The organism is Anaerotardibacter muris, from assembly GCF_943192915.1.
In the GTDB taxonomy this organism is placed as follows: domain Bacteria; phylum Actinomycetota; class Coriobacteriia; order Coriobacteriales; family Eggerthellaceae; genus Anaerotardibacter; species Anaerotardibacter muris.
On sequence record NZ_CALPCD010000002.1, the window covers coordinates 230,687 to 288,357 of the forward strand.

46 protein-coding genes and 1 tRNA gene (1 of these 47 cut by a window edge) are annotated in these 57,671 nt (G+C 54.6%); 19 read left to right on the forward strand and 28 right to left on the reverse strand.

Annotated elements, in window-relative coordinates:
* Positions 1-3: the beginning of a S8 family serine peptidase gene (locus tag NFR25_RS02880; protein WP_251197747.1), read on the reverse strand. 4,119 nt of this gene lie to the left of the window's left edge; only the first 3 of its 4,122 coding nucleotides appear in the window; its start codon is at positions 1-3; its stop codon lies off the left edge, out of view.
* Positions 4-221: 218 nt separating this feature from the next.
* Between NFR25_RS02880 and NFR25_RS02885 the strand changes: the two genes are divergently transcribed.
* On the forward strand, positions 222-1,175 hold the full coding sequence (locus NFR25_RS02885) for a glycosyltransferase family 2 protein (protein ID WP_251197748.1): 954 nt from the start codon (positions 222-224) through the stop codon (positions 1,173-1,175).
* A 240-nt stretch (positions 1,176-1,415) separates the two neighbouring features.
* Here the strand turns inward: NFR25_RS02885 and NFR25_RS02890 are convergent, their stop codons facing one another.
* From NFR25_RS02890 to NFR25_RS02900, 3 genes are all read right to left on the reverse strand, one after another.
* Positions 1,416-1,673 (reverse strand): glutaredoxin family protein, encoded by a 258-nt coding sequence (locus NFR25_RS02890; protein ID WP_251197749.1) that lies wholly within the window; start codon positions 1,671-1,673, stop codon positions 1,416-1,418.
* A 301-nt stretch (positions 1,674-1,974) separates the two neighbouring features.
* Positions 1,975-5,688 (reverse strand): efflux RND transporter permease subunit, encoded by a 3,714-nt coding sequence (locus tag NFR25_RS02895; protein ID WP_251197750.1) that lies wholly within the window; start codon positions 5,686-5,688, stop codon positions 1,975-1,977.
* A 281-nt stretch (positions 5,689-5,969) separates the two neighbouring features.
* Positions 5,970-6,500, reverse strand: a complete 531-nt coding sequence (locus tag NFR25_RS02900; protein ID WP_251197751.1) for an HdeD family acid-resistance protein — start codon at positions 6,498-6,500, stop codon at positions 5,970-5,972.
* Between the two features lie 253 nt (positions 6,501-6,753).
* Here NFR25_RS02900 and proC point away from each other — a divergent pair, with 253 nt between their 5' ends.
* The 6 genes from proC to NFR25_RS02930 all read left to right on the forward strand — a co-directional run bounded on the left by proC (position 6,754) and on the right by NFR25_RS02930 (position 15,256).
* Positions 6,754-7,548: a pyrroline-5-carboxylate reductase gene (gene proC / locus NFR25_RS02905; RefSeq protein WP_251197752.1), complete on the forward strand. Its 795-nt coding sequence runs from the start codon at positions 6,754-6,756 to the stop codon at positions 7,546-7,548.
* A 247-nt stretch (positions 7,549-7,795) separates the two neighbouring features.
* The gene (htpG, locus tag NFR25_RS02910) at positions 7,796-9,700 is read left to right on the forward strand and encodes a molecular chaperone HtpG (RefSeq protein WP_251197753.1); all 1,905 of its coding nucleotides are present in this window, start codon (positions 7,796-7,798) and stop codon (positions 9,698-9,700) included.
* A 238-nt stretch (positions 9,701-9,938) separates the two neighbouring features.
* Positions 9,939-12,020 (forward strand): polysaccharide deacetylase family protein, encoded by a 2,082-nt coding sequence (locus NFR25_RS02915; RefSeq protein WP_251197754.1) that lies wholly within the window; start codon positions 9,939-9,941, stop codon positions 12,018-12,020.
* A gap of 92 nt (positions 12,021-12,112) precedes the next feature.
* A complete protein-coding gene (locus NFR25_RS02920) occupies positions 12,113-12,910 on the forward strand; it encodes an ABC transporter substrate-binding protein (protein ID WP_251197755.1) in 798 nt (265 codons plus the stop codon).
* Positions 12,911-12,971: 61 nt separating this feature from the next.
* Complete coding sequence (locus NFR25_RS02925) at positions 12,972-14,483, forward strand: amino acid ABC transporter permease (protein WP_251197756.1); 1,512 nt, start codon at positions 12,972-12,974, stop codon at positions 14,481-14,483.
* Between the two features lie 2 nt (positions 14,484-14,485).
* The gene (locus NFR25_RS02930; protein WP_275556931.1) at positions 14,486-15,256 is read left to right on the forward strand and encodes an amino acid ABC transporter ATP-binding protein; all 771 of its coding nucleotides are present in this window, start codon (positions 14,486-14,488) and stop codon (positions 15,254-15,256) included.
* 98 nt (positions 15,257-15,354) lie between these two features.
* Here the strand turns inward: NFR25_RS02930 and frc (NFR25_RS02935) are convergent, their stop codons facing one another.
* The 4 genes from frc (NFR25_RS02935) to oxc form a co-directional block, all read right to left on the reverse strand.
* Positions 15,355-16,680: a formyl-CoA transferase gene (frc, locus tag NFR25_RS02935; RefSeq protein ID WP_251197757.1), complete on the reverse strand. Its 1,326-nt coding sequence runs from the start codon at positions 16,678-16,680 to the stop codon at positions 15,355-15,357.
* Positions 16,681-16,885: 205 nt separating this feature from the next.
* The gene (nifJ, locus tag NFR25_RS02940; protein ID WP_251197758.1) at positions 16,886-20,503 is read right to left on the reverse strand and encodes a pyruvate:ferredoxin (flavodoxin) oxidoreductase; all 3,618 of its coding nucleotides are present in this window, start codon (positions 20,501-20,503) and stop codon (positions 16,886-16,888) included.
* A 191-nt stretch (positions 20,504-20,694) separates the two neighbouring features.
* A complete protein-coding gene (locus tag NFR25_RS02945; protein ID WP_251197759.1) occupies positions 20,695-21,804 on the reverse strand; it encodes an AEC family transporter in 1,110 nt (369 codons plus the stop codon).
* A gap of 98 nt (positions 21,805-21,902) precedes the next feature.
* Positions 21,903-23,675, reverse strand: coding sequence for an oxalyl-CoA decarboxylase (oxc, locus tag NFR25_RS02950; RefSeq protein WP_251197760.1), 1,773 nt, complete (start codon positions 23,673-23,675; stop codon positions 21,903-21,905).
* 376 nt (positions 23,676-24,051) lie between these two features.
* On the opposite strand from oxc, the gene frc (NFR25_RS02955) reads away from it, so the two are divergent.
* The 4 genes from frc (NFR25_RS02955) (at position 24,052) to NFR25_RS02970 (ending at position 27,058) form a co-directional block, all read left to right on the forward strand.
* Positions 24,052-25,413, forward strand: coding sequence for a formyl-CoA transferase (frc, locus tag NFR25_RS02955; RefSeq protein ID WP_251197761.1), 1,362 nt, complete (start codon positions 24,052-24,054; stop codon positions 25,411-25,413).
* Positions 25,414-25,674: 261 nt separating this feature from the next.
* Positions 25,675-25,751: transfer RNA gene (locus NFR25_RS02960), tRNA-Met, on the forward strand.
* 532 nt (positions 25,752-26,283) lie between these two features.
* Complete coding sequence (locus NFR25_RS02965) at positions 26,284-26,484, forward strand: helix-turn-helix transcriptional regulator (protein ID WP_251197762.1); 201 nt, start codon at positions 26,284-26,286, stop codon at positions 26,482-26,484.
* 10 nt (positions 26,485-26,494) lie between these two features.
* Positions 26,495-27,058 carry a hypothetical protein gene (locus tag NFR25_RS02970; protein ID WP_251197763.1) on the forward strand — a complete coding sequence of 188 codons (564 nt, stop codon included), beginning with the start codon at positions 26,495-26,497 and terminating at the stop codon, positions 27,056-27,058.
* Between the two features lie 63 nt (positions 27,059-27,121).
* On the opposite strand, the gene NFR25_RS02975 is transcribed toward NFR25_RS02970, so the two are convergent.
* Both NFR25_RS02975 and NFR25_RS07470 read right to left on the reverse strand, forming a co-directional pair.
* A complete protein-coding gene (locus tag NFR25_RS02975; RefSeq protein WP_251197764.1) occupies positions 27,122-27,367 on the reverse strand; it encodes a hypothetical protein in 246 nt (81 codons plus the stop codon).
* Positions 27,364-27,555, reverse strand: a complete 192-nt coding sequence (locus tag NFR25_RS07470; RefSeq protein ID WP_420840601.1) for a phage integrase SAM-like domain-containing protein — start codon at positions 27,553-27,555, stop codon at positions 27,364-27,366. Before NFR25_RS07470 ends, NFR25_RS02975 begins: the two co-directional genes overlap by 4 nt.
* A gap of 180 nt (positions 27,556-27,735) precedes the next feature.
* Between NFR25_RS07470 and NFR25_RS02980 the strand changes: the two genes are divergently transcribed.
* Positions 27,736-28,413, forward strand: a complete 678-nt coding sequence (locus NFR25_RS02980) for a DUF3800 domain-containing protein (protein ID WP_251197765.1) — start codon at positions 27,736-27,738, stop codon at positions 28,411-28,413.
* Between the two features lie 274 nt (positions 28,414-28,687).
* Here the strand turns inward: NFR25_RS02980 and NFR25_RS02985 are convergent, their stop codons facing one another.
* Positions 28,688-28,996, reverse strand: coding sequence for a thioredoxin family protein (locus NFR25_RS02985; protein ID WP_251197766.1), 309 nt, complete (start codon positions 28,994-28,996; stop codon positions 28,688-28,690).
* 293 nt (positions 28,997-29,289) lie between these two features.
* Here NFR25_RS02985 and NFR25_RS02990 point away from each other — a divergent pair, with 293 nt between their 5' ends.
* On the forward strand, positions 29,290-30,192 hold the full coding sequence (locus tag NFR25_RS02990) for a DMT family transporter (RefSeq protein WP_251197767.1): 903 nt from the start codon (positions 29,290-29,292) through the stop codon (positions 30,190-30,192).
* 1 nt (position 30,193) lies between these two features.
* Here the strand turns inward: NFR25_RS02990 and NFR25_RS02995 are convergent, their stop codons facing one another.
* From NFR25_RS02995 to NFR25_RS03020, 6 genes are all read right to left on the reverse strand, one after another.
* Complete coding sequence (locus tag NFR25_RS02995) at positions 30,194-30,970, reverse strand: trimeric intracellular cation channel family protein (RefSeq protein WP_251197768.1); 777 nt, start codon at positions 30,968-30,970, stop codon at positions 30,194-30,196.
* A 4-nt stretch (positions 30,971-30,974) separates the two neighbouring features.
* On the reverse strand, positions 30,975-32,687 hold the full coding sequence (ptsP, locus tag NFR25_RS03000) for a phosphoenolpyruvate--protein phosphotransferase (RefSeq protein WP_251197769.1): 1,713 nt from the start codon (positions 32,685-32,687) through the stop codon (positions 30,975-30,977).
* Between the two features lie 4 nt (positions 32,688-32,691).
* Entirely contained in the window at positions 32,692-32,955 is a 264-nt protein-coding gene (locus tag NFR25_RS03005; RefSeq protein ID WP_251197770.1) for an HPr family phosphocarrier protein, read from the reverse strand.
* A 116-nt stretch (positions 32,956-33,071) separates the two neighbouring features.
* On the reverse strand, positions 33,072-35,090 hold the full coding sequence (locus NFR25_RS03010; RefSeq protein ID WP_251197771.1) for a PTS fructose transporter subunit IIABC: 2,019 nt from the start codon (positions 35,088-35,090) through the stop codon (positions 33,072-33,074).
* Positions 35,091-35,113: 23 nt separating this feature from the next.
* A complete protein-coding gene (locus NFR25_RS03015; protein WP_251197772.1) occupies positions 35,114-35,269 on the reverse strand; it encodes a hypothetical protein in 156 nt (51 codons plus the stop codon).
* 38 nt (positions 35,270-35,307) lie between these two features.
* Positions 35,308-36,300, reverse strand: a complete 993-nt coding sequence (locus tag NFR25_RS03020) for a 1-phosphofructokinase family hexose kinase (RefSeq protein ID WP_251197773.1) — start codon at positions 36,298-36,300, stop codon at positions 35,308-35,310.
* Positions 36,301-36,520: 220 nt separating this feature from the next.
* Here NFR25_RS03020 and NFR25_RS03025 point away from each other — a divergent pair, with 220 nt between their 5' ends.
* Entirely contained in the window at positions 36,521-40,384 is a 3,864-nt protein-coding gene (locus tag NFR25_RS03025) for a response regulator (RefSeq protein WP_251197774.1), read from the forward strand.
* Positions 40,385-40,558: 174 nt separating this feature from the next.
* Here the strand turns inward: NFR25_RS03025 and NFR25_RS03030 are convergent, their stop codons facing one another.
* Together NFR25_RS03030 and NFR25_RS03035 are read right to left on the reverse strand one after the other, a co-directional pair.
* A complete protein-coding gene (locus NFR25_RS03030) occupies positions 40,559-41,197 on the reverse strand; it encodes an NAD(P)H-binding protein (RefSeq protein ID WP_251197775.1) in 639 nt (212 codons plus the stop codon).
* A gap of 78 nt (positions 41,198-41,275) precedes the next feature.
* On the reverse strand, positions 41,276-41,821 hold the full coding sequence (locus NFR25_RS03035) for a flavodoxin family protein (RefSeq protein WP_251197776.1): 546 nt from the start codon (positions 41,819-41,821) through the stop codon (positions 41,276-41,278).
* A 121-nt stretch (positions 41,822-41,942) separates the two neighbouring features.
* Here NFR25_RS03035 and NFR25_RS03040 point away from each other — a divergent pair, with 121 nt between their 5' ends.
* Positions 41,943-42,284, forward strand: a complete 342-nt coding sequence (locus NFR25_RS03040; protein ID WP_251197777.1) for a winged helix-turn-helix transcriptional regulator — start codon at positions 41,943-41,945, stop codon at positions 42,282-42,284.
* A gap of 122 nt (positions 42,285-42,406) precedes the next feature.
* Here NFR25_RS03040 and NFR25_RS03045 read toward each other — a convergent pair whose 3' ends face one another.
* From NFR25_RS03045 to NFR25_RS03065, 5 genes are all read right to left on the reverse strand, one after another.
* Complete coding sequence (locus NFR25_RS03045; RefSeq protein ID WP_251197778.1) at positions 42,407-43,318, reverse strand: radical SAM protein; 912 nt, start codon at positions 43,316-43,318, stop codon at positions 42,407-42,409.
* Positions 43,319-43,551: 233 nt separating this feature from the next.
* Positions 43,552-44,220 (reverse strand): MBL fold metallo-hydrolase, encoded by a 669-nt coding sequence (locus NFR25_RS03050; protein ID WP_251197779.1) that lies wholly within the window; start codon positions 44,218-44,220, stop codon positions 43,552-43,554.
* Positions 44,190-44,876 carry a DsbA family oxidoreductase gene (locus tag NFR25_RS03055; RefSeq protein WP_251197780.1) on the reverse strand — a complete coding sequence of 229 codons (687 nt, stop codon included), beginning with the start codon at positions 44,874-44,876 and terminating at the stop codon, positions 44,190-44,192. The genes NFR25_RS03050 and NFR25_RS03055 overlap by 31 nt, the downstream gene beginning before the upstream one ends.
* A gap of 210 nt (positions 44,877-45,086) precedes the next feature.
* Positions 45,087-46,334, reverse strand: coding sequence for an MFS transporter (locus NFR25_RS03060; RefSeq protein WP_251197781.1), 1,248 nt, complete (start codon positions 46,332-46,334; stop codon positions 45,087-45,089).
* 30 nt (positions 46,335-46,364) lie between these two features.
* Positions 46,365-47,168, reverse strand: coding sequence for a PhzF family phenazine biosynthesis protein (locus NFR25_RS03065; RefSeq protein ID WP_251197782.1), 804 nt, complete (start codon positions 47,166-47,168; stop codon positions 46,365-46,367).
* 107 nt (positions 47,169-47,275) lie between these two features.
* On the opposite strand from NFR25_RS03065, the gene NFR25_RS03070 reads away from it, so the two are divergent.
* Positions 47,276-48,151, forward strand: a complete 876-nt coding sequence (locus tag NFR25_RS03070) for a LysR family transcriptional regulator (protein WP_251197783.1) — start codon at positions 47,276-47,278, stop codon at positions 48,149-48,151.
* Positions 48,152-48,249: 98 nt separating this feature from the next.
* Here the strand turns inward: NFR25_RS03070 and NFR25_RS03075 are convergent, their stop codons facing one another.
* Positions 48,250-48,576, reverse strand: coding sequence for a nucleotidyltransferase family protein (locus NFR25_RS03075; RefSeq protein ID WP_251197784.1), 327 nt, complete (start codon positions 48,574-48,576; stop codon positions 48,250-48,252).
* Positions 48,577-48,645: 69 nt separating this feature from the next.
* Between NFR25_RS03075 and NFR25_RS03080 the strand changes: the two genes are divergently transcribed.
* Together NFR25_RS03080 and NFR25_RS03085 are read left to right on the forward strand one after the other, a co-directional pair.
* The gene (locus NFR25_RS03080; protein WP_251197785.1) at positions 48,646-49,374 is read left to right on the forward strand and encodes an ion transporter; all 729 of its coding nucleotides are present in this window, start codon (positions 48,646-48,648) and stop codon (positions 49,372-49,374) included.
* Between the two features lie 213 nt (positions 49,375-49,587).
* The gene (locus tag NFR25_RS03085) at positions 49,588-50,475 is read left to right on the forward strand and encodes a DUF362 domain-containing protein (protein ID WP_251197786.1); all 888 of its coding nucleotides are present in this window, start codon (positions 49,588-49,590) and stop codon (positions 50,473-50,475) included.
* 138 nt (positions 50,476-50,613) lie between these two features.
* Here NFR25_RS03085 and NFR25_RS03090 read toward each other — a convergent pair whose 3' ends face one another.
* Genes NFR25_RS03090 through NFR25_RS03100 form a run of 3 tightly spaced genes read right to left on the reverse strand, consistent with a single transcriptional unit; the run spans position 50,614 to position 56,301 of the window.
* Positions 50,614-52,770, reverse strand: a complete 2,157-nt coding sequence (locus tag NFR25_RS03090) for a YhgE/Pip domain-containing protein (RefSeq protein ID WP_251197787.1) — start codon at positions 52,768-52,770, stop codon at positions 50,614-50,616.
* A complete protein-coding gene (locus tag NFR25_RS03095) occupies positions 52,767-55,385 on the reverse strand; it encodes a YhgE/Pip domain-containing protein (protein WP_251197788.1) in 2,619 nt (872 codons plus the stop codon). Before NFR25_RS03095 ends, NFR25_RS03090 begins: the two co-directional genes overlap by 4 nt.
* A 40-nt stretch (positions 55,386-55,425) precedes the next feature.
* Positions 55,426-56,301, reverse strand: a complete 876-nt coding sequence (locus NFR25_RS03100; protein ID WP_275556932.1) for a LysR family transcriptional regulator — start codon at positions 56,299-56,301, stop codon at positions 55,426-55,428.
* Positions 56,302-56,451: 150 nt separating this feature from the next.
* Here NFR25_RS03100 and NFR25_RS03110 point away from each other — a divergent pair, with 150 nt between their 5' ends.
* Positions 56,452-57,615 (forward strand): MFS transporter, encoded by a 1,164-nt coding sequence (locus NFR25_RS03110; protein WP_251197789.1) that lies wholly within the window; start codon positions 56,452-56,454, stop codon positions 57,613-57,615.
* Positions 57,616-57,671: the final 56 nt, after the last annotated feature.

The window sequence follows — 57,671 nt, forward strand, 5'->3', positions numbered from 1 at the left end:
CATTTCGTATCCATACTGCCAATCCGGCCTCGACAATAAAGATGGGTAGAATTCTATCGCGCGCGCGTAAGAACTGTCATCAAGTTGCAACTTTTCTATACAGGAAATACACGCTTGAGCGAAAGTAGGTGCCACTGGAGCGCGGAGGCCCCCGTCTGCGGTCAGTGACATTTTGTATAATGAGGGTTCACAGCAGGTTCGATCGGGCGAAAAGAGGCTCAATGGCTGACAAAGTTGCAGTGCTTATTCCCTGCTACAACGAAGCGGTAACCATCGGCAAGGTGATCGACGACTTCAAGCGTGTTCTACCTGATGCCGATATCTATGTTTATGACAATAATTCCAAAGACGATACGTCCGCGATCGCCAAGGAACATGGCGCTATCGTGCGCATGGAGCCACGCCAAGGCAAAGGTAATGTGGTTCGCCAGATGTTCCGCGAGATCGATGCCGATTATTACATCATGGTCGACGGCGACGACACCTACCCCGCTGAAGCTGCTCCTGCGCTGCTCGAGCCGCTGATGAACGACACCGCCGATATGACGGTGGGCGACCGCCTCTCGAACGGCACCTACGGCGAAGAGAACGACCGTGCATTCCACGGATTCGGTAATGACCTGGTGCGTTGGCTCATCAAAGTGATCTATGGCTATGCCTTCGACGACGTGATGACCGGCTATCGTGCCTTCAACCGCATCTTCGTGAAGACCATGCCCGTGCTCTCTGAAGGATTCCAGATCGAAACTGAGATATCCATCCACGCGGTGGACAAGCGCTTCCGCATCAAAGACGTGCCCATCGACTACCGCGACCGACCTGAAGGCAGCTATTCCAAGCTCTCCACCTTTGGTGACGGTGCAAAGGTGCTGCGCGCCATCGCGTCGCTGTTCAAGGATCACAAGCCCATGGCGTTCTTCGGCTGGCTGGCGCTGATCTTGGTGGTGCTCGGCCTGATCGCGGGCATTCCTGTTATCGCCGAGTTCTTCCAGACGGGCTTGGTGCCACGCTTCCCCACTGCTATCCTTGCGATTGCGCTGGTCATTTGCGGTGCGCTCTCCTTCACAGCTGGCATCATCTTGGACACGGTGGCGAAGTCAACGCGCAAACAATGGGAGCTGTTCACCTACCAGGCCTACGAAGAGGCGCAGCAGCATCAGAAAGAAGAGGGCTAGAGCGCCAAGGCTTACCTTGGGCTAGGAATTTACGCCCCAGCGCTGCGTCATAGCGCTCTACACGCTCAGATGACCGCAAAGTACGAACCTGCACGATGCGATACGGTTCGCCGCCACAGATCGACTCCAAATATGAACGAGGCACCTGCATGACTAGGTGCCTCGTTCTTCATAGGATACGTTTTAGAGGGTGACGCGTTTGCGGAAATTACCCGAGCCCGTAGGCGCGCCGCCACAAAGCTATTTGTTTTCAACGAAAGTCTTATTCAGATAAGCGATGATGTCGTCAGATTCGTACATCGCAGTGCCATCGATGTCCAGGCAGGGAACCTGGAACTTACCGCCCAGATTGATGAGCTGGTCATAGATGACATCGTGCTCCATCAGATTGATCCTTACGATCGGCAGGACGATGTGATGTTCGTCCATGAAGTTGAGCACCTTCTCGCAGAACGGACAACCGTCTTTCACAAACAGCGTGTACTTTTCGTTTTCCATCAGGATCACCTTCCCAAAATTGGACTTCCAAGGGGCAGAGCCCTAACCGTCCAACGAACATTTTCTAGCGTCGGAAGGAGCCGAGATCTTCCGACGCCCTTCATATTAGAGTGCCTGATGGCGGGTGCGAGCTGAAAGCGGGGTTTGTTACGTTCCCGAAAGTTTTAGTTCACCGTTCTGTCGATTACGCAGCAAGGATCCCAGGCGGGAGCAAGAAAAGGCCTCACGGTCCACCCGCAAGGCCTTCGGTCGATCTTCATCTCAGCTCGGCCGAGCCACCAAGCTGCACGGTCCGCTCAAGCTAGCGCTGACCACCATGGTCGAGTGCTTGAGCCGCATGCTTTGCCTGTAGCGTTTCAAGGAACGCTTGCGCATCGCCTGGGTCGTCGTCGAGGGTCTCATCGCCCAAGTCAACTTCAGTAGGTACACGACGGTAGAGCAAGTCATACATGATCGGCACCACATAGAGCGTCATGAATGTAGCGTAGAGCAAGCCGCCTACTACGACCAGCGCCATACCGCGCTCCATGCTCGCGCCGATAGCCACGCTGAACACCATGGGCAACATGGCCAAGATGGTAGTGAGCGCCGTCATCATGATCGGGCGCATACGAGTCTTACCAGCAGCAACCAGCGCATGGTGCTTCTCCAGCCCGCCACGGCGCAACTGGTTCACGTAGTCTACGAACACGATACCGTTGTTCACGACCGTGCCCATCAACACCGCGAAGCCCATCATGGAGAGCATGGTAAGACCTTCGCCGCTGAACCACAGCGCGAAGAAGCCGCCTGTGAACGCTAACGGCACGGTGAGGATGATGATGAACGGCGAGAGCAAGCTCTGGAATTGAGCCACCATGATCAAGTAGATCAGCACGAAGCCCAGAATGAGCAAGAGCATCATCTGTTCGAGCATGGTATTGATGTTCTCGAGTTCGCCGCCGTAATAGATCTGGTAGTCGTCGGGCACATCGTAGGCATCGAGCTTCTGAGTCAGCTCGCGCGAGAGCAGTGCATTGTTGAAGCTGTCTTCCACTTCAGCGGTGACCGTCATGGTCTTGTTCGAATTCAGGTGAACGATGGAATCCGAGGCCAAGCCCTCTTCTACCGTGGCAACATCGCCCAGCTTCACGTCGACCGATTCACCCTGCTGGCTGGTCATGGTGATGACCGTGTCCAGGATGTCTTCGCGGGTAGGTACGTTGGTCTCGTCGATGATCTCGACCTGAACCTGAGTGCCGTCGATGGCCAGCTTGCTGGAAGTTGTCGAGGTGTTCAGCATCCCCGCAAGCTGCTGATAGAGCTGTGCAACGGTGAAGCCTTCACGCGTAAGCTTGTCTTCGTCCACGATCAGGTGCAATTCGTGATCGGCTTCTTCCATGCCGTTCTCGATCTCGGTATAGCCTTCGACCTCATCGATGATGCCCATCACGTCTTCACTGATGCGCAGCAGTTCGTCCTGGTCGGGACCCGTGATGGTCACGGAAAGGCCGCTGCCCATCATCGAACTCATAGCCTCCGAAGAAGAAGCGTCCGTGATGACTTCGCAATCAAGGCCCGCGGTCTTATCTGCCAGCTCCTGGCCGATGTCGAGCACCTGTTGTTCAGTGGTGACCGAATCGTCCATCTGCAAATAGAACATGAACATATCGTAGACTTGATTGTCGCTCGAAGAGGAAGTGCTCGACACCATAGAGATGGTGGAGGTGCCATCGATCGCCGCCACATTGCCCACGCCTTCGATGCTCACTGCTGCATCCATGATGTCGTCAGCCATGGCAAACGCATCTTCTTTTTCCACATCTTCAGGCATGATCACCGTGACTGACATGTTCTTACCCGTCATAGTGGGAATCATGGTGATACCCATGTTCACCACACCGCCGATAGCCACTACCAAAAGCACCACCGAAACCGCCAACGGAATGACCTTATGCTTCAGGAAGAAGTTGAGCGAACGGCCATAGGATTCTTGGAGCTTCTCGAACCACTTGTTCTGGCGCGGTACATAATTGCGGAACACGAAACGCGAAAGGCTGGGCACCAACGTGAGCGCCACCACGAGCGATGCGCACAACACGTAAGCGATGGTAAGCGCGAAGGGCAGCATCAGCTGATTCACGATGCCCGTAGTGAACACGATGGGCAAGAATACGCAGATGGTGGTCAACGTTGAAGCGATGACCGCGCCAGTGATCTGCTTAGCGCCCTGGACCGCCGCGCGCTGCGCTGGGATGCCGCGACCGCGTAGACGATAGATGTTCTCCAACACGATGATGGAATTGTCCACCAGCATACCAATGGCCAGTGCGATACCGCCCAAGGACATGATGTTGAGCGAGATGCCCGAGAAATACATGAGCAGCAGTGCCACCAGCACCGAGAACGGGATGGAGAACGCAACGATAAGGGTGGGCTTCCAACTGCGCAGGAAGATAGCCAAAACGATGATGGCCAGGAATGCGCCGAGCAAGAGCGACTGCAAGATGGAATTGATGTAGAGCGAGATGTACGATCCTTGGTCGCTGACGATATCGAGCGTAAGGCCAGGATAAGACTCGCGCAGCTTTTCGGCCTCTTCACGGCACGCATTGGAGATATCGCTCGTAGATGCGGTCGAACTCTTGAATACGGTCAGACAGGTACCTTCGGCGCCATTCAAGCGCATGTAGGCATCGCCCACATTGTCCACCAGCGTGATATCAGCCACGTCTTCAAGGCGGATCTCACCCACATTATCAAGATCGACCAGCATGAGGTTGCGCAGCTCATCAAGGCTGGCGATGTTCGTGCCCACCTGCAAGAGCCACTGTTCGTCGTCGGTGGAGTTGCCCAGATAGCCCGCAGGCATCGAGAAGTCTTGAGCCTTGATCAGACTGGCGAGCGTGTTCTTGTCCACCAGAGCATCGATGTTCGCCGAACTGATGGCCTTATCACGCGCATCTTCATACTGCGCCTGAGCTTCATCGAGCTGCGTCTTGCTCTGCTCGAGCGTGCTGAGCGCCGCAGCAAGCTGCGCCGATCCGCTGCCGAATTGGCTCGCTGCGCTCAAACCGCCCGCTTCTGCTGCAGCCAATTGATTCTGATAGGTAGAAAGCTCTCCCGTTGCCTTGGTGAGCTGCTCTTGAAGAGCTGCGATCTGCTGATTCAGCGCAGGCTTCATAGCTTCGGGGGCCGCCGCAAGCTGAGCCTGCAGCGATTGGATCTGCGCATTCAATGCCGCGACCTGCGCGGTACCCGAAGAGACTGCCAAGGTAAGGCCCGAGATGGTCTGACCCAGCTGATCAGTGGTAGTTTTCTCGGTAGAGGCAAGATCTTCCTGCTGCTTCTTCAATGCAGATTCTGCGCTGGTCAGTTGAGACTTGCCTTCATCGATGGACTTCTTCGCATCGGAAAGTTCCGAGTTCACGCTCGAGAGCAAACGGTTATTGATGTCTTCGATCTTGGATTCGTTCAGGCGCACTTCGACCGACTGATTCACCGCGCCCACCACAGAAACATCCGCCACGCCATTGATGCGCTCGAAAGCAGGTGCCAGCGTACTCTCAGAGAAATCAGAAAGTTCGTAGATGTCCTTGCCGTCATACGAACAGGCGATATAGAGCGTGGCCATCATGTCCATGCTCATCTCCATGTAATTAGGTGAACCCGCCGTTTCGGGCAGCAGGGACTGAACCTCGTTCACCGCTGACGACACCTTCACCATGGCTGAATCCATATCGGCGCCGTCCTCGAATTCGAGCACGACCATGGAATAGTTGTTAGCGCTTTGCGACTGGATCTCGGACACGCCGTTGACCTTCGAGAGTGCATCTTCGAGGACATCGGTCACTTCGACCTCCACCTTTTCGGCGCTAGCGCCAGGGTCGGTGGTGATGACCATAAGATAGGGAATGTCCATTTCGGGCAGCAGATCGGTCTTCATCTTGCTGACCGAGACACCACCGAGGATAAGTGCGATAATGACCGCAACGACGATGATATAGGGACGCTTAACGCTAAATTTTGAGAGCATGAAAGGCCACGGCACCTTTGGGAATGCGGGAACAGGAGTGCGTTTAAGCTGCGTTTAGGTCCTCTTCATTCTGCCACATTTCGCGTGCGCTTTCCCGCGCATCCTCCACCCCGCCCACGAACGGCAAGGGGGGGGTGAACGGTGAAGAGGAAGGCGAGTGCCCGAACAATTTGGGGCCGGTCCTTATCTTGTCTGGCCGTAATTGGGGACGGGTTCATTTCTGTCCGGGACAAAAATGAACCCGTCCCCAATTGTGCTTGCGCACTGATAGGTGCGATGGCCTAGACAGGTTGGTAGCCGCTGAATCCAGCGGCGATGAGCGTTGCGCCACGGATGATAGCGAAGACCGCGATGAATACCACCAAGGTTTCAGGGAAGATGAAGAACATGATGCCGATGATAAGGCTGAGGATGGCCGAGACCAAACCCACGCCCCAGATCGAACCGAGCTGCTTGCGCATTGCTACGATGCTGAAGATCTCGACGATCGCGTAAGCGATCACGAACGAGCCGATGAGCCACGGAAGCACATAGGCGGTGGCCAGCGGATGGATGACGAACATCAAGCCGATGATGATGTCCAAGATACCGTAAGCGATATACCAACCAGTCAGCTTCTGGATCTTGCGCTCACGGAAATAGGAAACGAAGTTCACCACGCCTGCGAAGATGAATCCAGCACCTGCCACGAACGTGACACTGAGCAGCGTAAGTCCTGGGTAGAAGGCGCACAAGATACCGAAGAAGATGAGCAATACGCCTGGGACGATGATCGACCAGTTCTTGTCTTTTTTCACTGCATTGGAAGCCATGATTCCTCTTTTCGCCATAACGCACATGCCACAAGGTCTTTGTCACGGTCATGCGATGTTCTTTCAGGAAGGGACATGTGGCTGCCGAATAGCCACTTCCCCTGTGAACAGCCTATCAGGCAACCATGCTCGCAATCAGACGCCAGCGAAGCGTTCACGGTCTTGAAAGAAAAGTGTTGCCAAAGAGTAAGAAAGTCGCAGAGTGTGCGCGCTATCATTAATGCTACGAAAAGAACCTTTCGAAGGAGGAACCATGAGGCTTGGTTTCATCGGATGCGGGAACATGGCGAAGGCCATCATCCAAGGGATCCTGGCAAAGGGCCTAGTAGCGCCCGAGGATATCTTGGCATCGAACACCACTCAAGCTCATGCGGATGCCACTGCTGCAGCGCTGGGCATTCAAGCGACCACCGACAATACCCGTGTTGCGGGCGAGTCTGACATCGTCTTTCTGAGCGTGAAGCCCCAACAGTACGAAAGCGTCATCGATCAGGTGAAGGACAACCTGCATGAGTGCCAGATAGTAGTGAGCATAGCGCCGGGCAAGACGCTCGCATGGTTGAGCGACAAGATCGCTCGCCCCGTGAAGCTGGTACGCGCGATGCCGAACACTCCTGCTGTGGTAGGCGAAGGCATCACCACGTTCTGCGTAGGCGACCTTACCACGCCCGAAGATACGAAGATCGTAAAAGAGCTGCTCGAGAGCTTCGGTTTGGCTATCGAATTGAAGGAATCTCTGATGGATGCGGCAAGTGCGGTAGGCGGAAGCACTCCAGCATTCGCTTATATGTTCATCGAAGCGCTGGCTGATGGCGGCGTAGCCGAAGGGCTGCCGCGCGAACAAGCACGCACGATCGCAGCTCAGGCGGTACTCGGAAGTGCGAAGATGGTGCTGGAGTCGGGCAAGCATCCCGCGCAGTTGAAAGACGAAGTCTGCTCTCCTGGCGGTTCGACCATCGCCGGCGTACAAGAGCTGGAATGTGGTGCTTTCGATGGCACTACCATGAGCGCAGTCCAGGCCACGGTTGCCAAGGCGCGCAGCCTCTAGGCCCAGCAGTCTCCAAGCTCGAACTCCCTATGTGCCAGCAAGGCAGGGTTTAGCCTAGTTCGCCACCAACCCTGTCACGGCTATGATTATTTTGTGCACGCGCACGGAACTGAAAACGCTTTATTAGCACTCTACCTATTAGAGTGCTAATTTCTTTAGTGACAAAAAAGTGGGTAAGAAGGGCCGCCCCCCGATCCGTCCCAACATATCCACACCAGCGAACGAACGAAGCAAGAAAGGACCGTGGATGAAACAGTTTAAGACCGAGAGCAAGAAACTGCTCGACTTGATGATCAACTCGATCTACACCAACCGCGAGATCTTCCTACGCGAACTGATCTCTAACGCATCGGATGCGGTCGATAAGCTCTATTTCAAGAGCCTGACCGATTCTTCCATCACGGTATCCAAGGACGACCTGTTCATCACCGTTTCCTTCGACCGCGATGAACGCACCATCACCGTCGAAGACTCGGGCATCGGCATGACCAAGGCCGAGCTTGAAGAGAACCTTGGCACCATCGCTCATTCGGGAAGCCAGCAATTCAAAGCCGAGAACGAAGAGCAACAAGGCAAAGATGTCGACATCATCGGTCAGTTCGGCGTGGGCTTCTATTCCGCCTTCATGGTTGCCAAGAAGGTTACAGTGAACACGCGCGCATGGGGCGCCGATGAATCTTGGAGCTGGACCAGCGATGGCATCGAAGGTTACTCCATCAAGAAGGGCAAGAAAGAGACGCACGGCACGCAGATAGTGCTGGAACTGAAGGACAACACCGAAGAAGAGGATTTCGACCTGTTCCTCTCCGAACCACAGCTGAAAAGCCTGATCAAGCGCTACAGCAACTACGTGCGCTATCCCATCAAGATGGAATGTCAGAAGTCCGTCGAGATGCCCAAGCCCGAAGATGCAGGCGATGACTATCAGCCGCAATACGAAACGGTCACCGAAGTGGAGACCATCAACTCGATGATCCCCATCTGGAAGCGCCGCAAATCTGAAGTGAGCCAAGAAGAATACGACGAATTCTACAAGTCAGATTTCCACGACTACGCCAATCCCTTGCGCACTATCTCCATACACGCCGAAGGCACCTTGGCCTACGATGCGCTGCTGTTCATCCCGAGCCACGCACCTTACGACCTATATAGTAAGGACTACAAGAAGGGCCTGGCGCTCTACACCTCCAACGTGCTGATCATGGAGAAGTGCGAGGAGCTGCTGCCTGATTATTTCAACTTCGTGCGCGGCGTGGTAGACAGCCAGGACCTGACGCTGAACATCTCACGCGAGACCCTGCAGCACAACGGCCAGCTGCGTGCCATCGCCCAAAAGCTTGAGAAGAAGATCAAGTCCGACCTACTGAAGATGCTCGAAGATGACCGTGAGGCATACGAGAACTTCTTCAAGGACTTCGGTCGCGGCATCAAATACGGTATCTATTCAAGCTATGGTATGGATGCGGACAAGCTCTCTGATCTGCTGCTGTTCTATTCAGCGACCGAAAAGAAGATGGTCACGCTAGCGGAATACCTGGAAAAGGCTGCCGAAGACCAGAAGTCCATCTTCTATGCGGTGGGCGAATCGGTCGATCGCCTGGCGAAGATGCCCATCGTGAAGAGCGTCATGAACAAAGGCTACGACGTGCTGCTGTGCACCGAAGACGTGGATGAATTCTGTCTGATGGCCATGAATAGCTTCGATGAGCGTCCTCTGAAGAACGTGGCTGGCGGCGATCTGGATCTAGAGACCGAAGACGAAAAGGAAGCAGCCGAGGCGATCACCAAGGAGAACGAATCGCTCTTCACCGCCATGGCTGAAGCGCTCGATGGAGCCGTGAAGCGCGTTGCTGTTTCTACGCGCCTTTCCGAAACGCCTGCAGCCGTTACCACCGAAGGGCCGATCTCACTCGAGATGGAGCGCATGATGGCCATGGGCCCTGATGGTGAGCGTATCAAAGCCGATCGCGTATTGGAGCTGAACCCACAGCATCCCATCTTCGAAGTGCTGAAGAAAGCTCAGGAGGCTGGCGATTCTGAAAAGGTATCCCTCTATTCCACCATCCTCTACAACCAAGCATTGATCGTGGAGAACATGCCCATAGATGACCCAGTTGCCTACGCGCAAGCGGTCACATCCCTGATGGAATAACGGGGACGGGTTCATTTCTGTCCGGGACACTTTGGGGACAGGCTCAGAATCCTATTCGGGGACTGAGCCTGTCCCTTTTTTGTCACGGACAGAAATGAACCCGTCCCCCGAAGCGAGCATTTTTTCGTTATACATGAACAAAGCGTGGGATTTTCGCATTTTCACTACAAATTCGGAGTAGAATGGTGCCCAGTTCAATGAATGATTTCTAGTAGCGAAGACACACGAAAGACCGACCATGCCTCAAGATCATCATTCTTCACGCCCCCATCGTCGCCCTTCCCCTACGCGTCGTCGTCCAGAACGGCGATCGGTCGAACGCGAAGTGGTCCAGAGCGATGAGTTGTCATCAACGAGCGGTGCGCGTCTGATCTCGAGCGAAAATCCCTACGATCCCAGCATGAACCCTCATGCATCCGCATCCTTCTCGGCGGTTTCGGGCGCAGGTGCCCCACATCCTAAATCTCCCGCAGGTCGCGCGCGCCAGCAATACGAGGCCAGCAAGACAGGCGACATCCCTCGTGTTACCGTGAATTCCGAATTACCGCCTTCTTATACAGGCGAACACCCCGCCGTTGCAGGCAGGCATGCTGCAGTTGCCCCCGACCAGCCCACTGGTACGGGAAGACACGCAGCGATCGGCCGCGGACAAACGAACCCCGCAGCTCATCGCACCGGCGGCATTCCGCGTGTTGCCGCAAGCGTCAGCTCGACAAGCCCGCAAAACCCCAACGCTACTGGACAGACTCCTCGCGTGGCAGCTCACGCGAATCCTCACCCTTCGCGCACAGGGCAGCAGGCACCTGTCATGGGCACGCACACCGAAGCGCCTAAGCGCTCTCCGCAACAACCCGTCCAACCAGCCACCCACGGCTCTCTGCAGCAGCCAACTCAACAGCTTGCCCAGCAGCCAGTACAAGGCCCTGAAAGCACCAGTTCTTTCATCCCTGCTACTGCACAGCTGAACAGCGATCCTCATTCAACGGGTGCCCATCAAGCCTATCAAGACTACACAGCCGCAAGCGGCCGCTATAAAGCGCGCCCTCATGTGAACGCTGGCAAGCCAGGCCATGGCAACGACCGCAGCCAAAGCGTTCACGCTGGTCAGGGGGGCACGGGAAGTTTCCTGCCCGTTAATGCCCAAGCGCAGCATTCCCGCCGTCGCAAGAAGGGCATACCTCGCGTCGTCGCCATCGTTGCTATCGCTATCGCAGTGGTCTTCGGCGGCTGCTTCGCATTCAATCAGATCGTCTACGCTGGCCCCATCGAGGCTACGGTCAATGGTGAGAAGGTAACGCTTCAGGGCAGTGAACGCTCCATCGAAGGACTGCTCGACAACAACATCGTCAGCGTGACGCCCGGCAATTATGTAGCGGTAGACAACTCGATCATCCGCGAAGGAGATGGCCAGCGCTGCAGCGCGCTGATCAACGAACAGCAGGTCGACTTGAATGCCCATATCAACGAAGGCGATTCTGTAGTGGTCTCTAACGGCGGCGATGTGATGGAAGAATATGTCGATTCCGCCCCCACTGTCTTGCCCGCAAGCTATACGCGTGAAGGAGATTGGGGTGCGCTCCATGTCTTCTTGCCTGGTCAGGATGGCGAAATGGTAACGCGTACGGGTTCTGAATCGGGCATCACCGTCGATCAGGTGACCAAAGAGAAGATCGACGAACGCCTGGTCTACTACAACGCGGATACGAACGGTAAAAAGGTGATCGCGCTCACATTCGACGATGGTCCTTGGGATGGATCCACCGAGCAGATCCTTGACATCCTGAAAGAGAACGGCGCGAAAGCAACCTTCTACACCATCGGCAATCAGGTTTCCGAACATTCCGATTCCATCAAGCGCATGGCCAGCGAAGGCCACGAGATCGCAACCCACACGTGGGACCATGCGGATGGTTCTGGCAAAGGTGTCTCGCTCGACTTGATGAGCACCACTGAACGTCAACAAGAAGTTGAGGAGGGTCTTGCCGTGATCGAAGAGATATCGGGCAAAGCGGGAAGCCTCTTCTTCCGCGCACCCGGCGGCAACTTCGGACAAGACACCGCATCCGATCTGATGGCCCTGATCGATGGCGAGATCGGCTGGAACGTAGACACCGAAGATTGGCGCAGACCAGGCGCAGATGTCATCGCTGAGCGCATCAAGAGCGTCCAGCCTGGCGGCATCGTATTGATGCACGATGGCGGCGGCGACCGATCCCAGACCGTTGCAGCTCTGCGTGAAGCGCTCCCCTACCTGAAGAGCCAGGGCTATGAATTCGTCACCATCTCTGAACTGATCGAACAATACCCCTACCAACAATAGCGGGCAAAAAGGGTCACACCCCCGTTTGTCCACTCCAAACCGTGCGACTTTCGTTTTATACTAAGTGAACTGTAAGAAACGAAAGGAACGCTATGAACATCAAGAAATTTGGTGTGGTCGTCCTGCTCGGCGCCCTTGTTGCTTCGTTCGGCCTCTTCGGCTGCTCGAGCAACAACGCAAGCTCCGATTCTTCCGATGACTACACCCTCCTGAACGATGGCGTGCTGGTCGTGGGTCTTTCCCCTGACTATCCGCCGTTCGAGAACCTTGAAGGCGACGAACTGGTCGGCTTCGAAGTTGAGCTCGGTCAGGCTATCGCTGAAGAGCTTGGCCTCCAGTACGAGAACAAGAACCTTCAGTTCGACGCGATCATCCCTGCAGTGACCGCAGGCGGCCAGGTTGACATCGGCATGTCTGGCTTCACCGTTACCCCTGAACGCGCAGAGCAGATCGACTTCACCGACACCTTCTACATCGACGACCAGGCTGTGGCCGTTATGAAGGACGAAGGCATCACCAAGGACAACGCCGCAGATGCACTGAACCAGGAAGGCGTCATCATCGCTGTTCAGTCTGGCACCACGGGCGAAGTCTACGCTCAGGAGAACTATCCCAACGCAGTGATCCAGCCCTATGGCAACTCCACCGACTGCTTCGCAGCGATGCAGTCTGGCCAGGCTAACGCAGTCTGCACCAATAAGGCTGTTGTCGAGAAGATGATCAAGGATGCATACCAGAACGCAGAGATCGTAGCCACCAGCGCAACGGGCGAAGAGTATGCGATCGTCGTTTCCAAGGACAACCCCAAGCTGACCGAGGCTATCAACGAAGCACTCAAGAAGCTCCAGGAGAACGGCACCATCGACGAACTCACCGCGAAGTGGTTCTAATCTCTTGAACTCGCGCCCTCCTCACCATTTGGTGGGGAGGGTTTTTTATTAAGGACACATCATGCAACAACGCATATCTTCTGCTGCTGCCGTGCTGATGGCCTTCGTGGTCGCTTGCGCGGTGGCATTCGTTGGGCTCACCGCACTGCCCGCTGATGCTGAAGCGCTCGACACTGCCAAGTGCACCGCGCGCCCCAACGCTGATGGCTCGAGTGAGGTAAAAGGCGCTACCGAGACCCGCATCACGTGGGAAGGCCAAGCGGCCGAGGATGAGAGCATCAAGGGCATCACGCTCACGCTTCCTCAGGGCACATCGTTCACCACCAAGAACGCGCGCATCACCATGCTCTCAGGCGAAGACCTGATGCAGCGCACGAACATCGACGCGAGCTTCTCCCAGGAGGGAGACTCCATCGTAGCGACCTTCGACAACGCTGCTCCTGCTGGCGGCTATTTCCGCTTCGAAGTCTACGAGGTGAAGTTCCCCGCTACTGGTGGCGCCATGGAGCTTACTGGCACCTATGAGCTGGCTGATGGCGACTATAAAGAGATCGGCGAAATACCCGCTATCAATGTAGTGAGCGTGGATCCTGCAGAAGAATTGTCCAGCTACCTGGGCAAGCAAGAATGGGTCCAGGCGTGGAATTCCAACAAGTTCCTCCACCTATTCCTTGATCCCACCATCTTGGTGACCAGTTTCCCCGTGGTGGTCAAAGGCTTCTTCATGGCTTTGGGCATCGTGCTGGTAGCGTTCCCCTGCGCGATCCCCTTCGGCCTTATCTTGGCACTCATGCGCATGTCACGTCTTCGCGTGCTGCGCGGCATCGCTACCACCTACGTGAACGTGGTCCGCGGCACCCCGTTGTTCCTGCAGATCTACATTGCATTCTTCGGCTTGCCACTGGCGGGCATGCAAGTGCCGCCTTTCCCGCTGGGCGTAGTGGTGCTGGCCATGAATTCGAGTGCGTATCTATGTGAGATATTCCGCGCTGGCATCCAGTCCATTCCCAAGGGGCAATTCGAAGCTTCACGTTCGCTGGGCATGAACGGTGCGCAAACGATGCTCTTCGTTATCATCCCGCAGACCGTGCGCCGCGTTATCCCCACGATGACCAGCGAATTCATCCTGCTTTACAAGGACACTTCGCTGCTTGCGGCAGTAGGCGTCATGGAAGTGGTCATGTACGCGAAGACCATCGTGGCAGCCACTGGCTCCATCACGCCTTATATCGTTGCAGCTTGCTTCTACCTGGTCATCACGCTTCCGCTGGCTAAGATCGTTGGTCATCTGGAAGATCATCTAGCAAACAAGGACGCGGGTGGCTCCAAGAAGAAGAAACGCAAGAAGCACAAGGCCCCTGCCCCGCTCGACCCTGAACTCGAAGGCAATCTTGCGGTAGCGAGCGAGTCGCGCTTCGGAGAGAATCTTCGTGCTGCCGAAAAGGCGATAGAAGCCAAGGCGGTCTCAGCTGCAGACTCCTTGGTCGAAGAGTTGCATGCCGAAAAAGAAGCCGCCTCTGCCGCATTGCGCGGCGCTTCCTCCCTGGCCACTGAGAGCGGAAAGGCGGAGTAGCGATGAGCGAAATGAACAATCATCACGTGACCGATGAAGTGGTCGTACGCATCGAGAACCTGACCAAGAGCTTTGATGAGCTACAAGTCCTGCGCGGCGTTGACCTGGAAGTGCATCGCGGTGAAGTGGTGGTGATCTTGGGTCCTTCTGGATCGGGTAAGTCCACGCTCTTGCGCTGCGTGAATCTGCTCGAGGTTCCCACGTCGGGCAAGGTCTTCGTCGAAGACACCGAGATAACCGCCAAGGATGTGGATATCAACAAGGTACGCGCGAAACTGGGCATGGTGTTCCAGAGCTTCAACTTGTTCCCGCATCTTACCGCCAAGAAGAACGTGATGCTGGCACAACGTAAAGTGCTGAAGCGATCAGAGGCCGAAGCAGAGGCTAAGGCGATCGAAGAGTTGACCAAGGTTGGCTTATCCGAACGCGTTGACTATAAACCCAGCCAGCTTTCGGGCGGCCAGCAGCAGCGCGTGGCTATTGCTCGCGCACTGGCCATGGATCCCCACGTGATGCTCTTCGACGAGGCAACCAGCGCGCTCGACCCTGAGCTGGTTCGTGGCGTTTTGACCGTCATGAAGGATCTTGCTCGTGAAGGCATGACCATGATCGTGGTCACGCATGAAATGGGCTTTGCACGCGACGTGGCTGACCGCGTCATCTTCATGGACGGTGGCGTGATCGTGGAGGAGGGCACTCCCGAAGAGGTCTTCGACCATCCCAAATCTGACCGCACCAAGGATTTCTTGGGTCATATCGTCGAAGTTGCTTAGCGGCCACTTGTTGCAACCCCGAAGATTCCCGATCGATCTACAAAGAAGGCGACCCATATTGGGTCGCCTTCTTACGTTCGGCATGAAGCCTTCGGTGCTTACTTGGCAGCTACCAGGTCAGCCTTCACGCCGTTGTTAGAACCGATGACCTGCTTGGTCTCGAGTTCCTTGATCTGATCGGCGGTATAGCCGAGCGCAGTAAGGATCTCTTCGTTGTTCTCACCCAGGTTAGGAGCACGCTTATAATCAGGAGCGAAGTTGCTCATCGTGAACGGCAGACCGATGGTCTTGAAGGAGCCACGAGCCTTATCCTGATCGATCTCGACGATGGTACCGTCGGAATTCAGGTCGGGGTCGTTCTCGAGCTCGTACCAGTCCATGACCGGGCCCACCGGAACGCCCTTAGCGCCCAGTTCCTTGGTAAGGGTGTACTTGTCGTACTGCATGGTGTATTCCTCAACACGCTTGTACACTTCTGCCTTATGCTCGTCACGCGCATTCGCGGTGTTGAACTTCGGGTCGGTCAACCAATCTTGGAAGCCCATTGCGTTGCAGAACTCCTCGAAGCCCTTTTCAGACTGCTGGATAACGATGTAAACGTATGCGTTGGGGTCGGTCTCCCAGCCCTTTGCACGGTAGCACCAGCCAAGGACCAGGCCGCCTTCTGCATTCTCACCACGAGGAATTGCCTTACCCCACTTGATGTTGGGGTATGCAGCGTAGTAAGAAAGCTCGCCCAGGTTATCCAAGATCAACTGGTCACGAAGCTTGATACGGCACAGGTTCAGAACTGCGTTCTGCATGGACTGATAGACGTAGCAGCCCTCACCAGTCTTCTGACGCTGAAGCAGCGCAGAAAGAATACCGATGAGCAGATGCATACCGGAGTTAGAGTCGCCCAGTGCAGCACCAGACTGCGTAGGAGCAGTGTTGTCGCCCGTATTCCAACCAGTGGAAGACGCTGCGCCACCAGCGCTCTGAGCAACAGGCTCGAATGCCTTCACATGCTCGAAGCGGCTGCCCTGATTGAAGCCCTTCAGAGATGCCATGATCAGCTTCGGGTTCAGCTTATGGACCTCGTCCCAACCAAAACCGAGCTTCTCAACATCGCCAGGACCGATGTTCTCGACGAAGATGTCTGCATCTTTCAGCAGATCGGTAAGGATCTTCTTGCCTTCAGGATCCTTCATGTCCAGCGTAATGGACTTCTTGTTCGCATTCAGCTGAAGGAAGTACAGGGAATAGGAACCGTCAACGTCGTTCATCTCGCTACGCGTTGGGTCGCCGCCGTTTACTTTCTCCAACTTAATGACTTCTGCGCCCATCCATGCCAAGAGCTGAGTACAAGAGGGACCAGACTGAACCTGCGTCCAGTCGATGACCTTGATACCAGCCAGGGGGGCGGTATTCGTTGAATCTGCCATATCAATACACCTCGGTTCGGTAGGTTGTCACAAGCCTTTTGCTTGATAACGGTACAAGATTCATTCTAGGCACGAAAGAAGCTGGCCTTACCCGCAATGAGCATCGTAGAACCAATCGTAAGCCCACGGTTGCCCTCCTGTAATAAACGAAGGGACACCGCATAGCGATATCCCTTCATCTTGCTGCTGGCTTATATGGAGCTTCCTAAAGCGCCGAAGGATCATTTATAGGCTTATAGACCTCTACCTCACGGGTAAGATGCTCGAAATCTTGCATCACTTCTTTGGAAAGTTCGCTATGCAAGCGCTTAGCTCGAGTTGGTTCGCGATCCATCAAAGTGGCGAAGCGATCCTGTTCGTCCAAGAAATCCTCGAGCTTACCATCGGGCGTTTTGTAGTCGATGATGAGCGGATCTTTGCCCGCGTCTGCAAGACGTGGATCGAAGCGGAAGAGCGGCCAATAGCCTGAATGCACTGCTTCCTTGGATGCCGACATCACCGTGGACATACCTTCCTTCAAGCCCCACGAGATGCACGGACACAATCCGATGACGATAGAGGGGCCATCATAGGAATCCGCTTCGTGAAGCGCCTGGATCAACTGGTTCATGTCTGCACCCAAGCACACCTGAGCCACGTAGACATAGCCGTAATCCATGCACATCTCTCCCAACGGCTTGCGCGGCGTGGGCTTGCCATCGAGCGAGAAACCAGAGACCGAACCCAGTTGAGTTGCCTTGCTCATCTCGCCACCAGTGTTCGAATAGCCCTCGGTATCGAGCACCAACAGATTGATGTTCTCACCAGAGGCGATCACTTCGTCCAGGCCGTCATAGTCGATGTCGTATGCCCAACCATCGCCGCCCACAGCCCAAACGCTCTTCTTAGCAAGCACCTCTCCGTAATCGGTGATGGTATCAGCCAGCTTTTCCGCCTCCGCCGAAAGCGAGGGGCGCGCTTCTTTGAGCGCCGAGAGTAATTCAGCACCGATGCTCTTTGACCGAGCAGGATCTTCGGCGGCCTTGAGCCAATCCTCCATCAGGTCGTGGACCTTCGCTGGGAGGGCACCAGCACCGAGCGCTACCGCATCCTTCACAGCAGTTTTCAGTATGTTTCGCCTGATAGATACCGCCTTCATGATGCCATACCCATATTCAGCGTTGTCCTCGAACAACGAATTGCCCCAAGCCGGACCATGGCCATCAGCCGTAGTGGTATACGGCATCGCGGGGCTGTAGGCGCCCCAGATGGAACTGCAACCAGTAGCGTTAGCGATGATGAGGCGTTCACCAAAGAGCTGCGTGAGCAACTTCACATAAGGGGTCTCGCCGCAACCACCACAGCACCCCGAGAACTCCAAGAGCGGCTTGCGCAACTGAGTGCCTACCACCGTGGTGTCGGGCATACGATCATCCTTCAAGCTGATGTGCTCTTGGGCGAAGCTCAAGTTCTCGATCTGTGGTGCAAGGTCTTCATCAATGGGATGCATGGTCAATGCCTTGCCTGGAGCAGGACAATTATGTGCGCAGCTTCCACAACCCACGCAATCCTGAGCGTAATTCTGGATGCGCAACTGCAAACCCTTCAAGGATGGATTCTTCGCATCCACGGTAACGAAGGACTCTGGCGCGCCCGCCATCTCTTCTTCAGTTGCAAGATAGGGCCTGATAGCGGCATGAGGACATACGAACGAGCACTGGAAGCACTGCACGCATTTCTGCGGATCCCAGCGCGGCGTATTGTTCGCCACGGTACGCTTTTCGTATTGTGAAGTTCCTGGCGGCACCAAGCCTGCGGGGTCGAAAGCGGAAACGGGCAGCTTGTCGCCTTGCAAATGCTCGATGGGCCAAAATACCTTCTCCAGGTAATTCTCGAAGGAAGGATCTTTCGGCATCGGAGCCGCTCCTTCGGCGCCTTTCGAAACAGCTGCTTTCTGATCTTTCGCATCCGGATCCGTGGCACTGCCCCACGACGCTGGATAGTTCACCTGCTTCAGTTCGGAAAGTGCGCTTCGGATCGCTTTGATATCTGCCTCGATCACCGCTTGACCCTTTTCGGCATAGGTCACTTTGATCTGTTCTTCGAGCTTTTCGATGGCCAGATCAAGATCGATCGCGCCCGAGAGCTTGAAATAGACCATTTCCATGATCAGATTGATGCGTGCACCAAGTCCTAGCTTCTGCGCAATGCCATTGGCATCGATGATGAAGAAGCGGCTCTGCTTATCTGCGATGCTCTTGCGCACGCTAGCGGGAATCTTCTCTTCAAGCTCCGCCTCGCTCCACGAGGTATTCAGCACGAAGGCACCGCCCTCTTTCAGCCTGTCGAGCATCGAATACCCGCGGCGCACGTAGATGTCCTTATGGCACGCCAGATAGTCGGCATCGCTAATAAGATAAGGCCTGTTCACGGGCTTGTCTGCCACTCTCATATACGAAATGGTCAAACCACCCGACTTCTTGGAGTCGAACCAAGAATATTCCTGTACGAACTTGTCGGTATTGTTACTGATGATGGTGGCTGCCATCTTGTTCGCGCTGACGGTACCATCAGAGCCAAAGCCGTAGAAGACCGCCTGAGCCATATCCGCTCGAGGCAGATCGAGCGGCTTGCCAACATCCAACGAAAGATGGGTCACGTCATCGTCGATGCCTACCGTGAAGCGCGTCTTGGGCGAAGCTGCTGCCATATTGGCGAACACTGCCTGCACCATGGAAGGATCGAATTCCTTGGACGAAAGCCCGTAGCGCCCGCCGATCACCTTCACTTCAGGACGAGCGGCGAGCACCGCTGCAGCAACATCCAAGAACAGCGGCTCGCCGAGCGATCCAGGTTCCTTGGTACGGTCGAGCGCGCACACCACTTTCGCGGTCTTGGGAAGCGCGCCCAACAGATGCTCAGCCGAGAATGGACGATACAACCGCACCTTCACCAGGCCCACCTTCTGACCTTGGCCATTCAGATGGTTCACCACTTCCTCGACGGTGTCGCAGCTCGATGCCATGGACACGATAACGTATTCCGCATCGGGCGCACCGACATAGTCGAAGAGCTGGTAGTGCCTGCCCGTGAGCTTGCCCACTTTGTCCATATTGGCCTGAACGATATCCACCAGATCGTTGTAGTGGACATTGGCTGCCTCGCGATTCTGGAAATAGATATCGGGATTCTGTGCCGTACCACGAATCTGCGAACGCTCAGGCTCCATGCAGGATGCCCTAAAGCGCTTCACCTTGGTGCGGTCGACCAATGAAGCCATGTCCGCATCAGCGATAACGTCGATGGTCGCCACTTCATCGGACGTGCGGAAGCCATCGAAGAAGTGCACGAAAGGCAGCGAACCATCGATAGCGCTCAGGTGAGCCACGAGCGAAAGGTCCATGCATTCTTGCACGTTGCAACTTCCCAGCATCGCCACGCCCGTTGAGCGCACAGCCATCAGATCTTGGTGGTCGCCGAAGATCGAAAGCGCGTGGGCTGCGAGCGAACGCGTGGTCACATGCAGAACGCCAGGCAGCAATTCGCCCGAGATCTTATAGAGATTCGGAATCATCAGCATCAGGCCCTGACTTGCCGTGAACGTGGATGCCAGCGCACCGCCTGCCAGTTCACCGTGAAGCGCACCAGCAACGCCTTTCTCAGACTGCATCTCCTTCACGTCAACGGGCTGCCCGAACATATTCTTCTTTCCCTGGGAAGACCACGACTCCACGGTCTCGGCCATATGAGATGCTGGTGTGATGGGAAAGATCACCGCCGCATCGGAAAGAACGTAGGCCGCGTGGGCTGCGGCGGTCATGCCGTCCATTGCTCTTCTGGTCATGGGCTTCTCCTTTTTCCTTGAAGCGTGCTCTTAGCGGATCACATGAACACGCTCATCTTTCATTCCATTGTATCGGTAACCCGTAGGCAGTGCGGCACCACTTATCACCGTACCGCTTATACAAAAATGGCCCACGCCAGAGCATGGGCCATTGTAAGAACAACTTCCCTGTTTCATTTCGTAGGTTTGAACTAGACCATACCTACTACCACGGGGACCAGCCATATCCACAAGATGCACGTGACCGCGAATGCCACGGTGGAAACTGCCACCGAAGACGCGCCCTCACGAACGTAGATGTTGTAACGGCTGGAGATGATGATGCCAGAGAATGCAGGAGGCAAAGCCACTGCCATGACCAGCATGGAAAGCTTGTCAACGTCGCCGCCCATACCGAACAGCAGGCCTGCACCCAAGAACACTGCCGGGGTCAGGACCAAGCGGAAGAAGGTGTTCCACCAGGTCTCAACGCTGAAGCTGAACTTGACGGTAGAAAGCGCAAGACCAGCTGCCAGAACTGCCAGACCAGAGTTCGCCTTCGCGATAAGGTCGAACGTAGGATCAAGTTCGTCAGGGACCTTGATGCCCAGAAGAACGAAGACCACTGCCAGCAGCGGAGCCCAAACGACAGGCTGCTTCAATGCATTCACCACTGCTGCAACGTTGGGGTTGCTGATGGCGTGATGCGCCTTGCCCTTGTTCGAAGAAGTTGCAAGGATCTCTGCCTTCTTGTCAGTAGTGGACTTCTCGTCGACTGGGACCTTAGCATCGCTCGTTGCTGGCGTGCCAGCGCCCGCCGTTGCGGTTGCACTCTTGCCGGCCTTCGCGAGCGACTTCTGCTGACCAACATTGATCAAGTAGTAGCCGATCGGGATCGTGATCGCATTCACCACGATGGAAACGATGCCGATGACCAGGTCGGTGCTGGCGGTTGCGCCATAGATCGGGTCCAAAACCGCGAATCCCAAAAAGCCGATGGTCGGCGAACCTGCGATCAATGCACAAACTGCTGCTTCCTGGATGGTGTGATGGAAGATGAGCCTACATAAGAAGAAGCTCAACATGAACATTCCAACGATTCCTACGATACTGATGATCGTCAGCGTAAGGTCACTTGCGAGCATCTCGCGTGATGCCTTGACGATCGAAATGAACAAAGCTGCGGGTAACGCGATGTTCAACACAACTTTATTCAGTCCCTGCCTTTGATCATCATCGAAGAATGTGACCTTGCCACAGATGTAACCTAAGATCATGATGACCAGAATCGGGACGATGTCCTCTATGATTATCTTTTCCACGACCACCCCTCCTAACTTTCACTCACTCTGGGAGCCTTTAGGGTGAAAGGCTCCCAGATAGTTCCATTTCTACAGCGCTCTTCGCGCGGATGAATTCGTTAACCGATCTGACCAGTAGCGTTAAGGTCTTCCATTTCGTTGCCACCTGCCAAAGGACCAGTGACCGGCTGCGGGTTCAGATAGCTGATGTGACCTGATTCCTTACCAGAGTGGATCGAGAGCTCGCAGCAGACCATAGTCGGCTTCTTGGATGCCACACCTTCTGCAACGTACTTCTCTACTTCTTCAGGAGTGGTCGCATAATATGCCTGGCCGCCGAATGCTTCCATGATCTTCTCGTAATGGCCCTTTGCCGAAAGGGTAAGAGGCGAAGGATCGCCATCGTTGCCAAGGTTCTCGAAGTCGCCACGGTAAACGCCGCCGTTATTCAGGACCACTACCGTCACCGGCAGGTTGTAGCGGCACACCGTTTCAACTTCCATACCATCGAAACCGAATGCGCTATCGCCGTGGATCGAGATGACCGGCTTACCCGTGGTCACCGCAGCGCCGATCGCATAGGGAAGACCAACGCCCATAACACCCCAGGTGCCGCAATCGAGTCGATGACGCGGCAGGTACATGTCTACGATGTCACGGCAGATATCCAGTGCGTTCGCACCTTCATTGGTGATATATACGTCATGGTTCGCATCGGTGACCTTCTTGATAGCGCCCAAGGCGTTGTAGTGGGTCATGGGAACTTCAGTAGAGTTCACGCGCGTTGCGAACTTCGCGTTGCTAGCCTCGCTCTTCTCGACGATGCCCTGCATCCAAGCGGGGTCAGCCTTGAAGGGATGTGCTGCCAGATATTCATTGAACAGCTTCACCGTGGACTTGATGTCGCCAACCACTGGAGCAGCGATGTAGCGTGAGTTGTCGATCTCTTGCGGGTCGATATCCACCTGGATGAACTTCACATCGGGGTTCCATTGCTTGCCCTTGCCGAAACCGAGCATCCAATTCAGGCGAGCACCCAGCATGACCACCACGTCAGCTTCGCGCATGGTGGCACCACGGTCGCTCGCTGCATTCTGAGGATGATCATCGGGCAGCAGACCCTTCGCCATGGACATTGCCAGGTAAGGTGCGCCTACCGATTCGACGAACTGCTTGATCTCATCGTCTGCCTGAGCATAAGCTGCGCCCTTGCCCAGATAGATGAGGGGCTTCTTTGCTGAAGCCAAAAGCTTCATCGCAGCTTCAACGCTGGACTCTGAAGGGATCACTGCTGGAGCGGGGTCATTGACCGCATAGATGAGCTGATCGGCTTCTGCCTGGGGCATGGTCTGACCGAGCATGTCGCCAGGAAGGTCGATGTAAACACCGCCAGGGCGTCCAGAAGATGCGGCGCGGATCGCGCGTGCGAATGCCAGCGGAATATCTTCGATCTTGTCGACACGATAAGCAGCCTTAGCGAACTGCTTCGCATAGTTGTATTGGTCCATGCCTTCGTAGTCGCCTTCGCCCATGTCGATCAGTTCACGCGAAGATGAGCCGCTCATCATGATAACGGGCCAACCATTTTCGGTAGCTTCTTTCAAAGGGATGATGCCATTCAGGAATCCTGGAGCAGAGACCGTCAGGTAGATGCCAGGCTTACCCGTGATGAAACCTGCAGCTGCTGCAGCATTGCCTGCATCAGATTCATGCCTCAGGCCAATATACCTGATGCCTTTGCCCTGCGCGATACGAGCGACGTCGGTGACAGGAATACCGATAACGCCATAGAGCTTGTCCATGCCGTTCTTCAGCATGGTCTGCACCACCATGTGCATGCCGTCGGTCATCGTCTGATCGCCAGGGTTCGTGGTTGCGTTTGCACTTGCCATTTTATTTCCTCCTTTAAGGATGGTTCTTATCAAAGCGTTTCGAGTTGCAATGATCGGGAGGATGCGAATGGCTGGTGGCCTGCTCTTCCAAGCATTGTTTCGCGAAGGCTTTTGCTTCCAAACACCCTTTACGTTATTCCTCTGTCGCAGAATGAACGACCAGGATCGCCCTACGTTGCCTCGCGGTTACCTTTTTGGGGATTTGCTGACGCATAGAGACGGGCAAAAAGAGAAAAGCGATGGCCTAAGGTTACGCATCGGTGAAGGCTGCAGAGCCAGAACCGCCGCCAAAATGATTCACGATAGAATGGTAGAGCCGGTCACGCGATCGGCTCAATGAAGTGAAAAGCCCACCACAAAAGTAAAGGCGGACATCATGGCTACCAACTCAGATACCATTCTCAAACCAGCCGATAAACCCGATACCCCAGCAAAGCTTCGCGAAGATCTTGCTGTCCCTGGCGAAGTTGCCACAGCGCCGCTCGATGGCGTCTTGGTCATCGACATGACCCAGGTGCAATCAGGTCCTACCTGCACGCAGATGCTGGCATGGTTCGGCGCTGAAGTGATCAAGATCGAGAAGCTCACTGGCGACCAGACTCGCGGCGAACTTCGCGATATCCCTGGCGAAGACTCGCTCTACTTCCTGCAGCTGAACAGCAACAAGAAGTCATTGACCTTGAATCTGAAGACCGAAAACGGCAAGAAGATCATGGCCGACCTGATCAAGAGCGCCGACATCTTCGTTGAGAACCTTCATCCTGGTGCCATCGAAGAGCTGGGCTTTGGTTGGGAAGATGTTCACAAGATGAACCCGCGCGTGATCATGGGTTCCATCAAGGGATTCAATCCGCATTCACGATTTGAGAACCTGAAGTGCTTCGAGACCGTTGCTCAGTCCACGGGCGGTAATGCCACGGTAACAGGCTGGAACGAAGGCGACTACAACGTGCCCACCATGGCTGGTGCTTCCACTGGTGACGCGAATTCGGGCATGCATCTGTTAACGGGCCTGATGGCTGCGCTCTTCCAGCGCGAGAAGACAGGCAAGGGCTGCTATGTATATCAGTCCATGCAGAACGCCGCGATGAACTTGTGCCGCACCAAGCTTCACGATCAGATCCTGCTCGATAAGACCGGAGTGCTGCCAGAATATCCCACCTATCCCGATGGCAAGACTGGCGATACCGTACCACGCCAGGAAAATTCCGAAGGTGGCGGAGAGATCAGCTGGATCTACAAGTGCAAGGGCTGGGAGACCGACCCGAACGCTTATGCGTGCGTCATCGTGCAGTGGGATGAAGCAGGCTTCGAGAAATTCTGCCACGCTATCGGTTTCGAAGATTGGCTCACCGATCCGAAGTTCTCCACGTCTACCGAGCGCTTCAATCATAAGAAAGAGATCCGCGCAGCCATCGAGAAATTCACCATGACCAAGGACAAGTATGAGGTGGCGCAGATCCTCGGCGATGCAGGCGTGCCCTGTGGTCCTGTGCTCAGCTGGAAAGAGATCGAGAACGATCAGGAGCTGAAGGACGCCAAGATGATCGTAGAGGTGGACGAAGGCGGTAAGCGCGGCACGTACCTGACGCTTGGTTGCCCTACGTTCTTCTCGAACTATTCCCCCGATATCACGCGCGCTCCGAAGCTGGGCGAAAACAACGTTGAGATCTTGACCCGCCTGGGCTATTCCAGCAGCGAGATCGATCAGCTGAAAACCGACAACGTCATCGCCTAACCAGCCCTGGGGACAGGTCCCAAACCGTCCGGGACACTTCGGGGACAGGCCAGGAGTACCAAATGGGATCTCTGGCCTGTCCCTTTTTCGTCCGGGCCAGTTTGGGGCCTGTCCCCTTTTCGTCCGATACTAACCTCATCGCAGCTTTCACGCTGGTCGACCGTTCACACGATGGGTACTTGTACGATTCCAGGTAAGCGACTAATATAACTAACTGTCGCTTTTCATTCTTGTGAATGGGCTGGCGGCAACCACATACATTGCGGGGTGGAGCAGTCTGGTAGCTCGCCGGGCTCATAACCCGGAGGCCGTAGGTTCAAATCCTGCCCCCGCGACCAAGAAAGACCAGGTCAGGCGTTTGTTTTTAGCCTGACCTGTTTTCTTCTTAGGGCGAATTTAGCCCTGGCTTACACGGGGCTTACACAGTGAATTCAGAAAATGCCAACTTTCCTCATCGTCTCGCTCCTAGGGTGCATTGTCGCTGCGGTTCTTGTCAGCGTGGGAAGCTCATGGCTCACAAGCCAGCTGTTCGGCTCTTTTGGCATTACGAGGTTCTCTCTTGATACGTCCCCCTTGCTGATTGGCGGCCTTGTTTGCGGGCTTGTTCTGATCTTTTCGTGGCTGCATACTGGAGCGCTAGGAAGGTCAAAGACGTTTCAACGAGCATCCTCATAACCGAATAGCTGGAACAGGCTCTAACATGTACGCATCTCCGAGAGATGAGGGTGGGACAAAATGTCTCACCCTTTTTCATGAGATGCGAAGCGACAGGTAAAGCCCAAATGCGCATGCCTTGACAGAAGTCCGATGCAATATATAATTTGCAATGTAAGATATATTTTGCATTTAAACTCGCTGTCTAGGAGTGCCATGAAAGGCGAAAAGAACTTGCGAATGAAGAACGCCCGCAACGATGCCGGGCTCTCGCAGACGGATCTAGCAGAGCGCGTAGGGGCTACGCGTCAAACTATCGGGTTGATCGAGGCGGGCAAATACAACCCTTCGCTCAAGCTATGCAAGGCGATATGCCAAACACTTGGAAAGACACTCAACGACCTGTTCTGGGATTAAGGGGGAAATGATGAACCTTATCAAACGATGGAATGCCTTCATGGGCCCTAAGGACGAGCGCCTTGAATCAGAGTCCAACCGCTGCATGCGCGTCGGCTACACCATATTGCTCGCAGGGGCGGGAATCGCTGCCTACTACGGGATCATGGTCAACCAGGTTGCGGACACGACGGACACCCCGATCTACACCAGCGTCGGCCAAGATGTATTTCCGGTATCGGGCGTTATCGCCGTGGCCATTCTCGTATCCTGTCTTATTACTCTAGGGATGCAGATGAAGGCGGGTATCGTTGACGAGCATGTGCGCATGGCGACCATCGATCATGTGCCTTGGGGTTTCTGCGCCATCATTGGTGTGATTAGCGGCGCGATGTTGGGAGTCATCACTGCGACCATGCGCATGCTGGCGGAAATTCAGATCGTTGGCATTGAGAACGTGACTTGGGCTGGCGATCTGGCTATGGGTGTCGTTTTCTTCGTGATGGCATTTGTCCTGGGCACCTTCGGAACTGCCGCATATATCAAGTCCGCAATCGTTGGGCGAGCCAAGCAGGACAGTCTACTCGAAGATTAGATTCAGATAATTTGACCGATCTCCTTGGTGCTGAGACAAAATGTCCCAGCACCAAGAAACTGTCTAGCCTGCCTTTTCAAGAACAGCGAGCATTGCTCTGAGCTCCTCGACGGAGAACGGGATGGATTCTGGTGTGATGCCCTCTAACCGTTTTGGATCGAATTCCGCGTTCTGCTCTTCCATCTCAGCCCTGCGCTGTTCAACTTCACGTTGAAAAACGCTGCAGATATCATCGAAAGCACCTTCGATATACTTGACCGCTTGCTGTTTGGCTTCGGGATCCACATCAGCATAAATATCGAGAGTCATGGAAGGATTCGCTCCTCACGCGAGAGGGAGTTGATGGGTGTTTTAACACGTTTTGGCGGCTTACAGAAGTTGCAGGGGTTCTTGGTAAGAAGCTCTTGCGCGATGGCGTAGTTGAGAGCTTGCTTTAAGAGCCTGAAGCACTTCGAGATACTCTTCGGTGAGTGGCCATCCTCGGACATCTTCGCCATCCATCGGTTTGTCTACGTCTTCGCTTCTCAGTGGTTCACGCTGGCGGGTGTTTCTTTTGAGTAGGGTCGGCATTTTCACGCGTTGCTTCTGTTACGTATGGTATAAATGTATCGGCGGCTGAATAAGCGGCTATCAAGCGCCGGGGGCTTATCCCCCGGCATTTTCATTAAGGGGTCCATTTGAAAGAGCTTAGCGTCTTTTGCGATGAATCAGGCATTCAAGAAGGTGGGTCGAAATACTACCTGGTAACCATGGTGATGCATGACCAGTCGAATTCGCTAATCGATGCACTTAATCATTATGAGCATTCACTTGCAAAGCGAGATTTACCCGATATTCCGTTTCATGCTACCCCACTAATGAGAGGCTATGATCAATATAAGAATCTCGACATGGAGATGCGTAAGAAGCTTCTCTCCTCATTCGGAATCCTCGTTCAACGTCTTCCGATTCATTACAAGAGCTTTGCTTTTAAAAGCAAAGAGTTCAAAACTGCAGACACTCTGCAAGTGCAGCTGAGGCGCAAGATGGTTGATTTCTTGTTTGACGAGATAGACCTCTTGCAATCCTTCGACATCGTAAAGGTCTATTACGACAACGGTCAAACCGCCGTAACCGCTGCCCTCCATGCAGCCATGGAGTATGTCTTATCTAAAGATGTACCGCTTTATCGCGATTCTGATTACAAAGCCTATCGTCTAGCGCAAGTCGCTGATTATCTTTGCGAGATTGAACTTGCTGCAATCAAGTACGAGAACCATGACGAAACGCGAACCGATATAAAGTTCTTCGGTAGTATCGGATCCTTTAAGAAGAACTGGTTGAAGCAAGCAAGGCGAAAGAGCATCGACAGATAAGAAAGCTATCGATGCCTCTCATTTTGTCCTGATCTTTCCTATTCCCGAATTCTTAAAAAATTGAGCTTTTGGGAATAGCACGTTTCGGCTCCGTGAGAACGAAGCACTCGAGAGCTGCAGCGAGTGAAAGGTCGCAATGATTACTTGTCCGAATCGACTGAAAAAGCTACGAAATTCAGTCGAAACGGACACCCAAAGTCGGTGCAGATGGGCACGAAAGCCTGTCCAAATGCACCGCATTCTGCGCGATAGGCTTAGCGCAAAACGCCTTCAGTTAATTCGCTTTCACCATCTCTAGTAAGGATGGCAGTGGCCATTCGCCAACGTGTTCGGCAACGGGCGCACCATTCTCGAACAGGACATAGGTGGGAAAACCATTCGGTGCGTATTCTTGAGCAAGCTCCGGATTCTTATCCACGTCCACTTGGTACACGGACACCTCGCCACGCAGCATATCGGCAGCTTCATCGGTGATGGGCTGCTGACGCTGGCAATGCGGGCACCACGTGGCAAAGAATTCCACCAGGACTTTGCCTGTTGCTACCTTCTGTTGAAAATCTATCTGAGAAAGTTCCGGTTGCATGATGATCGCTCCTTAGGATCGCCTTATGAATCTGTTCTTACTGTAGTTGCTGCACCCTGGCCTCCAGCGCTTTTTCGTAAAGCGTTTATCAGCGCGCGCAAACACGTTGCCCGACCGTAAACTAGACGATAGCGCGACAGCGAAACGATCCCCTTCTTGAAGCCCGCGAAGCCCTGCAAAGAGGCATGCTGCGGCATTGTTGCGAACGACACACGATAGCTCGTTGCGCATCTGCACGAATTCTCAAGACCTTTAGACTGATTAGCTATAGACTTTTGCATGACGAATCTATGATGAACAAGATGAAAGACATACCAGTTGCTGGCTACAAAGCCATGCTGTTCTTCTCCACGATAATCTGGGGTGCAGCCTTCGTGGTAATGAAGGACGCTGTCGAGATCTTGGGGCCCGCCCAGCTCGTAGGCGTTCGTTTCATCCTGGCCGGGCTTATCCTGGGCGCTGTCTTCCACAAGAAGCTTCGGAAGGTCTTGACCCCTGGCGGCTTGCGCGCTGGCATCACCATGGGCATCATCTTGTTCGTGGCATTCTGGTTGCAAACCTTGGGACTTGCCAACACAACCCCTGGCAAGAACGCATTCCTTACTGCAACCTACTGCGTCATGGTGCCGCTGATCGTTTGGATGATATCGCGCCGTTTCCCAGGTTGGTCTTGCATCATCGCAGCCATAACCTGCGTGGCTGGCATCGGGCTTGTCTCCGTTGCGCCTGGCACCTTCGGCATAGGATTTGGCGACGCAGCAACACTTGCTGGCGCGGTGGTCTTCGCCCTCGAGATCATCTTCATCTCGCGCTTCACCAAGATCTATAGCGCCATCGGCATAACCATCATCCAATTCCTCTGTTGTGGAGTATTGGGGCTCATCTTCGGTTTCGCTTTCGAACCGATGCCACAGATCGATGCCATACCAGCAAGCTTCTTCGCCGACCTGGCCTATCTTGTGCTGCTCTCATCTTGCGTCTGCTATGTCTGCCAAAACGTGGGACTGGCTCACGTACCCCCTGCTCAGGGTTCGCTCATCCTCTCGCTCGAGTCGGTCTTCGGCGTTATCTGCTCGGTGCTCTTTTACGGTGAAGTGCTCACGGCTCAAATGATCGTCGGCTTCATCCTGATCTTCATCGCTATCTTGATCAGCGAACTAGCACCACGAAGAAAACGCTCCGAACAGACCGCCTGATCTATTTCTCTTGTCGAGTAGCTTTGCGTTTGCGCCTGTAAGATTTGCGGCGTGGTCTCAAGGTGTGTTCGTCGGCATGATGGAAGAGCTCGACGAAGAAGTCCTTCACCTTGCGCGTACCCTTGTTCACCTTGGGAGCCAGATCGGTGTCATTGGCAGTTTGCCAATCGAAGTAGACCGACAGGTACCGCAAGAACACCACCGTCAACACGCATACGATAGCCGCAATGGTCAGCGGTACGTTCAGAAATGCCAAGCCCGCGAATGCGAGCGCGCCAGCAATGCCCGCCACAGCGTAGTAGTTCGAACGCTGGAAGATGCTCGGGGTCTTCCCCACGCAAATATCGCGCAACGCCCCACCACCAACCGCAGTGATCGCGCCCAAGAGCACCACCACGAAGAAGCTCTGGCCACATTGATACGCTTTGTTCGCTCCAGCCAGCGCGAAGAGCGCCACCGAGAGCGCATCGGCCAAAAAGAGCATCTGACCTGTGGTTTTGAACCATCCACGAAAGAGGAAGACGAAAAGCGCAATAGCCATGCAGATGAGCACGACTTCAGGATACTGCATGAAGTATACGCCCTTGTCCTGCAAGAGCAGGTCACGGATGATGCCTCCGCCATACGCGGTGATCAGCGCGAGCGAAATGGTACCCACGATATCGAGCTTGCGGTCGTTCGCGAACATCGCACCCGTTATCACACCCACAGCAACAGCGAAGAAGTCGACGCCGAAGGGTACATCGAGCGTTGCGCCTGCTGCGAAGAACTGGTCCATTGAACTAGCCTTTGCGCGCGGATTCTAGGATAGCGCGCACTTCAGGTTCGGTCTTGGCCGCCATAGCCTTTGCCGCAACCTCATCTGCAGCCGCTTTCGTCCAATCGCCAATAGCCGCGCGCGTTGCGAGGATCGACGAAGGAGAAACGCTGTATTCACCAAGACCAAAGCTTATCCAAAGCGGAACGAGCAACGGGTCTGCTGCCGCTTCGCCGCACATACCCACCATGATGCCCGCTTCGTTGCCTGCTTCTATCACGCGCTTGATCGAGCGGAGCACTGCAGGGTCGAACGTGGAATAAAGGTAGCTCACGTGGTCGTTGCCACGATCAGCCGCCATGGTATAGCCCGTCAGGTCATTCGTGCCGATGCTGAAGAAATCTGCCTCTTCGGCAAGTACATCAGCCATAATAGCTGCTGCTGGTGTTTCTATCATCACGCCCACGGGCACATCAGCATTGCATTCCGTGCCTTCGGCCTTCAGTTCAGCGGCGCATTCAGCCACCAGTTCACGCACCTGACGCAGCTCAGCCACACCAGTGACCAGAGGGATCATGATACGGATATCGCCGAATGCCGTTGCGCGCAGAAGCGCACGCAGTTGGACCTTGAACACATCTGGACGCTGCAAGCAGTAACGCACCGCACGAAAACCCAAGAACGGATTATCTTCCTTTTCCATTCCCAGATATGGGATGTCCTTATCGCCACCAATATCGAGCGTGCGCACGATAAGAGGGCGTCCCTTCAAGATGAGCGCCGCCTGCTGATAGGCTTTGAACTGCTCGTCTTCAGTAGGCATCGCATTGCTCTCCATAAACAGGAATTCTGTGCGGAACAGACCCACGCCTTCGCCGTCGTGCGAAACAACAGCTTCGGCATCTGAAACTGAGCCGATGTTGCCGAACAGTTCTACCTGTATGCCATCAGCGGTCTCGGTAGGCTTGCCCACCAACTGCTGCAGCGCCGCACGTTCCTGAAGGAATTCCTCACGACGAACCTCGGCTGAATGGAGCACATCTTCCGTGGGATCCAGCACCACTTTGCCTGCGATGCCATTGACCACCACCTGGTCTCCCGCTGCAAGTTCTGTGGTCACATCTGCCACTGCCAGCACTGCTGGGATCTCGAGCGCGCGAGCCAGAATAGCAGAATGGCTGGTCATACCGCCCACTTCGGTGACGATGCCAACCACATTGTCGCTGTTCAGACCAGCCGTCATCGACGGGACCAGGTCATGTATGACGATGACCGAACCTGCAGGCACGAGCGAAATATCCACTTCTTCGACACCCAGCAATTCGCACAACACACCTGTACGAATGTCACGCACGTCTGATGCGCGCTGACGCGTAAGATCATCTTCGGCTGCTTCGAACATGGTGGCGAACATCTCGCAAATCTGGGTGAGAGCATCTTCAGCGCATGTTCCGCCTTCGATGAGCTTGTCCATCTCGGCCACCATGAACGGGTCCGAGATCATAAGGTTATGACCCTCGAGGATAGCCGCTTCTTCGTCACCCACACGATCACGGATCTGGTCCGCCTTCTGCGTGTTGAGCTCCTTGAACGCCTCGATAGCGCCTGCGAGGCGTGCTTTTTCAGCATCCACATCCGCGACGGTGGTGCTCTCATATTCGAGCACTGGTTCAGCAACGACCACGACCGTGCCGATGCCTACGCCGCTCGAAGCGGCAACTCCTTCGAGGGTCTTCATGCTCTTATTCTCCCAATCCCGATTCGATCAAGCTGATCGCCGCATCAAGTGCTGCTTGCTCGTCGTCACCAGTTGCCACGATCTCGACTTCGGTGCCGCATTTGATGCCAGCAGCCACGATGGCCATCAGGCTCTTCGCATTCACTTCCTTGCCGTCTGCAACGATGGTAACGTCAGCAGCAAACGGGGCCATAGCCTGGGCTAACACGCCTGCAGGGCGCATATGCAAGCCACTGCCATTGGTCAACGTGATCTTCTGTGAAACCATTTTCGTATCCTTTCATCTCTTCGGCGAACTCTCGCCAGCCTGACCTGTCCCCTTTTTGTCCTGGACACTTTGGGGACGGGTCCGTTTTTGTCCGGGACAGTTTGGGACCTGTCCCCCTATTGCTTCTTCTTCAGGATGGCCAGCATCAGCATACCGACCACAGCACCGATAGCTAAGGCCACCAGATACATGAGCGCATTACCGATGACCGGCACTACGAAGATACCACCATGAGGCGCCATCAGCGTACACCCGAACAACCACGAAAGGCCGCCTGCCACGCCCGAACCGATGATGCACGCGGGGATGACGCGCAGCGGATCGGATGCCGCATAAGGAATAGCGCCTTCTGTGATGAATGAAAGACCCATGATGTAGTTGACCGGGCCATTCTTGCGCTCTTCTTCGGTCCAGCGATTCTTGAACAGCGTGGTAGAGAGCGCGATAGCCAGCGGCGGAACCATACCACCGATCATGACCGACGCCATGATCTCATAAGCTGCATCCGTGCCCAGCGAAAGCATGCCCGTGCCGAACACGTATGCCGCCTTGTTGAACGGACCGCCCATATCGATGGCCATCATGGCTCCAAGGATGATGCCAAGGATGATGCCGTAATCATTGTCTGCAAGCCAGGTGAGCGCATCGCTCATGGCCGTGTTGATGGCGCCCATGATGGGGCCGACCAAGCACATGAACAAACTGATGGCCGCCAAACCTGCCAGTGGATAGATAAGGATCTGCTTGATGCCAGCCAGGCTATCGGGCATCTTATCGCACAGCTTTTCGATGCCGAGCATCATATAACCGCCAGCGAAACCTGCGAGCAGGCCCCCCAAGAAGCCTGAGGGAACATCGCCACCAGGCAAGCCGAACGTCGAGCCGAGCGTTGCCATGAAGCCACCTACGAAGCCTACTACCAGGCCTGGCCTATCAGCGATCGACTTCGCGATGTACGCCGCCAGAATAGGAACCATGAAGCTGAAAGCGAACCCGCCGATGGTCTTGAACCAGGCCGAAACAGGCGTGCCCGTACCGAAGCTTGAGTCTTGCGGCACGCCCGCGATCGAGTCGATCAAAAATGCCACCGCGATGAACAGACCACCCGAGACCACGAAGGGCAGCATGTGCGAAACGCCCTCCATCAGGTGCTTGTAGATCTTGCGCCCTACGCTCTCATCCGAGCCTGTTTCATCTTCGACCCTCTTGCTTGAAGCGCTGTGATAGATCTTCGCATTGCCATCGAGCACACGGTCGATCAACTCGTCAGGCTTATTGATGCCATCAGCAACCTTCACGATCACTACTGGCTTGCCATCGAAGCGATCCATGGACACTTCCTTATCGGCCGCCACGATGATGCCATCTGCTGCTTCGATCTCAGCGTTGGTAAGCTTGTTCTTCGTGCCGCCCGAACCATTGGTCTCTGCTTTCAGCGCGATACCGCGCGCATCCGCTGCATTCACCAACGCTTCAGCCGCCATATACGTATGCGCGATGCCAGTTGGGCACGCCGTTACAGCCAGGATGCGATAGCCTTCGGCCTGCGCTTGGGCTTCTTCCTTTTCAACCTTATGCTCACGATGCTCTGCCTTGGCTTCATCGATGAGGTATTCCGTACCCTCAACATTGCCTTCCATATCGGCAACAGCGTCCTGTTTCACCTCGTCAGCGAAGCGTTCGTTCTCCTTCGCATCGATCAGCTTCAGGAATTCCTCGGGCGTTGCAGCCTCCATCAAGCTCTTGCGGAAATCGATGTCCATCAAGATGGTCATCAAGCGCGAGAGCACTTCCAGGTGAACTTCACCGCCATCGTCAGGCGCCGCGATCATGAACAACAACGTTGAAGGCTGACCATCAGGTGCGCCATAATCAACGCCATCGGGAGCGGTCATAGCCGCCAGCGCAGCATGCTTGGTGGCATCGGTCTTCGCATGCGGGATGGCAATGCCTTCGCCCACCGCAGTGGTGCCCAATTCCTCGCGTGCCAAGATGGCCTGCTTGTACTTTTCCTTGTCTACAAGATTTCCCGCTGCCTCATGCAGATCGACCAGCGCATCGATCGCTGCTGCCTTGTCGGCTGGATGTGCGCCAAGCTGCATGGCTTTAGGCGAGAGAAGATCGACGATCCTCATGGTAACCCCTGTCCCCTCTGGTGTTAGACATCCTCTATCGTCTCGATGAGCAACTTGTGGCCCCTTGTCATCTGCTCGAGCCGCATGCTTCGGCTCTTTGCCTCGACCATTGCTTTAGCCTTTGCCTTGGCCTTTGCTTTGACAATTTGCCCCAGCAATTTGCCTTGGCTGCCCATCATCTTTACCTTCCTCCTAATGATGCAACGTTTTGCACGGATCAAGGAGCTGAAGGCCCAGGTGTAATGAAAATGTCAGGTACGAGCGCGAGCACCTCTTCACCTGATGCGATACCCTCGCAGAAGGCCGTAGCCGATCCGGCAGCCGTGGCGAACGTGAGCGCCGCTAGCGGATCGCCTGCTGCCGCAATCTCTGCGTCATGAAGCGATGTGGCGTTCAGCCAGCCCGCCAAGAACCCTGCTACCATGGAATCTCCCGCACCGACCGAGTTCACCAAAGCGCCACGTGGTGCAACAGAATAGCCCACCACGCCTTCTTCGTTTGCAAGAAATGCACCCTTCGCTCCCCTGCTGACCAGCACGAACCCCCTTGTCCGCCCAGCAAGCTCCACCGCTGCTCGCTCGAGCGAAGCCTCGTCAGTACCATCGATATCGAACAACTGAGCTAGTTCATCATTATTGGGTTTGATCAGGAACGGATGCGCATCAAGCGCCGCCTCGAGCAGGTCTTCGGCCGCGTCCACTACCGCAAGCGCCCCACAACCATGAGCGCGTTCCACCAACTCTCGGTAGAGCTGCACAGGGCACCCTGGGGCGAGCGAACCTGAAAGGACCAGCACATCACCAGCACGCAGTGTGTCGACCTGAGCGCGTAACCTATCGAGCGCTGCAGCATCGACCCGTGGGCCCGCTCCGTTTATCTCGGTTTCTTGGATGCATCGTGCCTGTTCAGAAGCATTATCCATTGTCTTCAGCTTCACGTTGATGCGAGTAAGCCCCTCGGGCAGATGGATAAGATCAGTAGTGATGCCGCGATCTTGAAGCGCCGCTTCGAGCGTACGCCCCGTGTCGCCAGCGATAAAACCCCAGGCGCACACGGGCACGCCCAAGTTCGTGAGCATAGTGGCAACGTTCACACCCTTGCCACCCATGGAAAGCGACTCAGAAAACGACCGATTGATGCCCCCTGCCGCGAAAGCATCAAGGCGCATCATCCAATCAAGAGCAGGATTGCAAGTGACAGCATAGATCATGGGCATCTCCCCGTCGTTTTGACCTCTCGATTATACCATCAGGCACCTGTAGGCTCGCTTCTCAGCGCACGCTTCATCGCGCCTGCTCAAGGCCTGCGCAAGACCTTGGAATGTTCATCCCATATATTAGTAAGGCGCACTACGGTCCACGAGCCGTTTCATGATAGAATTGCGCACTAAGTATGCAATTTTTCGCCCTGATAGGAATAGGTATTCAGATTTGAGCGCTCTTTCTAATTCTCCGCAGAACGATTCATCTTCCAAGACCACAACGCCCAATCGCCGCGGCGCCCTGATCGTGGCTGCCATCATAGCAGCGGTCGTGCTCGTGGTATTTTGCGCGGTAACCACCATGCAGTTCCAGAAATCGGAAACTGCTACGGGCTCGGCCACTCAAACACAAACTCGCCAGCTGAAGAATGCGAGCGAGGAAACCTTCGTCACGCTCGACAACCTTGAGATCGGCAAGCCCGATTCTACCAATCGCACAGTGAAGGCAGGCGTGTTCGCTTTCGATGGCTACCATATGAAGGATGAGGACGGCGAGCTCTACGGCTATGGCATCGAAGTGCTCGAGATGATCTCGAAGTATTCGCATCTTAACTTCGACCTGGTGGGATACGATGCCTCCTGGCAAGACATGATGGATATGCTCGAAGCGGGCGAGATCGACCTGGTAACCTCTGCCTCGAAGACACCTGAGCGCGAGGCCAAGTTCGACTTCTCGCTGCCCATCGGCCAGAAGAGCACGGTGCTCTCTGTAGCTGCTAGCAATGATAAGCTGATCAGCGGCGACTACGCGACCTATAACGGCATGGTGGTGGGCGAGATCCCAGGCAACAGCCAAAACGACATCCTTGCTGAATTCGCGAAGGAGAAGAACTTCACCTACACCGTGCGTCAGTTCACTGATAATGAAGCACTCGCTCAGGCCCTTCAAGACGGCACGGTCGACGCGATTGTTACCAGCGACCTGCGCAAGACCAACAACGAAAAGACCCTGGATACGATCGATACCGATAACTACTACGTCATCGTGCGCAAGGGCGACACGCAGCTGCTCTCCGAGGTGAATTACGCCATCGATCAGATGAACATGAACGAAGGCGACTGGAAGCACACGCTCTATTACGACTATTACGGTCCCACTTTCTCCAACGAGATCGAATTCACCGCCCGCGAACAGGCTTATATCGATGAAGTGCGCGCTGGCACGAAGAAGATCTCTGCCATTGCTGCAAGCGATCGCAGCCCCTACTCCTTTGAGGAGAATGGCAAGCTCAATGGCATCTTGATCGACTATTTCGCAGCAGTCATGGAAGTGGCTGATCTGCCTTATGAGATCGTTGTCCCGAGCGATCTTCAGCAATATCAGCTTGCCATCGAGAGCGAGCGCGTGAACGTGGTGCTCGATGGCATCGTTGGTCAATACTCTTCGGGCGACTACTTCGACAACAGCTTCAAGAGCGATGCGTTCATGTCTGCCAGCATCGTGCAAGTGACCCGCGACGATTTCGCTGGTCAGATCAAGACCATCGCCGTTCCCGATTCCTCAACGGGTGGCCTCAATGGCTTCTGGGAAGACCAAGAAGGCGTCGAGCTGATCCATTACCCCACGCGCGAAGCCGCGCTGCAGGCAGTGCTCGATGGCGATGCCGATTGCACCTATACCTACGTATACACCGCGCAACAATTCATGAACCGTGACTCGAGCGATGGGCTCACTTATAACGCGGTCTACGGTCTTGATGTGCAGTTCGACATGTTGGTAACCGCCAATACCGACCATGAACTGGTGAGCATCCTGAACAAGTGCATCAAGCGCGTGCCCGAATCAACGCTCAATCGCCTGGTGGCCGACTATACTTCCTATAGTGCCACTGATATGACCTTCTTCGAGTACCTTGAAGCGAACCCCATAATCCTCATCGTTTTGGGTCTGCTCATCGCAATGGTAGCGGTCATCATCATCGCGTTGGTGCTTCGTGGCAGATGGAGCAATCGACTGATCGCAACTCAAGAACAGTCGAACCAAGAACTGAAAGAGCAGCTCTCTATCGTTGAGGCGCTCAGTCATGACTACACCAATGTATTCTCGGTCGACCCCAAGAAGGGCGTTGCCAAAGTCATCAAGCTCGAAGGCTACGTTACGCGCGGCCTCCATGACAATCCTGACGAAGAGCAAGATTACACGGTCCTGGTCAACCACTATATCGACGACCGCGTTCATCCTGATGACAAGGAGCTTCTGCGCAAGGAGATGTCGCTTGACCATGTTCGCGAAGAAACGAAGTCGGGCGAAGAATACCAGGGCACATATCGCATCTTGGTCGATGGCGAAGAACACAACTTCCAGTACACCTACGTGATGGTGGAAGACGGCGAAGATGACTTCTTGCTCGTTGGTTTCCGCAACATCGATGAGATGGTCCGCAAGGAACAGGAGCAGAACGAGGTCCTGTCTGAAGCACTGGCGCAGGCGCAATACGCCAACCAGGCGAAGACCACGTTCCTGAACAATATGTCTCACGACATTCGCACGCCCATGAACGCCATCATCGGCTTCACAGCGCTGGCTGGCACGCACATCGACAACACTGACCAGGTGCGCAGCTATCTGAGCAAGATCATGACCTCGAGCAATCACCTGCTCAGCCTGATCAACGACGTGCTCGACATGAGCCGCATCGAAAGTGGCAAGGTGAAGATCGAGAACAAGGAAACGAATCTGCCTGAAGTGATGCACGATCTGCGCACTATCGTTCAGTCCGATATCAAGGCAAAGGGTCTGGAATTCTACATCGACATGCTGGACGTAAGGAACGAGACCGTTATCTGTGACAAGCTGCGCCTGAATCAGGTGCTGCTCAACATCTTGAGCAACGCAGTGAAGTACACACCACAGGGCGGTACGGTAAGCGTGCGCATCACGCAGACCGAAGCAGTACAGCCTGATGGCACTGCCGAATATCAATTCTCCGTACGCGATACGGGCATCGGCATGAGCCCGACCTTCCTCGAGCATGTCTTCGAGCCCTTCGAACGCGAAGAGACCGCCACGGTCAGCGGCATTCAGGGTACTGGCCTGGGTCTTGCTATCACGAAGAACATCGTGGACATGATGGAAGGCGACATCAGCGTCACCAGTACCGAAGGCGAAGGTTCTGAATTCGTCGTTAAGTTCCGCTTCAAGGTAGCCGAAGGCTCCGAGCCGCTCGCGCCGCCTGAGGAACTGAAGGACCTGCGCGCATTGGTGGTCGACGATGATGTTGATACGTGCACGAGCGTCAGCAGCATGCTGCTCTCCATTGGCATGCGCCCCGACTGGACCACACTGGGTGAAGAAGCCATCGCGCACACCAAATTCGCTACCGAGCAAGGCGATCCGTATAGCGCCTTCATCATCGACTGGATCATGCCGAACATGAGCGGCCTTGAATTGGTGAAGCGCATTCGCCGCATCATCGGCGATGAAACACCCATCATCATCGCTACAGCTTACGACTGGACCGACATCGAAGAAGAAGTGAAGGAAGCGGGCGTTACTGCCATCTGCTCCAAGCCTATCTTCCTGTCTGAACTGCGCGAGATCCTCATGCGTCCCTTCACGGACGAAACGGAAAGCGACGAAGTGATCGTGGCTCAAGGCAATGACAACATCGACCTGACGGATGCCTTCGATCAGGCTGCCGAGAAGTTCAAGGGTAAGCACATCCTGTTGGCTGAAGACAATGAGATGAGCCGTGAGATCGCTATTACCGTGCTCGAAGATGCGGGAATTATCGTGGATGCGGTGGAAGATGGTAAGTACGCGGTCGAGCGCATGAAGGAAAACCCCGCGGGCACCTATGACGTGGTGCTGACCGACGTGCAGATGCCCATCATGAATGGCTACGAGACCACCCGCGCTATCCGTGCGTTGGACGATCCTGCAAAGGCGTCGATCCCCATCATCGCAGTTACGGCGAACGCATTCGAGGAAGACCGCGAGGAAGCCGAAGAAGCTGGCATGAGCGGATATGTGCCCAAGCCTATCAATATCGAGACCCTCTTCGAGACCCTCGAAGACCTCCTCGACGACTAACGAACACCCGGACACTTCGGGACACTTCGGGGACGGGTTCAAATCTGTCCGGGACAAAAAGGGGACAGGCCAGTGATCCCGATCGGTGATCCTGCCCTGTCCCCAATGGGTCTGGGACAGTTTGGGACCTGTCCCCTACCTCAAAATATTCGAAATTCTATCTTGGTCACACAGCTAAATTGACGCTAGAGCATCGACGATGGGCTGGTTTCCGGAACGCATCATCACTACCTTGCCAATAGTGTTCGGACGCTCGAGCACGCCAGCGAGCACCGCAGCCACATCGGGAATCGGGTTCACACCGTCGCTCGAAGGATTCAGCTCGATCTTACCCGTACCTGGCTCTTCCTTCAGCACGCTAGGCTGCACGATGGTCCACTTCAGACCCGAATTGTTCACGAGCCATTCATCTGCGAAGAACTTGGCGATGTTGTAGTCCATGATGGATGCAAGCGACGGAGATTCCTGCCAGCGCTTCGGCTCAAGAGCGAACAACGAACTGAGCATGACGAATCGCTCGATGTCTGCTTCTTTGGCTGCCTTCATCAGCTTCACGGCGCCGAATGCATCAGTTTGCAGCAGATCCTTGCCACGTGAACCTGCTACGAAATAGATAGCAGCGCATCCATCAATAAGGTCGATCATGTGCTCAACGTCTGTGTGAAAATCGAACACGCACGGCTCGACACCTTCAGGCCAACCCACATCTTCTGCACTACGAGATGCGGCAACAACGCTGTGTCCATCCGCTAACAAGCACTTCACTAGTCCTTTTCCTACACGACCACTTGCTCCTGCAACGAATACCTTCATGGCTCCCCCCTTCAGATTCGATCAACGCGAAGTTTCTATCAATGCCTGCCAAGATCCACCTGACGTAGGCGCATTCGTTTAGAACTTGTTGGCCAGATCTGCCGCCTGGGCACAACCGTCGGTCTGATCGACCGCGCCCACCTCGAGCACACCAGGAACGAGCACTTCACCTACTACGTTCCACTTCACCAAAGCTGCGATGCGTTCAAAGGGCTGTTTCAAGCTGTCCATCACCTCGACCTCGTGCTCTTCGCAGCATGCGATAAGGGCACAATCTTTGTTCGCGATGGGCTTTTCAGCCACGCAGAAAGAGTAGAGCTTGTCGATCACATTCTTGATCTGACCTGGGAAGGAATACCAATAGGTCGGGGTTGCGAACACGATACCATCAGCTTCAAGGATGTCGGGGGCGATGGTGTTGAAATCGTCGTCGTAAGTACAGGCCTTGCCGCTCTTGAAGCAAGTTTCGCACGCGTGGCACCCACCCACATTCGACGTTGCTGCGTTGAAGAGCACCACTTCGTGGCCATTCTTTTGTGCCTGTTCAGTGAATGCTGCGACCATACGATCGGTATTGCCGTTCTTGCGTGGGCTGCCTGTGATAACGACGATCTTCTTTCCCATCAGATTCCCTCTTCTCTCAGTTAGGTCCATGATGTATCCTATGAAATCATTTTGAGAAGCAGAATCAAGTACGCACTTGTAAGATAGGTACTATTCACAAAGAAAGTGTAAAGGAGCGATGATGACCGAGACCACCCCTAGCATCGAGGACGCGCAATTTTGCGACACAGGCTATAGCTACACGCTTTCGCTGATCTCGGGCAAGCACAAGATGGTCATCCTCTATTGCCTGATGGAGTATCAGCCGGTGCGCTTCAACGAGATGAAGCGCTACCTGGGCAAGATCTCGGACAAGACGCTTTCGCAGAACCTGAAAGAGCTCGAAGCCGACCAACTTATCGAGCGCAAGGTCTACCCGCAGATACCGCCGAAAGTAGAGTATTCGCTCACGCCACGCGGCGCATCCCTCATGAAAGTGCTCGACCAGCTTTGCGTCTGGGGAATGGAAAATCGGCTCGCCTGATCTTGAAAGCAGAGCGATTTTTATCCAAACACCTCGGGGACAGGTCCTTTTTTGTCTGGACATAAAACTGGGCACCAAGGATCGCCCCTCAGTGCCCAGTTTCACATTCATCATTCTTAAGCTTACGCAGCATATTCAGGTTTGCAAGATTCCTCGAGCATGGACCGATTCACAGCTGCATCGAGTTGATCGTCAGAATACTTGCTCAAGACCTCATCAATCTGCTTGAGCGTCTCTGCTTTTTCCTGTTCATCACCCGTATTCACCCGCACGTGAACTGGATTCAGCATGTGATAGCTGTCGTAAACGCTCGCAACGTTCAATGTTTCAAGGAACACACGGAGCTCTTCGATCATCTCGCGCTCGGAAGCTTTCTCGTATTCGCCCGCACGCCACATATCCCATGCGCCAGTCCCCTCTGTCACCGTCATACCCGTGCTGGAGATCTGTTTCGGATGCACTTGGTTGAATAGCTCGGCCGTCTCTCTGCCTGATTTCGCGCCCGCACCCTTTCCACCAAGTCCCAAGATATAAAAGACCGTGTAAGTAATGCCAGCGTTATCCAAACGCAGCAGTTGCTCAACAGCCTCCTCGGCCGTATGGCCCTTATCCATCAGCTCGAGTGCATCGTTGTTTCCGCTTTCAGTGCCCACATACAAATGCGTACATCCATTGGCTGCCAGCTGCCTCAACTCTTCATCAGACTTGCGCGCGATAGCATCGACGCGGCTGAACATGGAAATACGCCCGTGGTCGGGCAGTTCTTCATTCACGATGTCAAGAAATTCCATCAGGCGATGGGTGGGCAACGCGAAGTTATTTGACCCCACGAAGAAGATACGCGTGTCCGCAGGATAGAACGACCGCTGCATCAGCAGCTCACGGCGAAACGTGGCTGGATCGGCAACCTTGAAGGCATAATCTTTCGAGCGATAGCAGAACTTGCAACGATTCCAATTGCAACTTTGCGAAACAGCAAGCAACATGGAACGCGCCTCCCAGGGAGGGCGATATACGGGTTCTTCAAAAGTCATAGCGACTCCTTTCCCACTATGTAAAAGATGATGTGTGAAGTTAAATGCAGATATGCTCATACGTTGATATTTCGAGATGAACTATACATACGTAAGTACACGCCGTCAACCATATATGGAGAAATGAAGATGATGGCCCAGGCGAAACCATCCTCTTTTGTCTGGACATAAAAATTGGGCACCAAGGATCACCCCTCAGTGCCCAGCCTTGCGATTGATTGGCAGACGAAACGTCAGCGAACGCCCATAACGTGCTTCAGGTCAGCTACGGTGATGGCTTGCGAATGCCCCGAGAGCAACGCGGTCTCTTCGGGAAGGACCAACACCTTATCGCGAATGCTTTGGGCCAGTTCAGGGCCATTACCCGTCGGAAACACCGTCAAGCCAGGACCGCCCTCATAGACCACATCACCCACGAAAGCCACACCCGCGCCATCGAGCACATAGACCAGCGAATCTTCAGTATGACCAGGAACGTGCAGTACCGAAAGCGTTACGCCAGGAGCCACATCGATCGCGATCTGGTCGCCTTCTTCAAGCGACTTCGTACCCTGCAGCGTCAACCGCATACCATGCTCAGCCGATAGATTCAGACGCGGGTCTTCCAAATAACGCGGCGAAATGCGCGAAGCATACACCTCTGCTCCCCATGCCTGACGTAGCGCATCAGCAGCGCCAAAATGATCGAAATGTCCATGCGTGAGCAGGATTTTCTCCACAGTCCAACCCTTTTCAGCTGCGGCCTGCTCGAAGAGCTGAGGCTGCGCGCCCGGGTCGATCAAGAGCGCATGCTGCGATTCGTCGTCGACCACGAAATAGCCGAAGGTCCCGAACACGCCGCTTGCAAGTAGCGGATAGACTGAAACGCTCATCAGTTCACCGCACATCCCTCTGGGCCACATGCAGCACCTTGTGCCGTGGTCGAGAATTCATCGTTGATAGCCTGGGTAATCGCTTGCTTGAAGCCATCGACCTCGAAGCATCCAGGAAGTGCGAGCTTGCCATTGATAACGAAGAAGGGCACACCAGTAACGCCCATGCGATAGGCCTCGCTTTCGTCAGCACGAACTTCTTCGGCAAACGCATCGCTATCGAGCATGGCGCGAACTTCCTCTGCATCCAGCCCTGCTTCAACAGCAATATCAACGAGCACGTCATGATCTGCCAAAACACGACCTTCGGTGAAATAAGCCTTGAACAGCAACGGCTCCACCGCCGTATTACCCTTAGAGTGCGCGAACTTCGTCAGGCGATGCGCATCGAACGTGTTGGAATACTGCGTGTCGGCATAACGGAAGTCGAGACCTTCCGCACGACCCAATTCCGAAATGCCCTCGATACGCTCTTCGGCTTGCGGAACTGATAGACCATACTTGCGTGCAAAGCGGCTTGCAGTATCGGAGACGACCTTTGCCTCTGCATTCGGATCAAGCTCGAAAGCACGCATCGAAAGCTCTATCTCGTCACCAAGACCCATTTCCTCAATGGCATGTTCCAGCCGTGTCTCGCCAATGTAACAATAAGGACAAGCGTAGTCTGACCAATATTCGATCTTCATGTTGATTCCTCCAAACGTGCTGAGTTTGCTCTCAATACCAAGAATAGCTCGCGCGTTTGCAGGTTCAAGCGCATCCCCGCTGTCGTAAACGGATTGTCATCGACCCGAAAACTGATACGGTTTGCTCCAGCCCAAAGCTCTCTTCGGCAAGTCAAGCTCTTTTGCTTTGGATCTTACTCTCGGCCCTTTAAGGTGAGCAATTGAGCGCGGTTAACGCTCGGCTTTTCGAATGTGCGCACTAGCCAAACCTGCAAGGGTGCAAAGCGCCACATCGATCATCCAAAGTGCAATATATGAACCGCTCATTTCAAGCAGGATTCCACCAAGCCACGCGCTCAAGAACGCACCGATCTGATGACAGAAGAAGAGCACGCCGATAAGGGTGGCAGCTTCTGTGAGCGAGAACCGGCCATTCACAATGCCTGCAGTAGGAGAAACCGTAGCGTCTCCTGTAAGGCCCAAACCAGCGCTGAAGAGTATCGCACTCAATAAGGTCTTGGGCATCAAGAAGATGAAGATCAAGACCCATACCGCACGAAACCCGTAATAGAACGCGAGCAAACCACCCTTAGGTACTTTTACCGATAGCCAACCCGAAAGCAGCGCGCCGAACACAGTAGCGACCCCATAGAGCGAAAAGGCCCATGAAGCTTCATCAGCACCAATGCCGTAGCTAAGAAACTGAGAGAACAGATGCGACTCGATCGTGACCATATGAAATCCGCAAGTTGAAAATCCTGCAATGAGTAGGATGAACACCTTGTCACTGAACGCTCGCCTAAAGAGTTCTCGAGCCGAACCATTGTGAACTACTTGGTTATCTTTCCTTTCGACCTCACAAGGGCCGCTCGCTTTTCTTGCCTTCTTGGGATCAGCCGCGGTCACCACGAACACGATCGGTATGAGCAAAACGATCGGCGCGATCAGGCTCGACAGCGTGAGCGAGATCCCACCTTCATCCAGCAAAGCTTGGATCGTTGGTGAGAGCACGAAGCCACCCATTCCTGCCGCAGCGTTCAGCACGCCCGAAATGAGCATCGCTCTTTCGGGTCCCACTCGACGGATCGACGAAGCTAAGATCAGACCAAAAGCAAGAGCGCCCGCTCCGATCCCAAAAAGAATGCCAAGCGAAAACAGGAGCGCGAAGAAGGAGTCTGCCAATAACATGCCAACCATACTGGCAAAGAGCAGCCCGACACCAATAAGAAGTACGCTACGATTCGATCGGCGCGCAGCGATGATCCCAAAAACAGGTTGCGCCGCTCCGAAGACAAGATTCATCACCGCAATGCAAAAGCTCACATCTTGATAGCTTGCCGAACAGTGTTCTGCAAGCGGATTGAGCAAGATGCCAATGTCGCTGCGCAGGCCCGCTCCCAGTCCGTACAAGATACATGCAACGAAACCGAAAGCAATTACAGGAAGAAATCCCTGCAAGACCTTTTTTGACTGTGCCATCGTTAGAAACCTTAAGCGAAGTGGAACTCGCTAAACAAAGAGCTCTGCCTGCGCATACAGTGTCGCTGGACCAGAAACGATCACGCGGTCTCCTTCAACTCGACAAGTCAGTATGCCCGAACGCTTCGATGCCTGAAAGGCTGTTATGGTATCTTTGGCCAGCTTAGTTGCCCATATCGGCGCAAGCGCACAGTGGCTCGAGCCCGTCACGGGGTCTTCGTACACATCGAGCTTAGGAGCGAAGCATCGCGAAACGCAATCGAATCGCCCGTCTTGAGTTGCACGCGCGGTGACCACCTGCAGCAGTCCATCAAGTTCTAGAAGATCATTCTTGTCGGGCTTCATCTCGAGCACCGCTTCCTCGCTCGGTAGGACGCAGATAAGATCACGTGCGAGCCAGGCTTCTTCAGGACGAATACCGAACGCCTGCTCCATCGCGTCAGTAACTTCAACTTGCACTGGCGCATAAGCTGGCATGTCCATTGAAATAAGATCGCCTGTAGGTTTTACGATCAGGTCACCGCTACATGTTTCGAACACGATGGTGTCCGCATCAGGCGCAACGAAACGATTCACTGCGAATCCCGAAGCAAGCGTAGCATGGCCACACAGGTCTATCTCGCCACCAGGGGTGAACCAGCGCAAGGAGAGACGCACCTCTTTGCCATCAAGGTCGAGTGGAACGATAAATGCAGTTTCTGAAAAATTGTTCTCTATAGCGATATCTTGCATGAGCTCCACCGAAAGCGGCTGTGCGGTCACGCATACCGCAGCTTGATTTCCTTCAAAGGGATTAGGCGCAAAAGCATCGATCATGTATTGCTGGATAGACACGACATTCCTTTCTCGGTCACTTGCAGATGCAATTCTTTCAGAAACCGCTATATTAGTAAAACGACTTTTCTTGATGTTATGTTCAGTTTTTCTTATGTTAGGAACCCATGGATACACGAAAATACGAAGCCGTGCTCAGGATCGTTGAACGCAAGAACTTCGCACGGGCGGCTGAAGACCTCGGTTACACACAGTCCGCACTCAGTCAGATGGTCGCCTCGCTCGAAAACGAGATCGGCTTCAAACTGATCGAACGATCGCGCACTGGTTCGCACCTAACCCTCGAGGGTGAAACACTACTGCCCTTCATGGAACAAGTATTGAATGCGCAGCGGTCCTTCCAAGAACGCGCAGCCCAGATCAACGGACTCGAGATCGGAGTCGTGCGTATCGGAACCATTGCGAGCATTTCGGCTCACTGGCTTCCCAGCCTCATTCGTGAATTCGAGCATGATCATCCTGGAGTGAAGTTCGTCATTCATCAGGGGGATTACACGCTCATCCCAGAATGGATCAACTCAGGACTTATCGATTTTGGTTTTGTGAATCCTTCTGGCGTGAGCGGTCTTCAAACTAAACTTCTCAAAAGCGGATCCATGTCTGCGGTATTGCCGAAAGAACATCGTCTTTGCAAGCACAAGGCTATCCCACTTCGCGAATTGGCGAAAGAACCGTTCATCCTGCTAGAAGAGGGCGCCTATTACGAACCCCTTGAAGCGTTTGCCGCTTGCGGCTGCGAACCGCAGGTAAAGTACACTATTCACGATGATTACTCCATCATGGCTATGGTGGAGCAGGGCCTCGGGGTGACCATCCTAGCGGATCTGATTATGCGAGGATGTCCTTACGACCTGGTTACTCGCCCAACTGAACCACCCATCACACGCGATATCGCACTCGCATGGAAAGATACCGCCCGCCTGCCCATCGCAGCAAAACGCTTCATGGATCTTCTCGAACAACGCGCTCAGGTTCTGCCGTAGTTTGTTTCCAGCGACACAACGCCAGGCTCAGGCCGATAGACAACCAAAAGCGGACACCTTGGGACCCAGTCTGGAGTGAACGGTTGCAAAGATTTTGTTTAGCTTTCGTTTGAATAAAGAAGGATCTTTTCGTTGTTGATTCTCTTCAGGAAACGCTCGCTAGCGCCAGCTGTTGTAACAACATCAACCTTGCAGCCAAGCCTTCTCTCAAGCTCACCCTGAAAATCAAGCAGCTGCATACCTTTGATTGAACCCTTTTCTAGCAGGATATCTACATCAGAATCAGAATTCATGTCACCACGAGCACAAGAGCCGAACAGAAAGACCTTAGCTGCTTCGTATTCTCTTGCTACTTGAATGACGTGCTCTTTAATCAAGTCTATAGAGAGAAAATTGCGAACCGGAGACGCGTCTGGCAATATCATTTTCCCTCCTTGAACCATTTTGCATTACCCTAATGATTGTATTTCACACCACTGGTCAAGGAACAGTTAATGTCGAATAAAGAATCTTTACGAGCACGAATCTACTCGACGATCGATGTAGCGGGGAGCCAGACGCGGCTCGGGCGTGCGTACGATTACCTGATGATCGTGGCGATCATCGTCAGCTTACTGCCGCTCTGTTTCAAACAAGATTTTACGATCTTCTTCATCACCGACACCATCGTTACCGTGCTCTTCATCGCGGACTACCTTGTGCGTTGGTGCACTGCTGACCTGGCGCTTCGCAAAGGCTGGAAAAGCTTCTTGCTCTATCCGTTCACACCAATGGCTATCATCGACCTGCTCTCAATCCTGCCATTCTTCCTGCCGATGAACCAAGGATTCAAAGCGCTTCGTCTACTGCGCATGGTGCGCGCCCTGCGAGCGATTCGCTTCATCCGTGAATCACGCAGCTGGCGCGTGGTCACCAGCGTGCTGCGTCGCGAGAAGAGTCTGCTACTCTCGGTCGGCGCGATGGCAGTTGCCTACATTCTCATCTGCGCACTCATCATCTTCAATGTCGAACCTGATTCATTCGACACTTTCTTTGATGCGATTTACTGGGCGTGCGTTTCGCTCACTACCGTGGGCTACGGGGATATCTATCCCATCACCACCATCGGTCGCGTAGTTACCATGCTTTCTTCGCTCGTCGGCGTCGCATTGATCGCGCTTCCTGCTGGCATCATCACGGGTGGCTACATCGAAGAAATGCGCCGCGAGACCCAAGCCGAGTAGCGCACGTTACGATAGTGTCTGCTTAAGGACTGCTCCCCTATTTTGGACTCAGTCCCTACAATCAGGCCTTTCTGGCCGGAGGCATAATTGTCCCGGACACTTTGGGGCCGGGGGTGAAAGTGTCCGGGAGGACGAGGTTGGCGCGGATTTAGTGACAGAGTGTCACCAGCATGGTATGCTTCCAATACGAACCACGGCTGAAAGGAGCCCGTCATGAGCAAACCTGTGGTCTATTTCACTAAAGACATCTCCCCTGAAAACGTCGTCAAGCTGTACGAGAAGCTGGGCGTGAAACTGCCGGGCAAAGTGGCCGTGAAGGTCCATTCCGGCGAAGAGGGCAACCAAAATTATCTACATCCTGAATTCATGCGCCCGATGATCGAAGAGGTCGATGGCACCGTGGTCGAATGCAACACCGCCTATGATGGCGCACGCGATACCACTGAAAAGCATGAGAAACTGATGGCGGCACACGGTTGGACCAAGTACTTCGATGTTGACATCATGGATGCCGATGGCCCCAGTTCTGACATCATCTTCCCCATCGAGAACGGCCGCGTACTGAAGAACAACCACGTAGGTGGTCACCTGGCAAATTATGCTTCTATGCTGGTACTTTCCCACTTCAAGGGTCACCCCATGGGCGGCTTTGGCGGCGCACTGAAGCAGCTTTCCATTGGTTGCGCATCGAACCAGGGCAAGGTGAACATCCACACCGGTGGCGCAAGCCTGAATCAGGGTGAATTCTGGGACGTACACGCCGAACAGGACGACTTCATCGAGGCTATGGCTGAAGCGGCCGAGACCATCGTGAATCATTTCGGCAGCAACATCGCCTTCGTGAACATCGCCGTGAACCTGTCCGTCGACTGCGACTGCTGCGCCGTTGCCGAGGACCCCTGCATGGGCGACATCGGCATCTTCGCCTCCCTCGATCCGGTGGCCATCGACAAGGCGTGCCTCGATGCGGTCCACAACTCCGACGACCCCGGTCGCGACAAGCTGCTCGAGCGCATCAACTCGAAGCACGGCGAGAAGATCATCGACGACGCCGTACGCCTGGGCTACGGTTCCGCAGAATACGAACTGATCGAAGTTTAAGATCGCTCGCCTCATCATCTCCCATATAAAGCCAGGAGTTCCTCACGGCTCCTGGCTTTTTTCATGCCCAAAGGGCAAACAGCGGAACGGGTGAATTCGAGGCCTCAGCCATTCGCTCTCGCTGCTTGCGGCAGCGGCTTACAGGAACTTGGTTTCGTCCAGCTTGGCATTGATGAAAGCATTGAAGCGAATAAGGGGCTTGCGGCAGAACAGACCGAACGCAAGCGATATGCTCAAACACGCAAGCAAGCACAGCATCGAGAAGAGGAATTGATCGCCATAGAAGCCAGCGATGCAGCCGCTGAATAAGTCGATCGAATGCGAGAACGGCAACCACGGATAGATATCCTGGAAGATGGGCGCAGACATTTGAACGGGCATGATGCCACCCGTTCCTGCCAACTGCATCACCAAGCAGATGATCGCAATGGCTTTGCCGATATTGCCGAATGAAATCGCAAGCGTATAGACGATGTTCGAGAACACCAGCGCACAAACGCAACAGGTGAGCAGATACAGCCAGAAGTGTTCGCACTGAATACCCACCAAGAAGATATTGCCGATGCACAGAACGATCCCTTGTAACAATGCGATCACCGCAAAGACCCCATAACGACCCAGGTAAAGCTGCCAGGGTTTCGGGTCCTTCAGGTCACGGGTACGCTTCTTCGACACATTCACTGATGCCAAGGCAACCAAGAAGATCGCACCGATCCATAGCGATAAAGATGAATAGAAGGGGCTCATCGAGTCACCGTTAGTAGCCATCTCGAACACCTTATGCTCAACCAGTTCGGTCGGTGCTGAAAGGAACGAGGCAATAGAATCAGGATCATCACCGATCATGTGTCTTATCTGGGTAAGATCATCCGATTCAAGCGCCTGATCCAAACGATCACGCGTATCCTGAAGCTGTGCGCGGGCGCTCTGAAGCGTGGCGATCGTATGCTCGATCGATCCTTCGGCATTCTCCATGCTGCTGATCAGCCCCGATGCGCCTTGAGAGATGGACCCCGAAGCAGAAGTGAGCGCACCACCAAGTCGCTTAGCATCTGAGCGGATCTCACCCAGATCGGAAGCCAATGCCGTAGCCTGGCCCTCCAGCTCATCTTCCAAAGTTGAGCTCACCTGCCCGATGCTCGCTTTCGCATTGTCTAGGCTCTCTTGCACCGACTGCTTCGCCTGCGCGATGGAAGCTGCGGTGCTTCCTACGCTTTCCTGCGCGTTGCGCAATGACTCGCTCAACCGCTCGAGTGCAGCGATAGCCGCATCGAGCTCATCGATCGCGTTTTGCGATACGGCAGCAGAAACTAACGCGCTCCGTAGTGACCGATATGCATCGATGCCACTCGACACATCATTCGACAGATCACCCAGCACTGCCTCAGCTTCTGCAGGCATTCCTTCATACGAAGCGAACGCCGCATCCACGGCTGCCTGCACGCTGTTATAACTTGCTGAAGCCTGAGCGAGCGCAGCATTGATCTGACTGGTCATGCCGTCGAGCGCGCCCGTAGCTTCATCGAGTCCGTTCTGAGAATCGTCCAAGAGTGCGTTAGCATCACTTGTTATGGTGCCCGTATCGCTCAATATCTTCTGGCTTGCTGCAATCAGATCTTGCGCCACATCCATCAGTCCTGAGAACGACTGCGCCTGTGCGATCGACACATCAACCTGCTCGATGATCCCTTCCAGCTGCGCAGAAAGCAGCTCGGCGTATTCCGAAATGCCTTCACCTGAAAGATAATCTGAAAGATCCTTGGTCACTTCGAGTGCGACCTTTGCCACCGTATCCGTGAACGTATTATCGATCTGTGTTTCCAACTGGCTAGCACCTTCGCTGGTCACGTGCGTAGCGATGGCGTTGATCTTCTGGTTCGTGTAATACTCGATCGTAGGACGCTCTGCATCAGTAGAGAACGCGGTCATCAGATCCTTCGAGAAATCCTTCGGGATGACGAATGCCGCATAGCTCTTGCCCGAACGAACCGATTCGATCGCAGCATCTTCGTCCATGAACTGCCAATCGAACTGGTCGTTTTCGTGCAATGCAGAAACTATCTGCGCACCAGCATCCAATTTGGTCGAGAGCAGCTGAGACTCGTAGCCTTCGTCCTCATTGGCTACCACCACCGCAATGTGGCCCGTATTCGCATACGGATCCCAAAATCCCAGCGTTGTTAACCACGCATACATAGGCGGAACGATGATCAGGCCCATCGCCACCACCGCAGCGATCATGTTGGTCATCAGGCTCTTCAGGTCGGCCTTGAAGATCGCAAGCACGTTCTTCACGAAGCATCACCGCCTTCGCGCAGATCATCGCTCGCGTCGCCGAGCGCAGGAGGCAGCTTCGACTCTGCACGGGCCTGCGAAAGTGAGGTCTTGATGTCTTCGTCGCTCTTCTGCGCAAGCGCCATCTGATACTCGATGCTCGACTTCAAGAACGAGATGCAGATCAGATAGATAGCTACCGCCAGCAATGCTAGGAAGAACCATGCCAGCATGATGAGCTTCGCATCGGGGCCGCCCTGGAAAAGGCTGATGCACACGATCATCAGCACGGGCATAGCGAACAATGCGAACCAACCGATGCGCGCCAGCTTGTTGTAGTTGTGGTCAAAGCGCTTCGCACGATCGATGATGAACTCTCGATACTGGCTCGTGTCGAGCAATGCCCGCACCATGGTGCGCAGACGGAAAGCTGGTTTGAGGTCGCCCGATTTCTCGGAAGTGAACACATCTGTGGTGCCCAATTCACGGTCGAACAGGATATTCAAGTTGTAGCCATACTTGCCCGCAACCAAGCCGATGATGAACCCAACAGGCAAGAACACCAGCAGCAACATGAGCATGTCGAAGAGGTAGTCCAGCCCATAGAAGCCTGCAAGAGCTTCGCGCATAGCATCGATCGAATAGGTGAAAGGCAGCAGCGGGTTCAGCACCTGATAGAACTCGGGCAACATCTCCACAGGGAACATGCCCGAAGATCCAGGGATCTGCAAGATGAGCAAGAATACCGCGATAGCTTTGCCTAGATGACGCATGGAATAGGCCAGCGCATACATCAAATTCACGTAGACGAAGGCGGTCAGCACTCCGGCCAGGATGAAGGCGGGCGGACTGACGCAAGATACGCCGATGACCAGATCGCCAATAGTGACCACAGCACCCATGATGGCACCGAGCACCACATAGGTGAGCCAACGTCCGAAGTAGGCATCCACTCGGCTGAACTTCGGCAGACCAGTAGGATCAACGCGAATGCGCACGATAGCCATCAGGATGAAGCCCGCTACCCAAAGCGCTAGGTTGGTGAAGAATGGTGCCACGCCCGAGCCATAATTCGCTACGGGGAAGATATCGTTGGTATGCATCTCGACTGGTTCAGCGAGGAACTGCGCCAGCTTGTCATCAGAAACGTTCAGGTGTGCCGCCAATAACTGATAGGTGGCCGATTCTTGTAAGGCGCGCAGATCGGTGAGCGCAGAATCGAGCCCGTCTTTGATCTGCTGCAACGACCCTTGAGCCGATGCGCAGATGTCCTTCGCGCGAGCGAGCGTTTCGTGGAGCCCTTCAGTTACCGTGATGCTCTCATCGATCACTGGCTCGAGCGAGATCAACGCACCACGAATGACCCCGATAGCAGCAGCCATATCATCAAGACTGGCGTTGAGCTTAGGTAGTACGTTCTCATGGATGTTCGCAGTGGCCTCTCGCAAAGCAGCGCTCGAAGCCTCCACTGCGTTTGCAATGTCTTGGATGGATGCCTCGGTCGAAGAAGTCGCTGATGAGAGTGACTCCGAAAGATCCCTGAGCGAAACCAACGTGCTGGAAAGTTCTGCATTCTCTTGCTCGAGCGTGGTGATGGCACTCTCAAGCCCTGGGGTGCCAGCAGCAGCCTGCGCACGTAAGTCGCTCAGTAGCGCGGCATTCAGATCGACCACACGTTGCAACTCTGAAATGGACGCATCAACACTGCCCGCCACGGCCTCGAGCTTGCCCGATATCTGCCCCGCAGACGCACTGGCCTTGGCCGCCGCAAGCCCCATCTCAAGCGAAGCCTTCGTCACTTCATCAGATACGCTCGCCGTATAGGCGTTCAACGAGTCTTGTACAGCTTTCACCTGCTCTTTTGCGCTCAGTAAGCGTGCTTCTAAGCCAGGTAGTTCTGTCTTCACATTGGAAAGGGCATCTTTGGCTTCGGCAGCGGTAACTGAGGCTGAATCGAGCGTGGGGTCCAGACCCTGCAGCGTATCCACCGTGGAAGCGATGGCCGCATTGGCTTCGTTCACGCCTTGGGTCAAGCTGCCGTTGGCTTCATCCGTGTCGTTCATCAATTCGGCACCAGAGCGTTTGAACACCGCGATGACCTTCTCGCTCACCGAGGAGACGAACTGCTCGTTGATGCTCTTCTCAAGCGCACTTGCTCCCGCTTCGGCAACCTTCACACCTGAAGCAGTCTGTTCATCGTTCACGTAAAGATCAATCTTAGGGCGCTCGAAATGTCCATCGAGCACGCTTAGATAGGAAGAGCTGAAATCCTCCGGAAGGATGATGGCCGCATAATATTCACCCGAATGCACGCCATCCATCGCTTGTTGTTCGTCAACGATCTGCCATCCTAGCTGGTGGTTCTTTGATAGATCCTCGACCACTTCATGGCCTATGTTCACATCCCCAGCCAATTCAGAATGCGCGCCTTTGTCGTTGTCGACCACGGCCACTTGGATCGATTCGGTGTTGTGATAGGGGTCCCAAAACGCTGCGATGGTATACCACGCATAGAGCGCGGGAAGCACGCAAGCCCCCGCCACGATCAAACAAGCGATCGGGTTCACCACCAAGCGCTTCATATCGCGCTTGAAGATCTGCAAGATTAAACTGATATGCTCACGGAGCTTTTTCATATACCAATTCTATACGAGAAGCTCGCCTCTCCGTATGCGGCTACTCGATCACTTCCTGCAAGGCCTCAAGAAACGCAGCAGCGGGCTTCGAGAGCGCCATCTTGCGCCAGATGATTCCTTGCGTGGAAACCAGCTTGGGCGAAAGCGGTACGAACACGAGCTCACTATCCTGTGAGGTCTCGAACAAGCCTTCGTACGTGAGCAACGCTCCTGCTCCTTCGCGTGCGAGCAGTGCGGCATTCAACGGCAAGTTGAATTGCACGCTCACTTGATAGCGATCGAGCAGCTTGCCTGCCCACTTCGCCAGCGTGCCATTCTCGAACGCCTGATGTGGCATGATGAGCGGTTCTTCGAGCAGATCCTTAGGCGTGATGCGCTTCAGCTTCGCCAGCCTGGAATCGCGTCGCACGAGCGCACCCCACCTGTCCTCCACTGGCAGCTGCAGCATATTCATGTCAACGCGCGGCTTCACCTCGCATTCGATCAGGAAATCGTACGCACCGCGAGCAAAACCATCCATCAGATCGATGGTCGCGCCGCTGTGAATACGAAAATCTACCTTGGGAAAACGCTTGCGCGTTAGCTCGATGGCAGCCGCTACGCATGACATATTCATCGTTTCACCTGCTGCTATGTGTACGGTTCCCGCAACATTGGCAGCCTTTGGCATCAACTCATCCTGCGCTTTGCCTACCAAATCCAGGATCGAATCGGCATAGCGCAACAGCATGATGCCCTGGTCATTCAGCTCCATGCCCTTGTGCGTACGTGTGAATAGTGAACAGCCAAGCTCATCCTCGAGCGCCGAAAGCTGACGCGAAAGCGTGGGCTGCGTGATGTGCAGCGACTTCGCCGCATTCGACACGTTGCCCTCTTGTGCAACCGCCTGCAAATAACGCAGTGTACGGATCTCCATCGCACCCTCCTTGATGACCGCTGCGCAGCCTGAACAAATCATGCCTTCAAAGCATGTTACTAATTACATTATAGGCATTTGATTGGCACTCAGGACCGCCGCATCATGGAAACGTACCCTCGAACGAAAGGCACCCTGGTCAAAAGCACTATGGTCAAAGCAAGCGCAAACAGCAACGTACTCGTACTGATCCTCGCCGTAGGCGTTTTCGGCATCCTGAACACGGAAATGGGCGTGGTAGGCATCGTGCCCGAAGTCGCGCGCACCTATGGCGTTTCAGTCGCGGATGCTTCACTGCTCGTCAGTGGTTTCGCGCTGGTGGTGGCTATTGCGGCTCCCATCATGCCGCTGCTCTTTTCCAAGATGAATCGCAAGGCCGTGATGCTGCTGACCTTGGGGATCTTCACGATCTGCAACGGCGCGGCGGCCTTCGCACCCTCCTTCGAAGCGATGCTCACATTGCGCGTGGTGCCTGCCGCGTTCCATCCGCTCTACACTTCGATGGCACTGGCGATCGCCTCGCAAATGGGCACGCCCGAAGCGTCCGCGAAAGCATCCTCGCGCGTGTTCGTGGGCGTATCGGCTGGTATGGTGCTGGGTGCACCAGTCTCGAGCGCGCTGGCTTCTGTCTTTTCGCTCTTCGCATCGATGATGTTCTTTGCACTGGTCACGCTGGTGGTGTTCATCGCTACGTTGTTCTTGGTACCGTCGATGCCTGTGCGCGATCCGCTTTCTTACGGCAAACAACTGGCCATCCTGAAGAAGCCGCTGTTGTGGGCCTCGCTCATCTCTGTGGTGGTATTGAATGGCGCGATGTTCGGCTTCTATGGATTCCTTGCAGACTACCTTGAAGCCGGACTTTTGTTGGTGCCCGCTGCGGTCAGCGCAATGTTGCTAGCCTACGGCGGCGCGAACATCGTAGGCAACCTGGCGGCAGGAAAACTGCTGGCGAATACCCCTGTAAAGACCGCGCGCTTCATTCCCCTTGCCCTGCTGGCTGCCTTCGGCGTGCTATTCGCAACGGCTTCGCTTGCGATCGCAGGGTGCGTGCTACTCGTTATCATCGGCATATTGGCAGGTATCGCGAACAACGTGAACCAATTCCTGGTTGCCACCGCCGCCCCCGAAGCACCCGATTTCGCCAACGGCCTTTACTTGACCGCCGCGAACCTGGGCGTGACCCTCTTCACTCCTGTGCTGGGCGCGCTCATCTCCCAAGGCGGCGCGCTGTTCTCGGTCTCTGGGGTTCTCGTACTGCTGGCTTGCGCCTTCTTCCTGATCGCTTGGCGCCAATGCCTGAACAAGACCACCTAGCGAACGAGACAATTCAGCCACGGACCCAAAGTGTACTAGTTGATGACCGACCTCGA

What these genes read in the sequence shown, in the direction of transcription:
- NFR25_RS03050 (WP_251197779.1), bottom strand. Translation starts at nt 44,220, where the DNA reads ATGTGGCCCAGAGGGATGTGCGGTGAACTGATGAGCGTTTCAGTCTAT.
- proC (WP_251197752.1), top strand. Translation starts at nt 6,754, where the DNA reads ATGAGGCTTGGTTTCATCGGATGCGGGAACATGGCGAAGGCCATCATC.
- NFR25_RS02890 (WP_251197749.1), bottom strand. Translation starts at nt 1,673, where the DNA reads ATGGAAAACGAAAAGTACACGCTGTTTGTGAAAGACGGTTGTCCGTTC.
- NFR25_RS03040 (WP_251197777.1), top strand. Translation starts at nt 41,943, where the DNA reads ATGACCGAGACCACCCCTAGCATCGAGGACGCGCAATTTTGCGACACA.
- htpG (WP_251197753.1), top strand. Translation starts at nt 7,796, where the DNA reads ATGAAACAGTTTAAGACCGAGAGCAAGAAACTGCTCGACTTGATGATC.
- NFR25_RS03060 (WP_251197781.1), bottom strand. Translation starts at nt 46,334, where the DNA reads ATGGCACAGTCAAAAAAGGTCTTGCAGGGATTTCTTCCTGTAATTGCT.
- frc (WP_251197761.1), top strand. Translation starts at nt 24,052, where the DNA reads ATGGCTACCAACTCAGATACCATTCTCAAACCAGCCGATAAACCCGAT.
- NFR25_RS02990 (WP_251197767.1), top strand. Translation starts at nt 29,290, where the DNA reads ATGAACAAGATGAAAGACATACCAGTTGCTGGCTACAAAGCCATGCTG.
- NFR25_RS02965 (WP_251197762.1), top strand. Translation starts at nt 26,284, where the DNA reads ATGAAAGGCGAAAAGAACTTGCGAATGAAGAACGCCCGCAACGATGCC.
- NFR25_RS03080 (WP_251197785.1), top strand. Translation starts at nt 48,646, where the DNA reads ATGTCGAATAAAGAATCTTTACGAGCACGAATCTACTCGACGATCGAT.
- NFR25_RS03095 (WP_251197788.1), bottom strand. Translation starts at nt 55,385, where the DNA reads ATGAAAAAGCTCCGTGAGCATATCAGTTTAATCTTGCAGATCTTCAAG.
- NFR25_RS02895 (WP_251197750.1), bottom strand. Translation starts at nt 5,688, where the DNA reads ATGCTCTCAAAATTTAGCGTTAAGCGTCCCTATATCATCGTCGTTGCG.
- NFR25_RS03075 (WP_251197784.1), bottom strand. Translation starts at nt 48,576, where the DNA reads ATGATATTGCCAGACGCGTCTCCGGTTCGCAATTTTCTCTCTATAGAC.
- nifJ (WP_251197758.1), bottom strand. Translation starts at nt 20,503, where the DNA reads ATGACCAGAAGAGCAATGGACGGCATGACCGCCGCAGCCCACGCGGCC.
- NFR25_RS02970 (WP_251197763.1), top strand. Translation starts at nt 26,495, where the DNA reads ATGAACCTTATCAAACGATGGAATGCCTTCATGGGCCCTAAGGACGAG.
- NFR25_RS03035 (WP_251197776.1), bottom strand. Translation starts at nt 41,821, where the DNA reads ATGGGAAAGAAGATCGTCGTTATCACAGGCAGCCCACGCAAGAACGGC.
- NFR25_RS03010 (WP_251197771.1), bottom strand. Translation starts at nt 35,090, where the DNA reads ATGAGGATCGTCGATCTTCTCTCGCCTAAAGCCATGCAGCTTGGCGCA.
- NFR25_RS02920 (WP_251197755.1), top strand. Translation starts at nt 12,113, where the DNA reads ATGAACATCAAGAAATTTGGTGTGGTCGTCCTGCTCGGCGCCCTTGTT.
- NFR25_RS02925 (WP_251197756.1), top strand. Translation starts at nt 12,972, where the DNA reads ATGCAACAACGCATATCTTCTGCTGCTGCCGTGCTGATGGCCTTCGTG.
- NFR25_RS03070 (WP_251197783.1), top strand. Translation starts at nt 47,276, where the DNA reads ATGGATACACGAAAATACGAAGCCGTGCTCAGGATCGTTGAACGCAAG.
- NFR25_RS03085 (WP_251197786.1), top strand. Translation starts at nt 49,588, where the DNA reads ATGAGCAAACCTGTGGTCTATTTCACTAAAGACATCTCCCCTGAAAAC.
- NFR25_RS02975 (WP_251197764.1), bottom strand. Translation starts at nt 27,367, where the DNA reads ATGACTCTCGATATTTATGCTGATGTGGATCCCGAAGCCAAACAGCAA.
- NFR25_RS03015 (WP_251197772.1), bottom strand. Translation starts at nt 35,269, where the DNA reads ATGATGGGCAGCCAAGGCAAATTGCTGGGGCAAATTGTCAAAGCAAAG.
- NFR25_RS03100 (WP_275556932.1), bottom strand. Translation starts at nt 56,301, where the DNA reads ATGGAGATCCGTACACTGCGTTATTTGCAGGCGGTTGCACAAGAGGGC.
- NFR25_RS02885 (WP_251197748.1), top strand. Translation starts at nt 222, where the DNA reads ATGGCTGACAAAGTTGCAGTGCTTATTCCCTGCTACAACGAAGCGGTA.
- NFR25_RS03045 (WP_251197778.1), bottom strand. Translation starts at nt 43,318, where the DNA reads ATGACTTTTGAAGAACCCGTATATCGCCCTCCCTGGGAGGCGCGTTCC.
- NFR25_RS02915 (WP_251197754.1), top strand. Translation starts at nt 9,939, where the DNA reads ATGCCTCAAGATCATCATTCTTCACGCCCCCATCGTCGCCCTTCCCCT.
- frc (WP_251197757.1), bottom strand. Translation starts at nt 16,680, where the DNA reads ATGGCAGATTCAACGAATACCGCCCCCCTGGCTGGTATCAAGGTCATC.
- NFR25_RS02995 (WP_251197768.1), bottom strand. Translation starts at nt 30,970, where the DNA reads ATGGACCAGTTCTTCGCAGCAGGCGCAACGCTCGATGTACCCTTCGGC.
- NFR25_RS03110 (WP_251197789.1), top strand. Translation starts at nt 56,452, where the DNA reads ATGGTCAAAGCAAGCGCAAACAGCAACGTACTCGTACTGATCCTCGCC.
- NFR25_RS03005 (WP_251197770.1), bottom strand. Translation starts at nt 32,955, where the DNA reads ATGGTTTCACAGAAGATCACGTTGACCAATGGCAGTGGCTTGCATATG.
- oxc (WP_251197760.1), bottom strand. Translation starts at nt 23,675, where the DNA reads ATGGCAAGTGCAAACGCAACCACGAACCCTGGCGATCAGACGATGACC.
- NFR25_RS03030 (WP_251197775.1), bottom strand. Translation starts at nt 41,197, where the DNA reads ATGAAGGTATTCGTTGCAGGAGCAAGTGGTCGTGTAGGAAAAGGACTA.
- NFR25_RS03020 (WP_251197773.1), bottom strand. Translation starts at nt 36,300, where the DNA reads ATGATCTATGCTGTCACTTGCAATCCTGCTCTTGATTGGATGATGCGC.
- ptsP (WP_251197769.1), bottom strand. Translation starts at nt 32,687, where the DNA reads ATGAAGACCCTCGAAGGAGTTGCCGCTTCGAGCGGCGTAGGCATCGGC.
- NFR25_RS02900 (WP_251197751.1), bottom strand. Translation starts at nt 6,500, where the DNA reads ATGGCTTCCAATGCAGTGAAAAAAGACAAGAACTGGTCGATCATCGTC.
- NFR25_RS03055 (WP_251197780.1), bottom strand. Translation starts at nt 44,876, where the DNA reads ATGAAGATCGAATATTGGTCAGACTACGCTTGTCCTTATTGTTACATT.
- NFR25_RS02930 (WP_275556931.1), top strand. Translation starts at nt 14,486, where the DNA reads ATGAGCGAAATGAACAATCATCACGTGACCGATGAAGTGGTCGTACGC.
- NFR25_RS02985 (WP_251197766.1), bottom strand. Translation starts at nt 28,996, where the DNA reads ATGCAACCGGAACTTTCTCAGATAGATTTTCAACAGAAGGTAGCAACA.
- NFR25_RS07470 (WP_420840601.1), bottom strand. Translation starts at nt 27,555, where the DNA reads ATGGCGAAGATGTCCGAGGATGGCCACTCACCGAAGAGTATCTCGAAG.